The 57,387-nt window shown below is 54.7% G+C and carries 52 protein-coding genes, 1 tRNA gene and 1 pseudogene (1 of these 54 only partly in view); 31 read left to right on the plus strand and 23 right to left on the minus strand.

Annotated features, from left to right (window positions below; genetic code table 11):
- Positions 1–188: 188 nt before the first annotated feature.
- A pseudogene (locus AC2FI8_RS18275) lies at positions 189–404 on the plus strand (amidohydrolase family protein); the annotation flags it as partial.
- Between the two features lie 811 nt (positions 405–1,215).
- Here the strand turns inward: AC2FI8_RS18275 and AC2FI8_RS18280 are convergent.
- Positions 1,216–2,022 carry a hypothetical protein gene (locus AC2FI8_RS18280; protein ID WP_496780495.1) on the minus strand — a complete coding sequence of 269 codons (807 nt, stop codon included), beginning with the start codon at positions 2,020–2,022 and terminating at the stop codon, positions 1,216–1,218.
- 265 nt (positions 2,023–2,287) lie between these two features.
- Positions 2,288–3,487, minus strand: coding sequence for an ROK family transcriptional regulator (locus AC2FI8_RS18285; protein ID WP_496780537.1), 1,200 nt, complete (start codon positions 3,485–3,487; stop codon positions 2,288–2,290).
- A 186-nt stretch (positions 3,488–3,673) separates the two neighbouring features.
- Between AC2FI8_RS18285 and AC2FI8_RS18290 the strand changes: the two genes are divergently transcribed.
- The 5 genes from AC2FI8_RS18290 (at position 3,674) to AC2FI8_RS18310 (ending at position 7,987) form a co-directional block, all read left to right on the plus strand.
- Positions 3,674–4,693 carry a sugar ABC transporter substrate-binding protein gene (locus tag AC2FI8_RS18290; protein ID WP_496768945.1) on the plus strand — a complete coding sequence of 340 codons (1,020 nt, stop codon included), beginning with the start codon at positions 3,674–3,676 and terminating at the stop codon, positions 4,691–4,693.
- A gap of 115 nt (positions 4,694–4,808) precedes the next feature.
- Complete coding sequence (locus tag AC2FI8_RS18295; RefSeq protein ID WP_496725339.1) at positions 4,809–5,879, plus strand: ABC transporter permease; 1,071 nt, start codon at positions 4,809–4,811, stop codon at positions 5,877–5,879.
- Positions 5,879–6,661, plus strand: a complete 783-nt coding sequence (locus AC2FI8_RS18300) for an ATP-binding cassette domain-containing protein (protein ID WP_496780496.1) — start codon at positions 5,879–5,881, stop codon at positions 6,659–6,661. Before AC2FI8_RS18295 ends, AC2FI8_RS18300 begins: the two co-directional genes overlap by 1 nt.
- Before the next feature lie 122 nt (positions 6,662–6,783).
- A complete protein-coding gene (locus tag AC2FI8_RS18305) occupies positions 6,784–7,293 on the plus strand; it encodes a nucleoside/nucleotide kinase family protein (protein WP_496725335.1) in 510 nt (169 codons plus the stop codon).
- Positions 7,294–7,426: 133 nt separating this feature from the next.
- On the plus strand, positions 7,427–7,987 hold the full coding sequence (locus AC2FI8_RS18310; protein WP_496780497.1) for a transaldolase family protein: 561 nt from the start codon (positions 7,427–7,429) through the stop codon (positions 7,985–7,987).
- Between the two features lie 838 nt (positions 7,988–8,825).
- Here the strand turns inward: AC2FI8_RS18310 and AC2FI8_RS18315 are convergent.
- Together AC2FI8_RS18315 and AC2FI8_RS18320 are read right to left on the minus strand one after the other, a co-directional pair.
- Entirely contained in the window at positions 8,826–10,700 is a 1,875-nt protein-coding gene (locus tag AC2FI8_RS18315) for a DUF3604 domain-containing protein (RefSeq protein ID WP_496780498.1), read from the minus strand.
- Positions 10,701–10,927: 227 nt separating this feature from the next.
- Positions 10,928–12,193, minus strand: coding sequence for a TAXI family TRAP transporter solute-binding subunit (locus AC2FI8_RS18320; protein ID WP_496780499.1), 1,266 nt, complete (start codon positions 12,191–12,193; stop codon positions 10,928–10,930).
- A 503-nt stretch (positions 12,194–12,696) separates the two neighbouring features.
- On the opposite strand from AC2FI8_RS18320, the gene AC2FI8_RS18325 reads away from it, so the two are divergent.
- From AC2FI8_RS18325 to AC2FI8_RS18335, 3 genes are all read left to right on the plus strand, one after another.
- A complete protein-coding gene (locus AC2FI8_RS18325; protein WP_496780500.1) occupies positions 12,697–13,998 on the plus strand; it encodes a DUF3300 domain-containing protein in 1,302 nt (433 codons plus the stop codon).
- 1 nt (position 13,999) lies between these two features.
- Positions 14,000–14,890, plus strand: a complete 891-nt coding sequence (locus tag AC2FI8_RS18330) for a DUF2950 family protein (RefSeq protein WP_299665347.1) — start codon at positions 14,000–14,002, stop codon at positions 14,888–14,890.
- A 543-nt stretch (positions 14,891–15,433) separates the two neighbouring features.
- Positions 15,434–15,691: a hypothetical protein gene (locus AC2FI8_RS18335; protein WP_496770925.1), complete on the plus strand. Its 258-nt coding sequence runs from the start codon at positions 15,434–15,436 to the stop codon at positions 15,689–15,691.
- 100 nt (positions 15,692–15,791) lie between these two features.
- Here the strand turns inward: AC2FI8_RS18335 and AC2FI8_RS18340 are convergent, their stop codons facing one another.
- The 6 genes from AC2FI8_RS18340 to AC2FI8_RS18365 form a co-directional block, all read right to left on the minus strand.
- Complete coding sequence (locus AC2FI8_RS18340) at positions 15,792–16,610, minus strand: nucleotidyltransferase domain-containing protein (RefSeq protein WP_496780501.1); 819 nt, start codon at positions 16,608–16,610, stop codon at positions 15,792–15,794.
- Between the two features lie 111 nt (positions 16,611–16,721).
- The gene (locus AC2FI8_RS18345) at positions 16,722–18,539 is read right to left on the minus strand and encodes a TniQ family protein (RefSeq protein ID WP_496780502.1); all 1,818 of its coding nucleotides are present in this window, start codon (positions 18,537–18,539) and stop codon (positions 16,722–16,724) included.
- Positions 18,536–19,582, minus strand: a complete 1,047-nt coding sequence (locus tag AC2FI8_RS18350) for a TniB family NTP-binding protein (protein WP_496780503.1) — start codon at positions 19,580–19,582, stop codon at positions 18,536–18,538. Before AC2FI8_RS18350 ends, AC2FI8_RS18345 begins: the two co-directional genes overlap by 4 nt.
- Positions 19,583–19,670: 88 nt before the next feature.
- Positions 19,671–21,734, minus strand: a complete 2,064-nt coding sequence (locus tag AC2FI8_RS18355; RefSeq protein ID WP_496780504.1) for a TnsB C-terminal domain-containing protein — start codon at positions 21,732–21,734, stop codon at positions 19,671–19,673.
- Complete coding sequence (locus AC2FI8_RS18360) at positions 21,731–22,426, minus strand: hypothetical protein (protein ID WP_496780505.1); 696 nt, start codon at positions 22,424–22,426, stop codon at positions 21,731–21,733. The genes AC2FI8_RS18355 and AC2FI8_RS18360 overlap by 4 nt, the downstream gene beginning before the upstream one ends.
- 548 nt (positions 22,427–22,974) lie before the next feature.
- Complete coding sequence (locus AC2FI8_RS18365; RefSeq protein WP_496780506.1) at positions 22,975–23,199, minus strand: helix-turn-helix domain-containing protein; 225 nt, start codon at positions 23,197–23,199, stop codon at positions 22,975–22,977.
- A gap of 137 nt (positions 23,200–23,336) precedes the next feature.
- Between AC2FI8_RS18365 and AC2FI8_RS18370 the strand changes: the two genes are divergently transcribed.
- Both AC2FI8_RS18370 and AC2FI8_RS18375 read left to right on the plus strand, forming a co-directional pair.
- Positions 23,337–23,945: a hypothetical protein gene (locus tag AC2FI8_RS18370; protein ID WP_496780507.1), complete on the plus strand. Its 609-nt coding sequence runs from the start codon at positions 23,337–23,339 to the stop codon at positions 23,943–23,945.
- A gap of 357 nt (positions 23,946–24,302) precedes the next feature.
- Positions 24,303–25,094 (plus strand): inositol monophosphatase family protein, encoded by a 792-nt coding sequence (locus AC2FI8_RS18375; protein WP_377189705.1) that lies wholly within the window; start codon positions 24,303–24,305, stop codon positions 25,092–25,094.
- Positions 25,095–25,097: 3 nt separating this feature from the next.
- Here the strand turns inward: AC2FI8_RS18375 and AC2FI8_RS18380 are convergent, their stop codons facing one another.
- From AC2FI8_RS18380 to AC2FI8_RS18395, 4 genes are read right to left on the minus strand one after another with little or no spacing between them, the layout of a single operon-like run.
- The gene (locus AC2FI8_RS18380) at positions 25,098–25,664 is read right to left on the minus strand and encodes a histidine phosphatase family protein (protein WP_377189702.1); all 567 of its coding nucleotides are present in this window, start codon (positions 25,662–25,664) and stop codon (positions 25,098–25,100) included.
- Positions 25,665–26,735 (minus strand): ABC transporter ATP-binding protein, encoded by a 1,071-nt coding sequence (locus AC2FI8_RS18385; protein WP_377189699.1) that lies wholly within the window; start codon positions 26,733–26,735, stop codon positions 25,665–25,667. It lies immediately after the preceding gene.
- Positions 26,732–28,948, minus strand: a complete 2,217-nt coding sequence (locus tag AC2FI8_RS18390) for an ABC transporter permease (RefSeq protein WP_496770612.1) — start codon at positions 28,946–28,948, stop codon at positions 26,732–26,734. Before AC2FI8_RS18390 ends, AC2FI8_RS18385 begins: the two co-directional genes overlap by 4 nt.
- Entirely contained in the window at positions 28,949–29,974 is a 1,026-nt protein-coding gene (locus AC2FI8_RS18395) for an ABC transporter substrate-binding protein (protein WP_496780508.1), read from the minus strand.
- A 351-nt stretch (positions 29,975–30,325) separates the two neighbouring features.
- On the opposite strand from AC2FI8_RS18395, the gene AC2FI8_RS18400 reads away from it, so the two are divergent.
- From AC2FI8_RS18400 to AC2FI8_RS18425, 6 genes are read left to right on the plus strand one after another with little or no spacing between them, the layout of a single operon-like run.
- Positions 30,326–31,135, plus strand: coding sequence for a DeoR/GlpR family DNA-binding transcription regulator (locus AC2FI8_RS18400; protein ID WP_496770607.1), 810 nt, complete (start codon positions 30,326–30,328; stop codon positions 31,133–31,135).
- A gap of 59 nt (positions 31,136–31,194) precedes the next feature.
- The gene (gene phnD, locus AC2FI8_RS18405) at positions 31,195–32,169 is read left to right on the plus strand and encodes a phosphate/phosphite/phosphonate ABC transporter substrate-binding protein (protein ID WP_299987282.1); all 975 of its coding nucleotides are present in this window, start codon (positions 31,195–31,197) and stop codon (positions 32,167–32,169) included.
- Between the two features lie 60 nt (positions 32,170–32,229).
- A complete protein-coding gene (gene phnC / locus AC2FI8_RS18410; RefSeq protein ID WP_496770605.1) occupies positions 32,230–33,030 on the plus strand; it encodes a phosphonate ABC transporter ATP-binding protein in 801 nt (266 codons plus the stop codon).
- The gene (gene phnE / locus AC2FI8_RS18415; protein WP_299987288.1) at positions 33,027–33,842 is read left to right on the plus strand and encodes a phosphonate ABC transporter, permease protein PhnE; all 816 of its coding nucleotides are present in this window, start codon (positions 33,027–33,029) and stop codon (positions 33,840–33,842) included. Before phnC ends, phnE (AC2FI8_RS18415) begins: the two co-directional genes overlap by 4 nt.
- Positions 33,842–34,657 carry a phosphonate ABC transporter, permease protein PhnE gene (gene phnE / locus AC2FI8_RS18420; protein WP_377189683.1) on the plus strand — a complete coding sequence of 272 codons (816 nt, stop codon included), beginning with the start codon at positions 33,842–33,844 and terminating at the stop codon, positions 34,655–34,657. Before phnE (AC2FI8_RS18415) ends, phnE (AC2FI8_RS18420) begins: the two co-directional genes overlap by 1 nt.
- Positions 34,654–35,559 (plus strand): HAD-IIA family hydrolase, encoded by a 906-nt coding sequence (locus AC2FI8_RS18425; RefSeq protein ID WP_496770602.1) that lies wholly within the window; start codon positions 34,654–34,656, stop codon positions 35,557–35,559. Before phnE (AC2FI8_RS18420) ends, AC2FI8_RS18425 begins: the two co-directional genes overlap by 4 nt.
- Before the next feature lie 126 nt (positions 35,560–35,685).
- On the opposite strand, the gene AC2FI8_RS18430 is transcribed toward AC2FI8_RS18425, so the two are convergent.
- The 8 genes from AC2FI8_RS18430 to AC2FI8_RS18465 all read right to left on the minus strand — a co-directional run bounded on the left by AC2FI8_RS18430 (position 35,686) and on the right by AC2FI8_RS18465 (position 44,337).
- Positions 35,686–36,276 (minus strand): transposase, encoded by a 591-nt coding sequence (locus AC2FI8_RS18430; RefSeq protein WP_496780509.1) that lies wholly within the window; start codon positions 36,274–36,276, stop codon positions 35,686–35,688.
- A gap of 59 nt (positions 36,277–36,335) precedes the next feature.
- Positions 36,336–37,232, minus strand: a complete 897-nt coding sequence (locus AC2FI8_RS18435) for a helix-turn-helix domain-containing protein (protein ID WP_496780510.1) — start codon at positions 37,230–37,232, stop codon at positions 36,336–36,338.
- 541 nt (positions 37,233–37,773) lie between these two features.
- Positions 37,774–38,301, minus strand: a complete 528-nt coding sequence (locus tag AC2FI8_RS18440) for a GNAT family N-acetyltransferase (RefSeq protein ID WP_496737850.1) — start codon at positions 38,299–38,301, stop codon at positions 37,774–37,776.
- A 300-nt stretch (positions 38,302–38,601) separates the two neighbouring features.
- Positions 38,602–39,939: a metal-dependent hydrolase family protein gene (locus AC2FI8_RS18445; RefSeq protein ID WP_496780511.1), complete on the minus strand. Its 1,338-nt coding sequence runs from the start codon at positions 39,937–39,939 to the stop codon at positions 38,602–38,604.
- 701 nt (positions 39,940–40,640) lie between these two features.
- Positions 40,641–40,717, minus strand: a tRNA-Arg gene (locus tag AC2FI8_RS18450).
- A 64-nt stretch (positions 40,718–40,781) separates the two neighbouring features.
- On the minus strand, positions 40,782–42,164 hold the full coding sequence (locus AC2FI8_RS18455; protein WP_496780512.1) for an ATP-binding protein: 1,383 nt from the start codon (positions 42,162–42,164) through the stop codon (positions 40,782–40,784).
- An 18-nt stretch (positions 42,165–42,182) separates the two neighbouring features.
- Complete coding sequence (locus AC2FI8_RS18460) at positions 42,183–43,601, minus strand: dihydrolipoyl dehydrogenase family protein (RefSeq protein ID WP_496780513.1); 1,419 nt, start codon at positions 43,599–43,601, stop codon at positions 42,183–42,185.
- 4 nt (positions 43,602–43,605) lie between these two features.
- The gene (locus AC2FI8_RS18465; protein ID WP_496770124.1) at positions 43,606–44,337 is read right to left on the minus strand and encodes a TVP38/TMEM64 family protein; all 732 of its coding nucleotides are present in this window, start codon (positions 44,335–44,337) and stop codon (positions 43,606–43,608) included.
- A gap of 296 nt (positions 44,338–44,633) precedes the next feature.
- Between AC2FI8_RS18465 and rpmH the strand changes: the two genes are divergently transcribed.
- The 14 genes from rpmH (at position 44,634) to AC2FI8_RS18535 (ending at position 57,031) form a co-directional block, all read left to right on the plus strand.
- Complete coding sequence (gene rpmH, locus AC2FI8_RS18470; protein WP_005632162.1) at positions 44,634–44,768, plus strand: 50S ribosomal protein L34; 135 nt, start codon at positions 44,634–44,636, stop codon at positions 44,766–44,768.
- Between the two features lie 25 nt (positions 44,769–44,793).
- A complete protein-coding gene (gene rnpA / locus AC2FI8_RS18475; protein ID WP_496770126.1) occupies positions 44,794–45,219 on the plus strand; it encodes a ribonuclease P protein component in 426 nt (141 codons plus the stop codon).
- Complete coding sequence (gene yidD / locus AC2FI8_RS18480) at positions 45,216–45,455, plus strand: membrane protein insertion efficiency factor YidD (RefSeq protein WP_496780514.1); 240 nt, start codon at positions 45,216–45,218, stop codon at positions 45,453–45,455. The genes rnpA and yidD overlap by 4 nt, the downstream gene beginning before the upstream one ends.
- Positions 45,456–45,531: 76 nt before the next feature.
- The gene (locus AC2FI8_RS18485; protein WP_496780515.1) at positions 45,532–47,148 is read left to right on the plus strand and encodes an acyl-CoA dehydrogenase family protein; all 1,617 of its coding nucleotides are present in this window, start codon (positions 45,532–45,534) and stop codon (positions 47,146–47,148) included.
- A gap of 44 nt (positions 47,149–47,192) precedes the next feature.
- Positions 47,193–48,086: a tRNA 2-thiocytidine(32) synthetase TtcA gene (ttcA, locus tag AC2FI8_RS18490; RefSeq protein ID WP_496780516.1), complete on the plus strand. Its 894-nt coding sequence runs from the start codon at positions 47,193–47,195 to the stop codon at positions 48,084–48,086.
- A 71-nt stretch (positions 48,087–48,157) separates the two neighbouring features.
- A complete protein-coding gene (locus AC2FI8_RS18495; protein ID WP_496780517.1) occupies positions 48,158–49,690 on the plus strand; it encodes a putative bifunctional diguanylate cyclase/phosphodiesterase in 1,533 nt (510 codons plus the stop codon).
- Between the two features lie 123 nt (positions 49,691–49,813).
- The gene (gene yidC, locus AC2FI8_RS18500; RefSeq protein WP_496780518.1) at positions 49,814–51,643 is read left to right on the plus strand and encodes a membrane protein insertase YidC; all 1,830 of its coding nucleotides are present in this window, start codon (positions 49,814–49,816) and stop codon (positions 51,641–51,643) included.
- Positions 51,640–52,377, plus strand: coding sequence for an MOSC domain-containing protein (locus AC2FI8_RS18505; protein ID WP_496780519.1), 738 nt, complete (start codon positions 51,640–51,642; stop codon positions 52,375–52,377). Before yidC ends, AC2FI8_RS18505 begins: the two co-directional genes overlap by 4 nt.
- Positions 52,374–53,027, plus strand: a complete 654-nt coding sequence (gene yihA, locus AC2FI8_RS18510; RefSeq protein ID WP_496780520.1) for a ribosome biogenesis GTP-binding protein YihA/YsxC — start codon at positions 52,374–52,376, stop codon at positions 53,025–53,027. Before AC2FI8_RS18505 ends, yihA begins: the two co-directional genes overlap by 4 nt.
- Entirely contained in the window at positions 53,024–53,392 is a 369-nt protein-coding gene (locus tag AC2FI8_RS18515) for a DUF2946 domain-containing protein (protein WP_496780521.1), read from the plus strand. The genes yihA and AC2FI8_RS18515 overlap by 4 nt, the downstream gene beginning before the upstream one ends.
- Before the next feature lie 67 nt (positions 53,393–53,459).
- Entirely contained in the window at positions 53,460–54,863 is a 1,404-nt protein-coding gene (locus AC2FI8_RS18520; protein ID WP_496780522.1) for a PepSY-associated TM helix domain-containing protein, read from the plus strand.
- A 105-nt stretch (positions 54,864–54,968) separates the two neighbouring features.
- The gene (argB, locus tag AC2FI8_RS18525; RefSeq protein ID WP_496770148.1) at positions 54,969–55,832 is read left to right on the plus strand and encodes an acetylglutamate kinase; all 864 of its coding nucleotides are present in this window, start codon (positions 54,969–54,971) and stop codon (positions 55,830–55,832) included.
- Between the two features lie 18 nt (positions 55,833–55,850).
- Positions 55,851–56,534, plus strand: coding sequence for a ferredoxin (locus tag AC2FI8_RS18530; protein WP_496770151.1), 684 nt, complete (start codon positions 55,851–55,853; stop codon positions 56,532–56,534).
- On the plus strand, positions 56,534–57,031 hold the full coding sequence (locus AC2FI8_RS18535; RefSeq protein WP_496725278.1) for a SixA phosphatase family protein: 498 nt from the start codon (positions 56,534–56,536) through the stop codon (positions 57,029–57,031). Before AC2FI8_RS18530 ends, AC2FI8_RS18535 begins: the two co-directional genes overlap by 1 nt.
- 48 nt (positions 57,032–57,079) lie before the next feature.
- Here the strand turns inward: AC2FI8_RS18535 and AC2FI8_RS18540 are convergent, their stop codons facing one another.
- Positions 57,080–57,387 carry the 3' end of an amino acid ABC transporter ATP-binding protein gene (locus tag AC2FI8_RS18540; RefSeq protein ID WP_058272392.1) on the minus strand. Its footprint extends 484 nt past the window's final position, so the window shows 308 of its 792 coding nt (coding positions 485–792); the start codon falls outside the window, past its right edge; its stop codon occupies positions 57,080–57,082.

The following is a 57,387-nucleotide window of genomic DNA, read 5'->3' on the forward strand; positions in this document are numbered from 1 at the left end:
CGAAACCATCATCCCGATGGATCACAGACCGATCATGCACTAACAATCAACTTGGACCAGTCAGATGAGGCTGCTCATTGGGTGATAACCATGCACTGCAAGTATGGATGGAAGGTATCAACGCGCTAGCCGCGCTTCCGAACACGTTCATGAAGATTTCGGGTTGATCGCGAGCAGACCCACATTGGAGCGTTGATACTATCAGGCCTTTGGTTGAGCACGTGCTACATGTGTTTGGCTCGAAACGGTGCATGCTAGGCAGTAATTTTCCGGTCGAGGAGCTTACATCGTCCTATGAAAGGGTTTGGACCGCATTTAACGAATTGTTTGCCGAGTTGACCCAGGAAGAGCAAAAAAGCCTGTACTACGCGGCAGCACAGACCGCATATCGGTTTTCAGCGTAATCGCTTTTGGGTCGTTTTAGTGGCGTGTCCAAATGGAAGGCCTTTGAGTCACAAAATGACAAGATTGGTGCGTCGGAGAAAATTCAACCTGTTTAAAATCAATAAATTAACCAGGAAGAAATGAAAAAACTATGTGCCACCCGACATAAATGCTGAAAGTCACACGAGACCGACCCAACCGTCATAGTTGGACCAGAAAAGCAGTGAACATTCGACATCAGAAGGCGCCCCTAACGTTGGGCATCAGGTGAATTTGACCTTTGTGCCATAGACTAACCCGCTCCCCATTTCATACTCACGCAAACAGATTCGCTTGATCTGACTTCCCTTTCGGAAAATCAGGGCTGATTTGTAGGCCAGACAGCGAAGCTGCCTGTGCCGGCTAATCTGCCACGTGGCGAACGCTGGACGGGGTGAGGCATTGCTATTCGACAGGGGTGGTGCGGTCCGCAGGCGCAGCCAAGGACACGGCCCTGTCGAATAGGGTTCCCTGAGGGGGAGGGCAGCGTCCTCACGCTGACGGCCAAGGGCGTTTTGCTTGTCCAAATCCCGTTGGCCCACGAAAGGAATGTAGTGGGAACGACGGCTTGCCGCTTTTTGCGATTATACCATTCTGTCAAACAGCAAAAAGTAACAGTCGACCATAAACAGCAGACCTTAGCTGCGGTCGCAATGTCAGGCTCGACTAAGTGCGGCTTTGCGCAGATATGCACGGTGCGGCATCGGTCATTCTGGGCTCAGGGCAGACAATCAAAAGTCAACAAAAAGGAGTGCCAAATGTCCGCTCTGCGGACAAAGCCGACTTTGCCTTTTACCCGGCTCGGAGTTTAGTTGCCACAAACTTTAGGACTTCGGCACCCTCTGCAATAAGTTTGTTTTCGCAGACAGCCTCGTGAGCATTTGTGCAGATGAAAGACCAAACGGCATAAATCCCATCTGCTATCAAAATGGCTGCGTAGCATTTATTTTGACCGTCAGCGCAAGCCACATTTGCCTTGTTTTGAATGGGGTACATCTCATCAATTAGAGCCGCCACCTCTGCATTCGGCAGCCCTGCAAAATGATGGTGTTCAAATACTTTCAGACCCAATTCGGTGGACAAATACAAATCAGCAGGGAGGTTCTTCAGCTCCATTCGAAGCTGATTGTTGCATGCCTTCCGGCTCCACTCCGACGACAACTTTGGGCAAATTTCTTGTGATATGCCGTACTCGCCGTAGGTTCCGTAGACACCAAAATTTAGTCTAATATTAGATACTTCCGCGGGCTGTGTTGGCTCAGCTGCAAATTCGCGCATCGCAGTTTTATAGTTTTGGGTCGCAAACCACCGAGACTCACCGAATGGCCCGCTATTTCTAAACTTCGGAAGAGGATCAGTGTTGTTTGGCGGCTCGGTAAGTCTTTGCACCGATACCACTGGCACAGAAATCACGAAATCGCCCAATCGAAAATACGCGTCGGTCGCCAAGAACTCTGGGTCTGGTCGGTTCAAGTCGTTTTCGCGTGGGTAAAATGCCCAAATTAGGACAGCAAAAAAAGAGCGGTGGCAAGAAGTGTAAGTCTCTGCAAAATAGGTTGTCCAATCGACCGTGAATGCGAGTTGGTTAATAAACATCATCACTATCAGACTGCTCACACACTACCATTGCCAAAACGCAAAATAACAGACGCGAACACTATGGGCTCATTACGGACCTCGGTGCCTTTTCAGCGCAGGCTCCTGCCCCGCCGCCAGCTGATCACGCAGACGGCCCAATCCGGTCCTCCGCTGCTTTTTCTATACTGCGCTGCAACCGCGCCAAAGCGGCCCTTCAAAGGCCGCCTCCTTGAGCAGGATCCGCGATTCTTTCTTGATCAGGAAGTTTGACGACGACGAGCTTCCTCTACATCCCAGAAAGCCCAGCATTGGTATTCAATAGAAATTGGCGGAAAATTGGGCTGCTAGCCGCCCCAATGCCGCGAGCGTTTTCCCCAACCGCAGCGGCCTCAACGACCGGAGGAATCAAGCCGCGTTTGTCTTGATTGACTAAGTAACGGCGAACCCTAGACACCAGTTCTTCCCGAACCTCAGGCGGGAACGCGCCATCGATGAAAATGGCCTCAAAGTCGATGACAGCACAGATTGAAAGAGCGGCCTTAGCTAATTCTTGCGCCGTGTTGCCAATCCACGGCTCGACATAGCGAGAAATGCTGCTCCAGTCCTGCGGCTTCTCCCATAGAATCCCCGGGTCGACACCCGCTTCGATCAATCGGTCCTCGAGCAAAAACAGCGACGCCGTGTCGATCAGTTGTTGGCTTTCACCCAAAGGACCGGTCGTGCGCATGGCGCCCAATGCACCGGCATTGCCTTGGTTGCCTTCGAACACGGTGCCGTTCAATGCAACACCGCCGCCGATCATTGAGCCAATAAAAAAGTAGAAGTAGTCACGGTATTCTGCCCCACGTCCATAGAGATGCTCTGCGTGACAGGCGGCTGTCGCGTCGTTGACCACAAAAACCGGCAAATCGCTGAACTTGGCGACCTCGGAAAAAAAATTCACGTTTCTCCAAGACCTAAATTTTTTTGCAGCAAGCCCAGACAGATCGTGCCATTTCCAAAGTTCAAATGGAGTCCCGATCCCGATCCCACAAACACGATCACGAAGCCTCTGAGGCTCGTGGGACAGAAGCGTTTCCAAACCAGACTCCAAAAAACCGAAAATGACCTCTGGTAGCGGATAGTCATAAGTCGTGGAAAGTTGGCGACGCGGCGTACCTGTAAAGTCGATCAAGAGCAGATCGGCGCTACGCCGCCCGATCTTCATCCCAACCGACAAGATGCCTTCCGGGTTTAATTCCATAGGGATCGAGGGCTTTCCAACCTTCCCGCGCAGTGGAGTACCACGCTTGAGAATCGCGTCCTTTTCTAGCTTGCGCAGAATGATTGATACAGTCTGAGGAGACAGGCCCGTTAATCGCGCGACGTCGGCGCCTGCGGCGGGCCCATGCCGTTGTAAAACTGTCAAAATCAGACGCTCGTTGTGATCGCGAACCCCGCTTTGACTTACCCCACCGGTCAGTGTGTTGAGCGCTTCTCTCTCCATAAGCCTGAACATAAACACCTTGTTTTCTTATGAAAAGGTACTCCGGTAAATTAATAAATAAACTTTATTTATTTATTGACAGAAAGACTAGAATCACAGTTTCTTGAAATAGACCTTCATTGGAGGATGAGGGCGAGTCTCGTTGGCCTGCCATGCGGGGCATCAACAATTTTCTGGGAGGACTACATGAAAAATCTATTCAAGATTGCCGCATCTGCTACCGCGCTTACGGTGGCTGCTGCATCTGCTCACGCAGCCGGAGAAACCGTTTGTCTGATCACGAAGACAGATACCAATCCATTCTTTGTAAAGATGAAGGAAGGCGCAACGGCCAAGGCCGAAGAGCTTGGCATGACCTTGAAGGCCTTTGCCGGTAAAATCGACGGCGACCATGAAACTCAAGTTCAGGCCATTGAAACTTGTATTCTCGACGGCGCAAAGGGAATTCTCCTGACGGCCTCGGACACAAGCTCGATTGTCCCCGCTGTTCAGCAGGCGCGTGACGCTGGCCTGTTGGTTATCGCTCTGGACACGCCGCTAAGCCCGATTGATTCCGCTGACGCAACCTTTGCGACAGACAACTACAAAGCTGGCCTGTTGATCGGACAATGGGCGAAGGCAAAGATGGGCGACGCAGTGGCTGACGCCAAAATTGCGACGCTTGATCTGAACGTCAGTCAGCCAACCGTGGACGTTCTTCGCAATCAGGGCTTCCTCGACGGCTTCGGTGTGGACCTGGCAGACCCCAATGTCATCGGCGATGAATCTGATGCTCGTTTGGTCGGCAGTGACGTGACCGACGGCAACGAAGAAGGTGGGCGCCGTGCCATGGAAAACCTTCTGGCCAAGGACTCGACGATCAACGTGGTTCACACGATCAACGAGCCGGCGGCGGCAGGTGCCTATGAGGCATTGAAATCTATTGGACGTGAAAACGATGTGCTGATCGTTTCGGTCGACGGTGGCTGCCCCGGTGTACAAAATGTGCAGGCCGGAGTTATTGGTGCCACAAGCCAGCAGTATCCGCTTTTGATGGCTTCGCTTGGCGTCGAGGCTATCAAAAAGTGGGCTGAAGAAGGCGTAAAGCCTGAAAACACGCCCGGAAAAGACTTCTACGATACCGGAGTCGCGCTCATCACGGACCAACCTGTTGATGGCGTGGATTCGATCTCGGTCGCCGAAGGCTTAGAACTCTGCTGGGGCTAAAAAGACCTAATGAATGAGGCGCATGAGAGCGCCTCATCACTCCTTTCACCAGCAAACCGAAACTTCCTGTACACTGATCTCGTGGGCGTTACGCCGCCCGCGAAAAGGGGGAGATATGTCCGAAGCAAACCAAAGCGCCCAGGAATTTGAATCCGCTGCTAGCAGAACAGAAACTGTTGCGGCTTTTGAGGACCATCGGCGTGGCGTTCTGGGGAAGTTGCAGCATCTTCTTCACGTCAATCCATCCTTTGTGCCTCTTATTGTCTTAGTCAGTGCAATGTTGATTTTTGGCCTGCTTCTGGGCTCAAAGTTCTTCTCTCCGTTCGCAATGACTTTGATCCTTCAACAGGTCCAGATTGTGGGCATCGTGGCTGCCGCGCAAAGCCTTGTTATTCTGACGGCCGGAATTGATCTGAGCGTCGGTGCGATCATGGTTTTTTCTTCCGTCATCATGGGGCAGTTTACGTTTCGGTACGGTATTCCAGTGCCAATTGCCGTTATGTGCGGGCTTGCAGTCGGAACTTTGATCGGAGCCCTTAACGGGTGGCTTGTCAGCCGAGTTAAGCTCCCGCCATTTATCGTCACGCTTGGAATGTGGCAAATCGTTCTGGCTACAAACTTCCTGTATTCTGCGAACGAAACCATTCGCAGTCAGGATATTGAGGCAAACGCGCCGTTCCTTCAGTTTTTTGGAACCAAGTTCAGCATTGGTGGAGCGACCTTTACAGTTGGCGTCGTTTTCATGCTCGTCCTGATTTTTGTGTTGGCATATGCACTCAAACACACGGCCTGGGGGCGGCATGTCTATGCGGTCGGAGACGATCCAGAGGCTGCCGAGCTCTCCGGTGTCAACGTCCACAGAACTCTGATGTCCGTCTACATGCTGTCCGGATTGATCTGCGCCTTTGCGGGCTGGGCTTTGATTGGGCGCATCGGGTCGGTCTCGCCGACCTCCGGCCAATTGGCCAACATTGAAAGTATCACCGCGGTTGTGATCGGGGGCATCTCATTGTTCGGCGGGCGAGGATCCATTCTGGGATCGTTGTTCGGAGCTCTGATCGTTGGCGTGTTTACTCTGGGGCTGAGGCTTCTGGGCGCAGATGCACAGTGGACCTTCCTGTTGATCGGTCTTCTCATCATCGCAGCGGTCGCAGTCGACCAGTGGATCAGAAAGGTATCGGGCTAATGTCAGACACAACTCCAGTCGTCCAAGGGCGCGGGATCGTGAAGCGTTATGGCCACGTCACCGCCATCGACCATTCCGACTTTGAACTGCGACAAGGAGAAATCCTTGCAGTTATCGGGGACAACGGTGCGGGTAAATCTTCCATCGTCAAGGCGATTTGCGGGGCCACCATCCCGGATGAGGGCGAGATTCTGATCGAAGGAAAGAAGGTAAACTTTAGCTCTCCAATCGACGCCCGCAATATGGGTATCGAAATCGTCTATCAGCAGCTTGCCATGTCTCCTGCCCTTTCAATTGCGGACAACATGTTCATGGGGCGCGAGATCCGCAAAAAGGGTTTCATGGGCAAATACATGCGTCAGCTCGACCGGCCAGCTATGGAGAAGTTCGCCCGCGAAAAATTAACCGAGCTTGGCCTGATGACCGTGCAGTCGATCAACCAGGCGATAGAGACGTTGTCCGGCGGCCAGCGCCAAGGCGTTGCCGTTGCGCGCGCAGCCGCCTTTGCGACCAAGTTTATCATCATGGACGAGCCCACAGCAGCTTTGGGCGTGAAAGAGAGCCGCAAGGTGCTTGAACTCATCCAAGACGTACGCGCACGTGGCATTCCAATCATCCTGATCAGTCACAACATGCCACATGTCTTCGAAGTCGCGGATCGCATCCATGTGCATCGGCTGGGCAAAAGGCTCTGCACCATTGATCCCAAGGATTACACGATGTCCGACGCCGTGGCCTTTATGACCGGCGCCAAAGAACCACCAAAAGAAGACGCCGCGTGATCGAGCAGGACGCAAAGCGCGTGTGCGACCTGATCTCCTCCCGGAGGCAGGTTGGGGTTCGGACGATTGTCGCAATCGCCGGCCCCCCTGCATCCGGAAAGTCGAATCTGGCAGAAACCGTTGTGCAAACGCTGAACGCACAACAATGTTCTGCGGTTCCGTTAGCCTCGCTGGTACCCATGGACGGCTATCATCTGGACAATCGCGTACTTGAGTCGCGTGGTCTGCTAGCGAGAAAAGGCGCGCCAGAAACCTTCGACGGATTTGGGTTTTGCAATGCAATCAGAGGACTGCAGTCTACACAACAAGAGTCCTTTCACCCCAAATTCGACCGCCAAATGGATCTGGCCATTGCCAACGCGATTGCTGTTCACCCAGAAACTCCGACTATCGTCGTTGAGGGAAACTACCTTCTGATGAAAAGCGACCCGTGGAGAAAATTGTCGGATGTCTATGCCGCAACGGTTTTTATCAGTCCGACTTTGGAGGAGATTGAAAGGAGGCTGCAAAACCGCTGGATCAAGCATGGGTTTGACCCAAAAGCCGCCCTGCAACGCGCGACAAATATCGATCTGCCGAATGCTGAACTTGTCTTCAGAGAAAGCAAAAAAGCTGACCTGACATTGAACTAGAATTACACCGAATTCGGTATGCGTTACGCGTTTTGATCAGACACAACCGACGCAAAAGCGATCTGCTGGTACTAACGGTTACCGACGTTTTCCAGTGCAATTAACGTCGTCCTATACACGATGAGGGAAGCTTATGAAGTGCTTTGTGGACACCGCAGAAGTAAACGAAATTATAGACCTGATAGACTTCGGATTATTGGATGGAGTTATCACCAATCCAAGTCTAATCGCAAAGTCCGGCCGCGATTTCAAAGAAGTCATTGCGGAAATTTGCACTCTTACGGATACGCCTGTGTCGGCAGAAGTTACAGCTTTAGATGCCGCAGGAATGGTTGCGGAAGGAGAGCAACTCGCGTCCCTCGCAGACAACGTCGTTGTCAAACTGCCGCTGACCTTGGAGGGCCTCAGAGCCTGTGCTCATTTCAAAATGGAAGGTATCAGCACAAACCTCACGCTCTGTTTCTCACCCAATCAAGCACTCTTAGCTGCGAAAGCCGGCGCGACCTATGTGTCGCCTTTCATTGGCAGATTGGACGACATCAGTTTGGACGGGATCGATCTCATCCGCGATATCCGAAGCATATTCGACAATTATTGCCTTGAAACCGAAATCATTGCAGCATCCATCAGAAGCCCCAATCATATTACACAGGCGGCCCAAACCGGACATTCAATCCAAGACTTTGCAGATTGAGTGACACGCAAAGAACTGACCGCACATCGGCCAAAGCCGCGTGTCAGATTGCCAGCAGTTGCGTGCTTCATGTCAACAACCCAAGTGTCAGAGAAAGAACTCTGCCCGTTCTACTACCCAAACCATTGCGACCAGACTTGCGCAAGCGGCAACACTCGCAGCGAAGGTCTGCTTGGTGGCCTCCTATTGCTTTTTGCAGTTTGACAGAATGGTACAATCGCAAATGGCGGCGGGCGCTCTTTCCCCTTACTTTCCCTTCGTGGGCCAGGGTGAGGGCGCGGCCCTCCCCCTCGGGCAACGCTATTAGACAGGACCGTGTCCTCGGCTATGCCTGCGGGCCGCACCACCGCTATCGAATAGCATTGCTTCGCCCCCTCCCGCGTCCGCCACGTGGCAGATCGGCAGAAACAGGCAGCTTCGCTGTCTGATCTGCAAATCAGCCCAGATTTTCCAAAAGGGAAGCCAGATCAAACGAAACCCTCTGCGGGAGAATTAAAATGGGAATTTTGGATCAGTTTAAGACGCAGAGGCCAAAATCAATTGATGTCCAACATCGGGGGTGCCTTCCGATGTCGAACGTTCACCCCGTTTCTGGTCCAACTGTGACGGTTGGGTCAGGTTCGTGTGACGTTCAATAGTAAATGTGGAACGTCACTGATATTTGACTCAATCGACGGCCAAAACCTCATTAAATCGGTCAATCACGTCATTCATTTCTGACCCAAACGTCAAGCATTTGTGACCCAATAAGGATAGGGGCCATTAATTAACGCTGCAGCTAAGGTCAACGGAGAGCCCAGAGCAGACTAAGAGATATTCAGTCTTAACCTAATATCACTCATCCCTGAGGAGTGTACCAAATTGGTGATGTGTAAGCCCGCTCCTGTATCGAGCGCGGTGCTTCGTCTGGGGTCTCCGTTCCGAACACCTTTGCATCGTATGTCGTCCAACGCGGCGTTGGTATTGCCAGCACTCTGACATAGTAAAACGCGCTTTGCGTCGGGTCGAAGTTCGGGTCTTCCCAATATCCGGCGAGAATTGCCTGGCCGATGTCATTTGTCCAAGACGCGTTTTCTACATCCACCGTATTGCCAACCGGGCCGTCACACGCCGCGTTTAGAAGTTCACGCCCGCCACAGGCAACATCATAAACACGTTCCGACGTTGTGCCGTCACTGTTCAGCCAGCCTTTGACAATCTGAATGCGGTCGAGGTTGGCCCCATCAGGGTCACGGAGCGCACGGATGAGAAATCGCGGAGACCGACCGTCACTGTCCGCTTGCAAATCCGCCCCCATCGGGACGCCATTTTCATATCCATACGCGGCAAAATCCGCACGTGGCAGGTCGGTTTCGTCGAATTCATATCCGGCAAAAACGCGAACACGCATGCGCGGCCCCGTGGTCGCAAAGACCTCTTTCCGAGCAAAAGCATCCCAAATGGCCTCGCGGGTGTTTTCCCTTGCCCAAACGGCCGCCAAACCCGACGCCGAAGTCTGCCATGCATATTGGGCAACACTCTCGTCACCACCAATACCGCCGACGACCTCTTCAAATCGGATCGGGTCAGCAGTAGGTTCAACAGCCGCGACTTTCCCGAAGAAATTGTCCTCGCCAACCGTGGACAGCGATGTATGAGCGTCAGTTGAGCCGATCACGCCAAACTTGAACGGGTTTGTCCCAGTTTCCGCCTCGTATCCTAGTCCACGACGCAATGCCGCGCGTGCGTATTCGCGCGGAAGCATTTCAGGTGTCTTCGGTTCTGGTCCGAGTTGTCCTTTGTCCCACGTTTCGAAGTCAGCAAATTCATCGTCTGGTGACAGCATGGGATGTGCTTCGCCGTCACCTTTCATTTGCGTGATTTCGTAGATCGGTTCCCACTTGGCACGCTGTTTGAAATACTCAACATTGAACGGTTCGCCCGACAAGCGCACTTCGTCAAACATCAACCCGTTGGACAAATTGCCATTGTGCGGGATCGCAAGCAGCTTTTGGCCTGTTGTTTTTTCGGCTTGCTCCATCCATGCCCAAAGGTCTTCGGGGTCGAAGCTATCAAAGTTCGAGAACGGGATAATCTTGTCGGCGCCCTCTTTGCCACCGTTGAATATGACATTCCTGTGCAGGTTGTTCCGCTGTGGGTTTGAGGTCCACTCGAACCCGATAAGCGCAGTAAACAAACCCGGTTGATTGTGTGCTTCCGCGGCAGAGGTAATGTCGCTCCACGCTGTCTGGTAGATCTCCTGATAATCCGCCAATGGGTCTGTGCCAGTGGACTTGGCTTGGCTCCAAATCGACCATGCGCCAACGGGATCACCGGCCTCGACAGCCGCGTTCAGTTGCTGGCCAAACTCCGTGGAGAGCAGCGTGGCATCCTTGGCTGAGAGCAGCGGCGCAAGACCAAGGTTTTCGGCGTGATCGGCAATAACCAGAAAATCCAATGGTCGGCGCAACCTCGCTTCGACACCGGTGCTGGATTTAACGACTTCGCCTTTGGCAAACCTGTACGCTTCATTAGGGCCAAGTACATTCCCGATCATACCGGCATCGGCAGAGTATGATGTATGCAAATGGGTATCGCCGAAAAAGACCTGATTAGGGAAGTTTTGTTGTGGGTAGGGGGAATACTCTCTGTCGCCAGGTTGAGTGCTTGGGACGTCCTCGGCGTGCGCACCAGCCGCAAGCGCGATAGTCAGAATAGATGCTAAACGGATCATTTCCTAACCTCATATTTTGTTCAAACCTAACAACGCTCAATACAAGTAACTATGACGCATAATCTGAACTCTATTCGTTCAGCACAGCCGCCGCTAAATAAATCTCTGCGAACGATGGCTGCGACCCCAAAGCGGCGTACACGCAATAACTAAAGCACACACCTGTATCGAAGTCTCAAATTAAAAAGGTATTTTAGCGTGGTTTGCTTGCGAACGTTGAGGTTTCATCAACTTTTTGCAGTTTGACGACGCGCAATCTCCTGTCGAACTAGGTCTATGTGCAAACGTGCATCATATGCTCCCTGGCGGTATGCGAGCGGCAGATTCAGATTTGCAAGGGCGGTGTCCACGTTTTCGATATTTTTGGCGACTTCTTCAACCTCAGTTGAGGTCTGTGCCTTGCTGAGTTCCTCCTCAAGCGCCATGATACGCTGATAAAAACGCCAGACCCGGCGCTTTTGAAACCACACGTAACTGGACGGGACTATCCGCAAAAACGGTACTAAGAACAACAAAGGCAACAGCAATAACAGTACGCTGCCAAACTGCGCTGCGATCCAATATGGCAAGACGCCATGCAAAAAGTTTGGCCCAGAGTTTATGAGTTCTGTGGCAATTTTGTTCAGTGGTACAGGCGGTGAAGCCGTGTTCGGGTACTCGCGCGCACTTTGCAAAATATTAGGTTCGCTATGAATGTTCTTTGCTGCATTCACTAACCTATCGGTTACTGCAGGGTGCAGATCGGATGCGGCGATAAGTGAAGCTCGCAATGCTAAGATCTTGACGTCCTCTGGTGGTCTCGGAGGGTCAAGTGTGATTGATCCTGCCGGTACAGTTACCGAATTCGCTCCGGAAAGTTTCAATGCAAGGGCATCGACCAAAGCCATAGGGACGAAAATGATTTCTGGATCAAAGATCGCATCCATAAGGTAAGGTGCATCGAGTGGAGCGACAAACAACGCTGCATCCGCTTCGTTGGCATACAACGCCTCTATCGCGTCATTGCCCCCGAAATCGACGAGGTCTATGTCGACATTTTGCAACCCAGCGGCCTCAATTAGCGCTAAAGCGGCGGCGCGAGTACCGGACGCCTTGGTTCCTGCAGCTAAGCGAATGTCTCCCCATTCTCCTGCATTGGCCCCGACTGGACTCGACTTTCCGCGGAACACCACCATAGGTTCAAGAAAAATGGCGCCCAAAGACTGTAAGTTTTCGTCCTGAGGTATTTCCAGACCACCCTGAACAAATGCGGCATCCACTTCGCCAGAAACAAGTTTCTGAATGTTCTCAACGGACCCCTCGGTTTCAACTAAAACTACCTGAATGTCGTCACGTGCAAGTTCTGCTTTGTAGAGCTGTCCAACTTGCCAATATCCGCCGCCGCTAATGCCAGCAGCCAGCTTAATACTGTTGGGCGGTTTCAAGCCAAAGATCAGAAAAACAAGCAACCCGATAAACATAATCGGAAAGAGAATGAAAAGAGCTAAGCGCATTTATTCTCACATTCAGATGATCGGAACCGATAATTCGTTCTCATTTGATAGCAGTCTTTTTGCCAACGAGAAACCGATCACAGTGGGTAGCACTCGAAAGTTCGAGTTCCTCGGTTCAAGTATCCCTGAAGATTAAGTTGGTCGCGCAAAAAACCAAGAGCGCTTGAACAAGGTTGAGCTCAAAAACTGGCCGTCTAGGCAACGGTTTATCCTATCGCAAACCAGAGTTTTAGTTTTGTCTTTTTTGTCGGCAATGTCCGCAGAGCAGACGTTGAGGTGAATTCAAACAACGACTGCTTCGAGCCCAAACTTGCGTTCAATTGCTGTTTTGTCCGCACAGCAGGCATTCATAAAATTTTACCGAATGGCGGCTTCGAGCCCAAAGCGAACGCTCGCTCAAACTTGGTTTGGGGGACATTATTATCCCAAAACCGTCTATTTGACTGACCGGTTGCCAGAATCGCAGTCTTAGGTGATCCTTCAAGAAATCGAAGGATCGCAATATGTTTAGGTTTCTATTAATTGCATTCGGTATTTGCGTATCTACTTTCGCGTTAGCGCAAGAGTCGTCCGAAGATGTGGCGGGAAAAGATGATACCTCGGCAACCTCGTCCAGCCTGCTAACTGATGCTGAGTTGCAGACATTGGTCGCCCCGGTTGCTCTTTATCCCGACACGTTACTCATACAGATATTTGTCGCGGCCACCCAGCCATTGGAAATTGTTAAGGCTGAGCGGTATTTGCTGGATAACGCCGACCGCGACCCCGTTGAACTTGAGCCGGAAATCGAAGCAATGGGATGGGATCCTTCTGTCAGCGTATTGGCGACGGCGTTTCCCGAAGTTGTTGGTCAGATGGCCACCCATATCGACTGGACCGAGACAGTCGGCACAGCCATGTTGGCCCAGTCCGATGATGTGATGGATGCGGTGCAGGTCATGCGGGATCAGGCAATTGACAGCGGCGCTCTTGTTTCAGGTCCCGAGCAAACTGTCGAAGTGTCTGACGACGACACAGTAGTAATTACACCGACAGAACCCGAAACGGTATACGTCCCACAATACAATCCCGAGACGGTTTATACTGGCCCGTCAACCGGGGATGTTGTGGGCGCAGCACTACTAACGTTTGGCGCCGTTGCCCTGATCGACGAAATTTTTGACGACGACGATGATTGGTATGACTATTGGGGGTGCCGAAATTGCGGTGGCTGGGGCGGTGGTCCGATTTACAGAAATCCAAACATCGACATAGACGTCGATGGCAACGTCAATATCGGCAATGATATAGATTTAGGTGACCGAACGGATATCGGATGGAACCCCGATCCTGACCGGCAACAGGAGGCCCGGAACAAAATAGCGGACCATAAAAGACCTGAAGGTAGCCGCGGCGACTTGCCGGTTAGCCGTCCTGACGGTCGCACGGATGAGCTGCGTGCAAAGTTGAGCCGAGAATCTGGTGCTGCAGATATTAGCCGGGACCGCGGGGCGGCAGCAGCTGCGGTCGGTGCCGGTGCGGGGGCTGTAGCAGGCGGGGCATTAGCGAACCGGAGCAACGCAAATCGGGATAAGGCCGCTGCAAAGCAACAGGCCATTGATCGTACCAAACGTCCAGATGCGGCGAAAAAGCCAGTCGCACAAAGACCGCAGACCGCCAAAAAGCCGCAGGCGAAGAAAGCCGCATCGACGCAGCGCAAGCCCGCGGCATCCAAAGGGCAAGCGATGAAGAAAAAGGCGTCCGGCAGCAGAACTCAAAGCGCGTCCAATCGTGGACACGCCGCTAAAGGCAAGCGGAGACGGTAAGATGCGTAGATCAGTATTTTCAATTTTGTTGCTTGCCGCGACCACAAGCCCGGCTCTCTCTGAAGGAGCCAGATTTGATACGCCGCAAACCGCACTGGATGCTTTTGTTGATGCCTTGAAGGCTAATGATCAGAGCAAGCTGATCGAAATTTTCGGGCCTGAAGCCGAGGATCTGGTTGGAACGGGTGATCCGGCGGAAGATCAAGAAAGAAGGCAGGAAATGCTTGGCATGTATGCCGAGGGGTATCGTTTCCGGCCTGAGGACGATGGCGTTGTACTTCTTCTGGGTGAAGACGGTTGGCCTTTTCCTATCCCAATTTTGCGAAAAGATGATGGTTGGCGCTTTGACCTGGAAGCTGGGATCGAGGAACTTTCAGCTCGTGAAATAGGCTTGAATGAGTTGGAAGTGATCGAATTGCTTGAGGCCTATGTTGATCTGCAGGCAGCTTTCCGGCTTGTGGACCATAATGGGAATGGCGTTATGGAATTCGCTCAGACGATCATTTCTGATCCCGAAGAGCAAAACGGTCTCTTCTGGCCTGGAAAAGACAGCTTTGTCGGTGCGGCGCTTGCCCGCGCCGCAGCTTCGGGGTGGAGTGACGGTCAGGCTGACTATGAAGCCGAGCCGTTTCTTGGCTATTATTACACAATCCTGCAAGAGCAGGGCCCTAACGCTCCCGGGGGTGCCTACCCTTATTTCGCCGGGGATCACTTCGTTGCAGGACATGCCTTGCTGGCAATACCGGCAGACTACGGAGAAACTGGTGTCCATTCCTTTCTGGTTGGCGAAAACGGCATAGTCTACGAGGCAGATTTTGGCCCGGAAACACTCAGTATTGCTGCTGAAATTACTGCCTATGATCCAGACACTAATTGGTCACCGGTCGAGTAATGTTTGGATTGACAGTGGCGATTAAGCTCTGATGCTTTGCTGAGGCCACTATTTGCGGATCGTGTAACAAGCTTCAGTTCGATGGTTACGTGTACCCGAACAGGTTCAGCCTGGATCGCTCTTGCAACACACATTGTAACGGCCAGCAAATTGCCCATCTTACGGTTTGATCCATTCTTCTGCCTTAACACGTTTCGAGTCAATGACTGAAAAGTCCGCAGAGCGGTCTTCTTCGATCGGATATCGAATGGCAGGTTTCGCGACCACCGCATGAATTGCAGCGACGTAACAATCCACGAACGTCGCAGTACGGGTGTTATGTGAAGCGATCTCTGGTTGAGTGGTCCGTCCGTCCACAGCCTACCGGCCCAATCACCTAACACCACATTGAGCGGCTTTTTTCCGCCCCATTGATCTTGTTCGCCCAGTCCGATATTCAGACCGGCTGCGTTTTCGGCCGTCTATCCGAGCCCAGCCCAAAACCAACGAGCCAACCGATGGAGGGTGCCATGTAGTTCAGAAACTGCATGAAAGGCCAATGACATGGCCCATTACAAACGCAAACGTCCCCGTACCGTGCTTGGGAACGGGTACTCACGCCTAGGTCTGAGCCGTCGTCTCGGAAAAGACCTTGATGATGTCCGGTGGCTTGGCAATTGGCCACGCTATCACGACATCACCTGTCACACGCGTCCAACGAGACGCAAAACCAAGGCTCTTGCGTTCGGCATCCTGAAAGGCGCTGATCCTGACGACCTAGTCTGGCCCGATGGGCGCAAGCCCCACCACTATTATTGGTGAGTATGTGCGGCGGAAGCATTCCATAACTCCGCCGCGCACTTTGGCTCAGGTGGCCGTTGAGACGACCGAAGCAGTTTGGCCCGTTGCGGCCATCGTTAGATCACGAACCGATTCCCGCGTCTTTTCTCACTATGTGCCGCAGCAAGTCATTGCCCTCGGCCCTAAGGTCGAGGCGATCTTCGTTCTTTTTCATCACAGTTGCCCACGCTATTTGATCGTGTATGAATTCATCAATGACCGCTATGCGCTGTCCACGACCCATTTCCTTGGTTTTGCTTTTTAAAGTCAAAAGCCTGTCAATGTGCCCTACTAGGTTGGGAGACAGGTCCTGATATTTCATGAGATCATGCAGGTTCATGGGCGGTGGCGTGTCGGGTATCTGCCGGATCCACGAGATCGCCAAAGCGGGTCGCAGTATGTAGAAATACGTTTTGAAGCTCACCTCCCGGCTCTCACCAACATGCTTGTCCCACTGTTTCTGTGCCAAGTTGCGATAGTGGTGCAGACAGGATTCTCCAAAAGTCGTCTTGGCTGCGAAGGCAATCAGCCTTTCACATGCCGCGTCACTCCATCTGTACCTAATAGGGCTGGACAACCATTCCAACATCACGGGATTAGGTTTGATCAACAAACCAAGTGCTTTACGAATATCCCACCCGTTTATGTCCCAATCGCCCTCAAGGGGCAGTTCGATGACATCGCGACCGGGCTCAATACTCAGATACCAGTCTGGCCGATGTACATAGATGAAGCGTACATCGTAGTCGCTATCGGGAGACGGGAAACCCCATGCACGGCTGCCGCTTTCAATGGCGAACAGCACTCGGACATCATGATCCGCTTCTAAAGCGGTAAGCTTAGATTGGATGACCTGCTCGATCTCAGGCGAAACGCTGGGCGCGAAAGTTAGACGGTTCATTGGGTTTCTCGCAGTATCAAGACGGCCATCTGGAAAGGTACATCATGGTTTTGTTAACAAGACCTGGGGGAGCAACCACGGCGCTGTGGCTACTGAAACCGTCGGATCAGATTAACTCGTAACTCTGTTCGCCAGTTCACGAACTATTCCCTGTGTCTCTTTCGGATAAGCGCGAACAAACCCGGCGTCACAGGGGATCGTCTCGATTTCTCTTCGGTCCAACGCCCGAGCCAAATGGATCGCTGCGAGCTCAATGTGCTCTGCCATTTGGCCAAGCGTCACATACACCTCTGCAAACGCCTGAATGCTCTCTTCAGTGATGTAACACCGGTAGTGCTGCGTGTCCGGGTTTCGTGCTTTTATCTGCTTCAGATATCCACCATCCCTTAACCGTCGGATAGAACCGACGCTAATCCTCAGGCGTGCCGCCGCATCCTTAAGCGACAGATCGCCGGAAAACACGCGCTCCGATTTTTCCAAGGTCTCAGTGTAGTCGATCAGAATTCCTGCCAATCCGTCAACGTCCGGGTCTCTCGATACACCGGTCAGTCGGCCTGCTGCCCAATCAGCAACAACGCGAGCCAGGGGCAACCAGCTCTGTTGGCAGTATTCTGCGAGGGGCAGCCTATGACGCGTCGGTGATGCAACGCGCAGGCCTTCAAGCTGAGTCAGCAAGGTCTGCACAGAGGAGGATGTCACATAGCGCAGAGACGTTCCAAAACGATGGGCTTCCAGAACATTCTGCCGGATCAGCGACTTCACCTGAACCGGATGGATATTGAGCTGCGTCGCGATGGATTTGATATTCTGCAACCCAGACCAGAAATCGAGCACGGCAGCCAGATCCTCATGGCTGACATCCTTCATGTTTAGCAGGTCGCTCGCGTTTTGACCGCGAAGATGGGCGAGAATGCCTCGCACCCGAACCTCGCCGACTCCATATAGCTCCCGTACACGTTCAAGCGTGATGAGTTTGGGTGCTGAGATTTCCGTACCCAGGACTTTCGCGCCGGTCTGCAGCGGATAGTTCTCCCGTACGAAATCCTGCACGCAAGCCCTGAGCTCCGCTGTTGCCGGGTCCTCTTCAGTGTCTTTCAGCCAAGTATAGAATTCGCCCATATCTGTTGTGAAATAAGACCGCTTGGAGGAAGGTCGGCGCCTGGCACGCGCCAGCTCAGAATTCAGGGTGTCCGGTCCATTCTTCAAAACCTCGAAACCAGCCGACATGGCGGTACGCTCCTGGTCGAAGTTCAAATCCGAACGACTAACGCCTCGACCCATGGCAAGTGTCATGCCTAATGTAAGAGCGGCTTGATGAAGATGTGTCAGGTCCAAAGAGTCTAACCAGTCACCACAAACTCCATTCTTGATACGGCGGCTCAGGTAAGTTTCAAACGAGGATCGCCCATGTGTTTTCGCGACCTGAGCGGCCTCCAAGATCAGATCCCTATGACGCTCCACTTGTTCAATCACGTCATAGGTGAGATGTGCATGCGGTGCATTGGGAAGCTGGAGTAACGGAACGCCGTGTTTGGCACAGGTCCCGATCGGCAGCACCAACCACTCGAGAAGTTGAAACGCGCTCCCGGGACCAGAAGCCTCCATAGCCTCCACAATACATCTCGGACAAATGCGGATGGTTGCACGCCGTGGCGTACCATTGGTGGCTGATGACAGCCCGACGAGATACCGGCAGGGACCAATCAACCTGGCCGCTCCTTGATCCAGTGTGTTAAGCGGCACACTGGTTAGCAGTGACAACGTCTCCAACTGGTCCAAATGCGCCGAGCAGATATGGGGCCATCGCATTCCAAGATCCGAGCAGAAATCACGGGGCGTGCTCGTGAACAGTCGGGCCAACCGAGCAACGTAACTTGACGGGGTCTCCCCTTCTGTGAAGGGGAGAATTGGGTTCAGCAGGGGCCTCATGCATCTTCTCCATCTTCAGGCCTGTCTCCGTCGTCCAGAAGCTTTCTTGGATTGATGCGCCCGTAGTCCTCGGCGATGAAGACGTTCATCCAGGCCTCTGCTCCATTCCTTTCGCTGTAGACCTCAGCAAAGTGCCGAATGCTCAGTTTTGCTTCGAACCCTTCTGTAAACAGCGCATGTGAAACCGCGAGGACAACAATCTCGGCCAAGAGTCCAAACTGATAGTCCGCCGCATGAATCAACCGCATGGCAAATGCTTCGTTCCTAACCGAAGCATCTACATTGATCTGCTCCCGATCAGCGTATCTTTGAACGATCTTGATGACATGATCGACATCGCGCACCGCGTGCAATCGTTTGAATTCGATTGGATCAACCCGCCGAGCGAGCTGTGCATCCTGATTTACGATTTTCTTGAGATCCGGCATCCCGGACAGCAGCAGTCCTACCGGCCAGACGGAGTTCTCCATCAGGGACTTCAGGGTGTTGACCACTGACTGGCGCTCTTTTTCGGTTTGGTAACGGGCCAAATCTTGCGCCTCGTCGAAACCAAGAAAGAGCGTCCGCCGCAATTTGAGTTGCACTTTGACCTGATCCCAGATCGCCGGACCTTGCTTGTTGCCAGCGTAGGGGTATCCCAGCGCCCGTAGCGTAGCCGCACCAACGAACTTCATAGTTGCCGGGCTTGGCACCTGAAGGTCAACAAACTCGCAGAATTCCTTCTCCGGGTCCGTCGCCAGCGCGTGCCTGTATTTATGCTTGAGATACCGCACGGCAGTAGTTTTTCCGCTCCCGGATGGCCCCACCAGCATGATACTTCGAGCTTGGAATGCGACACCATCGGCCTCATCAGCGCGTCGCTGTTCAAGAATGCTGCCAAAACGCGCATCTAGCTTGTCGTATTCTGATAGCGGGATGTAGAGCTGCCTCAAGCCTTGCACGGTTTTGCGAATGATCTTGTCAAACTGAAACTTTTTGCTGTGCTTATTCATCGCCCTTCTCCTCGGTTTCCTGGGAATCGTCTGATCCGCTCCGATCTCCATCGTCGTCCTCGAGTTCATCACTGAAGAGCCATTCCCTCTCGTTCTCCTCTGTCAGTATTGGCTCCTCCTCGGGCAGCGGGCCGGGAAGTTAGGGAATTTCATCTGATAGGAAACCAACGTCCGGATCAGGTATTGCCGCCTTTTTGTCAGAGGCAATGTCCGGATCAGAACCTAAAGACAGACCCCAAAACGTCTCTTTCTGCGCACGTCTGATCTGATCGCTGGTGAGCTTGATCGGGCCAAGCTGCCGCACTGCGCATTGCTCAGCGTCGATCTCCTTGATCCTGCGAATGGCACGGTCCACCACACTCTGAGTCAAACTGGCGGCCGCGCGATTGTTCTGACGCAATTCAAAGACTGACCGCTCCCAGGAGGCGAACGATACCCCTTCGAGCCCTTCGATTCTTGCGCCCAGCGTAGACCACCCACTGTATTTTCCGCGCTCTAACCAGACAGAAATGTGCCCCATATTTTCGGGATCGATACTGACTTCGACACTCTGCTGACCGTATTTTTGGAAATGTTCTGCCAGACGTTTGGAATGATAGTTCACGCCGTTCATCAGGACACCGTGCCGGCCAGTCTCACGATTGAATTTCAGCCCCAGGATATGACGGAGCTTGTGCTTGCTCATCGGGGGAGACCAGCCGAACTGGCTGACCAGCTTGTCCCACATGTTGTTTGGTGTTGCGTACTCCAATCCCCGGTGATTGCGATTGTGGTAGACATCGACGGTGAACCGCACCAGCAACTCCAGGATACTCTCGGCGGTATGCACCGCGTATTTTTCCGATGGATAATCCCCCCTTTGCTGCGGCTTGGAAAAAGTGCGCCCCGTCAAATATGGCATCAACAAAGTCGCCATCGAGCGGAACAAACGCTCGATAACCCCTCTCAATTTGGGAACCCCAGCAGGTAGGACAGAATAGTCGATCGCCAAGTCCGAAAGCGCTGCCTTGAAATCTGCGTTTACAAAAGCCGGACCGTTGTCGACAACAACATGACAGACATGTCCATGCTGCGACCAGGATGTTTCACACCCCAACTGGGACGCGAGCATGGTCTTGTCTCGCATGGCCATCCAGACAACTGCTTTCGCATCTTCGGCACTTGGCTTGGTCGAAAGTTTGAGACCGAGTATCGAGCGGCTAGCGACATCAATGGCGGCGCATACCCAGTAGCGGCCAAGCTCAAGATCACGCAGGCTCGGATGGGTGATATTGGCCCCTGCACCTTGCAAGATCGACATGAGATCAATTTCCCACTCATCCATTTCGACACGAAGCAATGGTGCATGAAGCTTGATGCCCCCCTCATGGGCTCCCAGCTTGTTCTTGGCATACGCGACTCCCTTGCGCGCGGCCTCGACTTCAAACCGATCCAACTCATTGATGCGCCGTTCAATCGTGCTCTGGGAGGCTTCCAGAAGAAGGTCTTCGCCAGCGAGGCCAAGAGCGGTGTTCTTTCGCCGCACTTCAGCATTTACAGCTTCCAATACCTGCGAAGTGTAGATCTCGTTAGGATGAAGGTAGTTCGCGAGCTCAATCTGAATGATCGCTTCAACCTGGGGGTGGACGCGCTTCCCGTTTTGACCATTAAAGATCGACTTTTTGACAAAGATCATCGGATCTCTGGTCTTTTCCCACTCACGGTATTTTTTCATGATGCTGCTGCGACCGGGCACATAGGAGAGCAATGCGGGATCAACGCCCTCGCCATTCATGCTTTTAAGCAGCCCATCGTGGAGCTTCTGCTGTACGCGTTCCTGCAGTTTCGGCAGAAATTCAGACCACCGCTTTGATGATCTATTGAACCACTTTTTGTCTTCACCGTCACTCATCGATTCACACCAGGCTTCGCCAAGAAACGCATTAAACTGAGTTTTGAGAGACAACCGCGAGAGCAGCGCACGCCCAGCCCGCGCACGGCGGGCGGCCTGTCGATCAGAGAAGTAGCCATATTCGATTGAGAAATGCCCATCTTCGAGCAAACTCGCGAGCTCCGAATGGGTAAACGTGAGAGGCACAGCACCCGCTTGCTTTGCCAGCAGAGTCACCGTGCCATCCGTGACCTTTTGAACAAAGTGAAGCTCACCTTTTCCGAGCACCGCATCTTCATGGCTGATGTTGAGCTGAAACTGGATATCTTTCATGGCCTGTCCTTTCGGGGGGCAACGATTGTGTTGATGGAGATGAGTTCACGCGTATTGGCCTTCAGAAGCCCCGCGTAGATGGCTCGGAAAGCCGCGCGGAACCCGCGCGTGCCAAGGCCCAGAGGTTTTATGAGACCACTGATCGAGAGTTCGTCTGTGAGACCCGAAACAAGCTCAGCAACTAGAAGATCGGCCTCTTCGTCTGGGCAGCGCCGAAAGAAGTTCAAAAGCTCTGCGTTTTGCACTTCTTTTGGGTGGTGGTTGTGCTCAGTGATGAGGCAGACTTTGTCAGCAAATCCCTTCGGCAGATCGCGGCGGATTGCAGCGAGCGTGCTTCTGAAGTTCAGCCTTTCAACCCGTTCAGCGGGTTTGACGGCCATCGCAACCTTGGATCCGTCCCGGTACTCCGCCAGATAATCAAAGCGATGCGTGCGCTGACGCCCTGAGGCATCAATATAGCTGACGGGACGCGGCTGATCATGCAGGTTCCAAAGGTTTGGATCCGCGAGTGCGAGTAGGCAGGTTACCCGTTCATGTTGACTCGCTGAAATAAACTGCCGCCAGTACATTTCGGCAGGTGTCATAGCCAAGGTAAAACCGCGTGCAGTGAACTGTGAGCGCGCAGGAAACATCAGCCCGGCCGTGGTTGGTTCAGGGGGACGATAGAAATCGTCGTCGTCATCTTTAGACATATCTCTTGCCGTGGCTGCGGACCTTATCCGCGCCATTCGGCCCCTCTTCATTTGTGGAGACAAAAGGCGACCCGCGCGCTAAAGCGATCAGCGCGGTTGACGGGTCACAAATTTTGGGTCATGAATGAGGTGCAAAGAGTTCCTATTCATTTGCACCAAGCCCCTTGAGAGCTGCAACTCTCGGGGGCTTTGCTTTTTCTAGGGGCTCATTTGTTATTCTCCTCTATTTGGAGTGCTTTAAGAAGCTTTGAGATGCGCACGCCGACGCATCCGCCGACGCCTGTTCAATCCGCGCATTCTGCAAACTGCGCAAACTGGCAAGAACGATTGTAGTTCTGAAGGCAGCGAGCTTACGAGTCAGGACTGCTAGTCTGGCGCCGCTCACCCGCCTGATAGAAGGAAAGTGGTCTAACATTTTTCATTGTGATGGACACAATCCAAAGAGTCTTGACCAACGAATTTTCGAGCTGGCCTTGGATTGCCGCTCAGATGGTTTCTATCTTCTCTGCTCCGTTCCCTTTTTGACTTTGATGTCATATGCATAGCATTCACGCTTTCTTTGAAGGATACCGCTCAGGGTACAGAACTTCGACCGGCACTCCGAGCTTACCGGCAATGGCAGCTTCAATGCGCGCCGAACGTCGATAGCCCTGTGAAACAACAGTCACAGATGAATGGCTGACCCCAACTTCTCGCGCGACGTCGGACATTGAAGACTGCGCTATCTTCAGCCTTGCTTTCGTTAATTCGTGCCGAGTCAGGTCAATCGTCATGGTTAGTCCAACTTTGTTACCTGAAAAAAGACCCTAAGACACTGATCGGTCAACATAGGTTCGGATTTAGTAGATTGAAAACAAGATATAAATATGGCACATGTCTAAAATATTGAGATGCCAATTAGTGAGATATCATGTCATATTTTTGTGAACACGTACTAGAAAGGCATCTCGAAGAATATCGGGCGGCTTCGATAACGGAGGAGGCAGCCAAACCGCCTTCCATAGGGAAGATCAACCATTGCGGGTGCCCCGACCTTTTTCCAGAACACATGCCTAGCCAGGCTTCACGACGATCCAGCCAAAGAAACGAAATCCACGCAAAACTGAAGAAGTGGGTCCGCTCGGGACGTGTCGTCTCCCATGCTGACGTCTATCGCGCGTGGAAGGCGCACAATACCTTGCGAGAGTTTGCAAAGCACTTTTCCATACGAACCCCGTTCGCTGCCCGCGTCCTTGATACGTATGGTATTTGCTTTAGCGAGTCACTTGCTCAACGGTTTCGTTTGGGCGAGCTGTTGCCGGACTTAGCCAATGAACAAGGAATATCGCAAAAACTCCTCGTCAAAATAATTCAGGTGACCGGAACAACAGTATCCAAGGGACGCCGCCGCCCCATGTACGACGAAGCAAAGGTTGCACTTCGATACGCCGAAGTAAATTCCGTTCGCAGAATTCAGATCGAATTTGGAATGTCGTGGGCGACCGCGGATAAAGTCGTAAGAGAATTTGGCCTCAAATAGACGGATACAACTTCATAGGTGCTCGCGCGATTTCGTGCAGTTAGGAGAGGGCGGGAAGCTGACATTCGCGGTGAATGCGAACCAATGAGGGCGCTGGCAAGAAAGCCGACATTCAGATGGTGAATAATTCGGAATCTACGCTGCACCATCGTAAGTCGGCCCTGAGCCCGAATGCGTGCAAAAATTAGCTAATGATTGACTTGCTGTTTTTTGCGGAGGAGTTCATCAACACTAAAATTTTTAGGTTTGCGGCACCGAAACGGCTCCCGAAAACAATCGAAATGACTCTTTGATTGATAGGCATTCGATTAGCTTGCATTGTTGCATGGCAGCTCTTTATTCGGAAAAGGACCACCCATGTCTCGACTTTCAGAACGCAGAGATTTTGCCATCGAAGTTTGCGAGGAGGCTGGGGTAATTGCCGAAGAGTATTTCGCGGATCGAGGTAATCTTGTCGTTGATCAAAAAGGTGCTCAGGACTGGGTGAGCGAGGCGGACAAGAATGTTGAAACCTTTATTCGTCAGAGGATTGCAAAGGCGTGGCCCAATGATGGAATTCTCGGTGAAGAGCACGGGGCTACTGTTGGTAAGAGCGGTTTTGACTGGGTGATTGACCCAATTGATGGGACAACGAATTTCGTCAACGGCATACCTGCATGGACTATTGTTCTGGCTAGTGTCACGGAAGGACATACTGAGGTCGGTGTGATACGTGATCCAAATGTGGATGAGACCTTTGTAGCGATGCGCGGAGAAGGTGCGACGCTTAACGGATCCCCAATGCGCGTTGCGTCAGGGGTGGCGCTGCGGGACGGAACAGTCGCCGTGGGGTATTCGAACCGGATTAAGACCCGGCATGTTTTACCTATTGTCGAGAACTTAATCGAGCACGGGGCTATGTTTCACAGAAACGCCAGTGGAGCGTTATCATTGGCCTACGTCGCTGCTGGGCGACTCTTGGGATACGTGGAAGAACACATGAATGCCTGGGATTGTCTGGCTGGGCAATTGCTGGTCTCGGAAGCGGGTGGCATTGTTGAGGATCAGAACGCCGATGTGATGATCCGCGAAGGTGGGCGCGTAATCGTGGGTACACCAGATGTGTTCGAGACCTTGGTTGAAATCGCAGAGAACGCTTGGAACGACTAACGTTTATGCCAACGAAACCCAACCTGAATAGGGTTTGAGCGTCAATAGATCTGCCTGCCAGAAATGGCCTTGTGATGGCTGATCGTGCTTGCGGTCTATCGAACAATCCGAGAGTGCGCACCACAGCAATGTGCCGACCGCCCCATGTGTCACGATTGCAATATCTCCGGCGTCGTGCATTTGGATAATCTCGGTGATTGTCCGATGAATGCGTTTCTGCGCCTCGACAGCTGTTTCCCAACCGCTATAGCTAACTTCCGGCTGGGCAAAGAAGGCATCAGCCGCTGCCTCGAAATCGTCTCGAGGCAAATAGCCGGTTGCGCTGCGGTCGTTTTCACCGAGACCCAAGTGACAATTCACGGGCAGCGTTTGTGGTGCAGCAAGAATCTCACCCGTTTCGCGGGCCTTTCGCTCGTTACTGGTCCAAATCTGCGTGACATTCGACAACGCCTCGCAGGAAGCAAATTCAGTCGCGCGTTTACGGCCCGTCACACTCAGGCCCCAATCTGTTATCTGGATGGCCGGATCGATAGAGACTTCGGGGTGTGTGATGATCGTGAGATTCGGCATTTAGTCAGGCAAAAGCACGGGCCCTTTGTCAGCAAAACCCATCATGATTTCAGTGCCGGGTTCTAGCGGTGCGTCGACATCATCTTGAACGGCAAAAACCTGACCGAATGCACCTTTCAATGTATATTCCATCCGAACGCCAACATAGGTCGCCTTGGCCACTGTGGCTGGAATACCTTGATCTGAACCGATCACCAAACGTGAGGGTCGCACGGCGATGGTTGCCGGTCCTTCGGACAGACCGCGACGTGGCAGCGTGTGGCGATAGCCTTCGACTTCGATGGTTGCCATGCCGCCATCAATATCTACGATTTGGCAGCTCAGTAGGTTTGCCTCACCGATGAAATCGGCAACAAACCGGTCATTTGGGGCATCGTAAAGCTGGCGCGGTGTACCCATCTGAGCGATCGCTGCATTGCGCATAACAACAATCTCATCCGAGACCGCCAGTGCCTCTTCCTGATCGTGTGTGACGTAAACAACTGTCAAGCCAAGGTCTTGCTGTATCGCCCGAATATCCTCACGCACCTGACGGCGAAGCTTGGCGTCGAGGTTGGACAGCGGCTCGTCGAACAGCAGAACTTGCGGCTCAAGCACCAGTGCGCGTGCGACGGCAACACGTTGTTGCTGGCCGCCGGATAGCTCTGAGGGAAGGCGGTTGTCAAACCCCTGTAGGCCAACCAACTCCAAGCCATACAAGGCACGACTGCGCGCTTCATCCTTCGCAAAGCCCGAGAATGTGAGGCCATACTTCACGTTCTCTAACACGCTCATATGAGGGAACAGCGCGTAAGACTGAAACACCATAGATACATCGCGGTCGGTGGCTGGGAGTTTGGTCACGTCCCGATCACCGATCAAGACCTTGCCCGAACTTGCCATCTCCAACCCTGCAATCATGCGCAGTGTCGTTGTTTTTCCGCAGCCTGACGGACCAAGCAGCGTAACGAGCTTTCCTGCGTCTACGTGGAGGTTGATGTTATCGACGGCGACCACATCCTTGCCGAACACTTTCGACACGTTCTCAAACCGTACCGGGGCGGCCTTGGAACCGATTTTGGTGTCGGTCATGGCGATGTCTCCGTTCCGTGCTGCGTGCGTCGACCAATCTGGACCCGGCCAACGAGAAGTTGCAATAAGCCGACCGCCGCGAGCATCACGAAGATCAGCGTCGTCGAATAGGCGATAGCAAGGCCATAGTCGTTATTCTCGACCCGACCGATAATATAGCTGGTTGCCATGTCATACTCCGCGCTGACCAGAAAGATGACGGCCGAGATTGCAGTCATGGCACGTACAAAGCTGTAGACAAGCGCAGCAAGTATCGCAGGGCGCAACAGCGGGAGGATGACACTGCGGAACGTCTGCCATGAGTTTGCGCCAAGGGTCAGCGAGGATTCATCAAGGCTGCGGTCCAGCTGCGACATGCTCGCGATGCCGGCGCGAACGCCAACCGGCATATTGCGGAAGATGAAGCTGACAACGAGGATGACACCTGTGCCAGTGATTTCGATTGGCGGAACGTTGAAGGCAAGGATGTAGCTAACGCCGATGACCGTGCCGGGGATGGCGAAGGACAACATTGTTCCGAATTCGAAAGCGTTCTTGCCTGCAAAGCTTTGCCTGGTCAGCAGATAGGCCGTTACCAGCCCAACGGCGGCAGTCAATGGTGCAGCAATGGCCGCGATCGTGATGGTCGTCCAGAAACTGTCCCAGGCGGCTCCGGTCCAGCGAATTTCCTCTTCTTCAAAGCGGACTGAGAATGCAGTGATGTAGTGCTTGATCGTCAGCGAATTATCGACCCCCCACAGCTCAACTACACTGCCGTAGATGATCATCGCATAGACAATAATTGTGAATAATGCCCAGCCAAAGGCGATGAGCAGTACAGGCACCGAAAGGCCGGTTGGCATCAGCGGATGCACGCCCGCATCGCCTTTGCCGGTGACTGTTGTGTAGCTCTTCTTTCCCAACCAGACGCGCTGCGCGTAAAAGGCGGAAAGGGTAAAGAACAGCAGCACCATTGCCAGAACCGCAGCGCGCCCTTGATCGTATTGAGCGCCGACGATGGCAAAGAATATCTCGGTCGACAGCACGTCGAAATTCCCACCCAAAACAAGCGGGTTGCCGAAGTCGGCCATGCTTTCGATGAAGCCCAGAAGAAAGGCATTGGCAAGACCGGGCCGCATCAGGGGCAAGGAAACCGTCTTGAACGTCTGCCATCTGCTGGCCCGCAGGGTCTGGGCCGCTTCCTCCATCGAGGGAGAGACGCCTTCAACCACGCCAATCAGCACGAGAAACGCAATCGGCGTGAACGCGAGTGTCTGCGCGATCAGGATGCCTGGCATTCCGTAAAGCCACCGCGTCGGCTGTGTGCCGAGTAATTCGGCAAAGAACCGGGTGACAGAGCCGGACAGTCCAAAAAGAAGGATGAGCGCGAGGCCGATCACGAACGGTGGAGTGATTATCGGGAGAACGGTCAAAGCCCGTAACGCGCGTTTGTAGCGGAAACCCGAGCGCGTCACGACCAACGCGAAGCATAGGCCGAGGATCGTTGTGATGAAGCCAACGAGGATGGCCAGGAAAAGTGAGTTCCAGGCCGCACCGCATCGGGCACCTTGAAAACACCCCAGTCCCCACAACCGGTCGTCGAAGAACTTCGAGAAGAAAACCGCAATGGAATAAGCGCCGTCTTCGGTGATGAAAGCAGCGAAAAGCATCTTGGCGATGGGGAAAAAGACAAAAGCGGTGACGATGGTAATCACACCGCCAATAGCGCTTACGACGAAGACATCACCATTAATGGCACCCCTCGCCGCGATACCTTGAGTGAGCAGGAACAGAAAGCTCGAGGCGCAGATCATTGCGCCGTAGCCCATGCCGAACTGACGGTCGCCAAAGTCGCCAATCATCGTTTCCAACCAGTCGAAGTTGAATCCTCTGATGCCAATGCTGAAACCCTGAACGATCAACCAGCCGAAGCCGAGCGCTCCGGAGAGTACCAGAATGCGGGCATAAATCGGGTCAGATTTGGCGCGTTTCAACACCAAAAGCGGTAGGGCGAGAGCGATCAGGAGTGGAGCGAGCCATAGTTTCTCACCTTGTCCAATCAGAAAAGCTGCAGGGGCATAATCCTCATCGAATGGGTAGCCGTCCAAGAGCCATTCGAACGACCACAGGCCGCCGTCGACCATGTACCAGGGCAGCAGGCAGAATCCGACCCACCCGGCGATGATCCAGAAGATCAGGACCGGATGGGTCGTTTTTGATGTAGTGTCAGTCATTTACTGCGGCAGAACCGAAACCTCTTCGTCCCATTTCTGCAGCAAACGCTTCCGTTCGTCTGATGAACCATATTTTTTGAAGTCATAGTCAATCAGCTTGATCTGATTCATATCAGGTGCGCTTTCTGAGGTCTCCGAACCCTTGTTCGATGGCACCTGAAACGCATTGACCTGAAGGGCAAGATTCTGAGCTTCAGGCGACAGGGCCCAGTCAAAGAACTTCTTCGCCTCTTCTTCGTTGCGGGCGCCGTCGATGATCGACATTGAGCCAATTTCGTACCCCGTGCCCTCGCATGGTGCGACGACCTTGATCGGGAACCCCGACACGGCCTGCTTTACGGCGTCATGCATGAAGACGATACCAATCGTGTTCTCGCCACGACCGGCGGCCTTGATCGGCGCAGAGCCGGACTTGGTATACTGGTTGATGTTCGAATGCAGGCCTTTCATGAACTCAAAGCCTTCATCCTCACCAAAGATCTGCACCATTGAGGCCAGCGTTGTATAGGCCGTCCCTGAAGAGTTCGGGTTCGCCATCTGAACGTGTCCCTTGTATTCGGGCTTCAAAAGATCCTTCCAACAGGCAGGTTCGGGCAAGTTGTTTGCAGCGACAAGGTCGGCATTGTAGCCATACCCAAGCGCGCCTGAGTAAATGCCGATCGTCTTGTTGCCCGCGCTTTCAGCCTGGGATATCGCCCAATCGTGAAGCTGGTCGCGCATCGGCGATACGTATTCCATCGTCAGGCCTTCTTCGGCGGCCTGCAGATGCGGGTCGCCCGTACCACCCCACCAAACGTCACCTTTCGGGTTCGAGCTTTCGGCACGGATTTGTGCAAATGTCTCGCCCGAGGACTTTCGGGTCATGTTCACGTCGATGCCAGTTGCATCTTCGAAGCTACGTGCCATCAGCTGACACCAATCCTCTTGAGCTGAGCAATAGAAAGTCAGCTTTTCAGCATGCGCCGCGGACAAAGACGCGGCCAAGGCAATCAGAGATCCGACGGCAGTGGATGTTAGTTTCTTCATTATTTTTCCTCCCTTAGGGTTTAATTCGCCCGGGTTTCCCGGTTCTTTTTTGCCCTTCCTCATGCAGCCTTACGAATTTTCTTTTAGATAGTTGGGGCTTCCTGATTATCTGTCAAAACCTTTGGAAAATGCGTCAGGATTTTTTTGCAACCACCAACTTCACCAAGAGAAAACCAACGATGCGCCCGGTCTTTCATTTTGAAATTGATCAGCCTGCGTATATTGCCCTGTCCCGTGAAATCTTTGATGTCATGTGAATTTTCACTACGAAATGAGGATTATGCAACAAAAATTATTGCAAAATGCCCGAAACCCCACAAAATTGAGTTCTGAAAATATTCGAGTCGTTGAATGTCCAAAACCAAAACGCGCGGTAAGAAATCTGAAAAAAGTCCTGGTCGGGTAAAAAAGTCCGACAGACGCCAGCAAATCCTGCTGGAATTGAAACTACGCCCTCACGTTCGCATCAACGAGTTGGCACAGCGTTTCAACGTTTCGAATGAGACCGTTCGCCGGGATTTTGAAGCCCTGTCCAATGAAGGCCTGATCGCGCGTGCGCACGGTGGGGCATCAGCCCCAGTGCAAGGGCATTATCCAAGTCTGGAAGAACGGACCGGCGCACAGATCGAAGAGCGCGAACGGATAGGAATCAGCGCGGCCGAGCTTGTTCAGGACGGTGAAACGGTCATGGTCGATTCCGGCTCGACGACTGTCGAGATGGCACGCGCGCTGGCATTTCTCGATATCCATTGTACGGTGATCACGAATTCAATCCCCGTGGCGATGACCCTTGGCCATGGTGCTGCCCAGGTCTTATTGTGCCCCGGAGAATACCTGGCAACTGAATCTGCAACGATCGGAACCGAGACACTGGAATTCCTGTCTCGTTTCAACGTTGACAGGTGCATGATCGGTTCCTCGGGTTTCTCAGTAGAAGGCCCGTCAGAGACGGTAAGGGGCTTTGCGGCGATCAAGAGGATGATGCTGGCGCGTGCTGCGAAACGCCATCTTCTTATCGATTCCGGGAAATTTGAGCGCAAGGGTCTGTCTCAAGTAGGCGATCTTGCCGAATTGGATTCCATAGTCACCGACACAAAACCAACCGGGGAACTGCTCGATGCAATAGGTGGTGCCGAGGTCGATATTCTCGTTGCCGGTTGAGAACGAAAAGGAATGACTAACTGCGGCTGATTAAGGCCGCACATAACTGGGAGGAAAACATGAAGATCAACATCAAACTATTGGTTGGGGCATCTGCAATTGCGCTACTGTCGCTTTCGGGGACAGCCTCGGCGCAGGATTGTCCGCGCGGTGACTTGGACGAGCGTTTTTGTGACTCCGACGGAGATTTGATCGCGGATATCCCAACAGATCCCTCCGAGCAAATAGACCCTGACACCTTGATTTTTGCATATACACCAGTCGAAGACCCCGCCGTTTACAAAACCGCATGGTCAGACTTTCTTGAGCATTTGAAGGCGGAAACCGGCAAGGACGTCGTCTTTTTCCCGGTTCAGAACAACGCAGCTCAGATCGAAGCGATGCGTTCGGGGCGTCTGCATATTGCGGGCTTCAACACTGGTTCCAACCCTTTGGCTGTAAACTGCGCCGGGTTCCGGCCGTTCACGATCATGGCCTCGAAAGACGGTAATTTTGGCTATGAGATGGAAATCATTACCTTTCCTGGTTCGGGAATCGAAAAGGTTGAGGACATCAAAGGCAAGCAACTGGCCTTTACCTCCCCCACATCCAACTCAGGTTTCAAAGCGCCATCAGCAATTTTGAAGAGCGACTTTGATTTGCTGCCGGAGCGTGATTTCGAACCTGTCTACTCGGGTAAACACGACAACTCGATCTTGGGCGTGGCCAACAAGGATTACTTGGCGGCTTCGATTGCCAACTCGGTAAAGTCGCGGATGATTTTGCGCGACGTGATCAACGAAGATGATGTTGTTACGATCTATAAATCGCAGACTTTCCCGACCACTGGGTTTGGCACCGTTTACAACCTGACGCCCGAGCTGCAGGAGACAATCCGCAATGCCTTCTTCAGCTTCGACTGGGAGGGCACGACACTTGAAGCTGAGTTTTCGAAATCGAACGAAGGCCAGTTCCTTGAGATGACCTATCAGGAATTCTGGGATGTCATTCGTAAAATTGACGCAGCAAATGGCGTCTCCTACGCCTGCCAGTGACCTTTGGCCAATACTGCGGGCCCGAAAGGGCCCGTTATTCAACCTAATCTGGGGCATTTTATGCTGCGTCTTCAAAAGCTGACGAAAACATACAAGACCGGAGATCAGGCGCTGAAGGCCATCGATCTTGAGGTGCCCAAAGGACAGGTGCTTGCATTGATTGGGCCCTCGGGTGCGGGCAAATCGACCATGATCCGGTGCATTAACCGGTTGGTTGAACCCACAAGCGGTGGTGTCCTTTTGGATGATGTGGACCTGACCAAACTCGGATCGGGCGCTTTACGTAAAGCGCGCCGTGAAATGGGCATGATCTTTCAGGAATATGCCTTGGTCGAACGTCTCACGGTGATGGAAAACGTATTGTCGGGACGGCTGGGATATGTGGGATTCTGGCGCAGTTTCCTGCGGCGATATCCGCAGTCGGACGTCGACGAGGCTTTCCGCCTGCTTGATCGGGTGGGGTTGTTGCACATGGCTGACAAACGAGCGGATGAACTGTCGGGTGGTCAACGCCAAAGGGTCGGCATTTGCCGCGCATTGATTCAAAACCCGAAACTGCTGCTGGTCGATGAGCCAACTGCCTCGCTGGACCCCAAAACCAGCCGTCAAATCATGCGCCTCATAACAGAATTATGTCAGGAGCGAGGGTTGGCGGCCATTATCAACATCCATGATGTGGCTCTCGCCCAAATGTTTGTTCCGCGAGTCGTCGGCCTTCGCTTTGGTGAGATTGTGTATGACGGCCTTCCAACAGGTCTTACCCCAGAAAAGCTGACCGAGATCTACGGCGAGGAAGATTGGGAAGCGAGCATCGAAAAAGTGGACGAAGATGAAGATGAAGATGTCGAGGCCGCAGAATGAGCCATCGAGAACTGGACGACATGCTCGGAAAAGGCTGGCGTAAACCTGCCTTTGTCAAAAACCCTTTGCTCCGCTGGGCATTGTTCCTTGGGTTTTTTGCCTACCTGATCGCCGCCTATATGACCATCGAAGTTGATTGGGGTCGTGTCTATGAAGGACTGGATCGGGGGTGGGCATTTGTACTTGCGTTTACCAGCCCGGACTTCGTTTCGCGGTGGTCAGACATTTGGAGCGGTCTGCTGGAGAGTATCATTATGACCGTGGCTGCGTCGGTCGTGGGCATCCTGATTTCGATCCCGATAGGGTTGGGCGCGGCACGCAACATCGCCCCTTTGCCAATCTACATGATTTGCCGGGGCATTGTTGCCATCAGTCGAGCCTTGCAAGAAATCATCGTGGCCATTTTGCTGGTGGCTATCTTCGGTTTTGGTCCGCTGGCCGGATTTCTGACCCTTTCCTTCGCCACCATTGGATTTCTCTCAAAACTTTTGGCCGAAGACATCGAAGCGATGGACAAGGTTCAGGCCGAGGCAATCAAGGCCTCTGGCGCGCGTTGGCCGCAATGGATCAACTATGGCGTTCAGCCACAGGTTATGCCGCGACTTGTGGGCCTTTCCATGTACAGGATCGACATCAATTTCCGAGAAAGCGCAATTCTTGGCCTGGTGGGCGCCGGCGGAATTGGTGCGACGTTGAACACTGCGTTCGATCGATATGAGTACGACACAGCAGCAGCCATTCTCATCCTGATCATCGGGATCGTCATGGCACTTGAATACCTTTCGGGAATTATCCGCGCGAGGGTTCAATAATGCCGGTTCTTAAACAAAACGATACTCAGATCTGGCGCCGACGGACGACGGGTCAAAGTCTTGTTCGCTGGTTTGGCTGGCTTTTGGGTGTGGCTGTCTTTGTTTATTGCTGGCAATTCATCTCGGAATCGACGACCTGGTTTTTCGTCTGGGATGCACCCCGCATTGCCAACGATATCTGGACCCGCGCAACGCCTCCCAAATGGGACTACATCACACAGCTGGGCCGCCCGATTTGGGACACACTGAACATCGCCACCCTGGGTACAATCATCGCCTTGTGCATGGCAGTGCCGGTTGCCTTCTTGGCCGCGCGCAATACCACGCCGTCGACATTGTTCATCCGCCCTGTTGCTTTGTTGGTCATTGTCTCGACTCGCTCTATCAACTCGCTGATCTGGGCCCTTCTATTGATCGCAATTATTGGCCCAGGCGTCTTTGCGGGTGTTATTGCAATTGCAATCCGTTCTATTGGTTTCTGCGCAAAGCTTCTGTACGAGGCCATAGAGGAAATTGATCACGCTCAGGTCGAAGCGATCACGGCGACTGGTGCGTCGCGCTGGCAAATCATGGCTTACGGGATCGTTCCGCAGATATTGCCTGCATTTGCCGGCATTGCCGTTTTTCGTTGGGACATCAATATTCGCGAGTCAACGGTTCTGGGCCTAGTTGGTGCCGGAGGCATAGGGTTACAGCTGTCAGCTTCGCTCAACGTGCTGGCCTGGCCGCAAGTCAGCCTCATCCTGATTATAATTCTCGTTGCGGTTTTGATTAGCGAATGGGTCTCGGCAAAGGTTCGAGGGGCGATCATTTGACCGGGTTCTCTGCGCAGGACGCTTTCGATGCCTATGAGGCTGTACGCCACCGACTTCCCGAAGCTAGACCTACTGAAGTGAAGTATCGTCAGGTTGAAACGCTTGATGACATAGCTCATGAGTTCGACGTGTTCCTCCTCGACGCATTCGGGGTTCTCAATATAGGTGATACGGCAATCCCGGATACACCGGATCGGGTCAGGTCACTGAAAGCCGCCGGCAAACATGTTTTGGTCGTTTCAAATGCTGCTGGGTTTCCTCACACAACTCTGTTGGAAAAATATTCCAGGCTTGGTTATGACTTTGCGCCCCGAGACGTGATCACCAGCCGGGCGACGTTGCTATCAGAAGTAAACGGTCAAAGTGGGTTGCATTGGGGCTTGATGGCGACCCCCAGCGCCGGTCTTCGCGATTTGGAGGGGTTGAAACTATCCTATCTGGAGGATGACCCAGAACCCTACGGAACTGTCGACGGATTCCTGATGATCGGGTCAGCGGTTTGGACTGAAACGCGTCAAGCCATGTTGGAGACCGCCTTGCTAGAGCGTCCCCGCCCGGTAATGGTCGGAAACCCAGATATTGTTGCTCCTCGCGAGTACGGATTTTCCAAAGAGCCCGGTCTTTTTGCGCACCGGCTGGCAGACCGAACGGGTGTCGCCCCTCAGTTCTTTGGAAAGCCTTTCGGCAACATCTATGATCTCGCTTTCCAACGCCTCGGGCACATCGACAAGTCCCGAATTCTGATGGTTGGCGACAGCCTGCACACTGACGTTCTGGGCGCATCCAGCGCAGGCATAGATTCGGCACTCATCTCAGGATATGGATTCTTCGCAGGGCATGATGTTGAAGCAGCGATCAAGAAGGCGGGGATAGTACCAAACTTTATAGTAGGCCGGCCTTGAGTTTAGAGCATTCATTTTCGATAGATTTTCCGTTCAACTCGAATGTCCTGTAAGCCCGCATAGTGTTGAATAAGTCGACCTTGGAGCTGCCGATGGGCGAAGCCCAAAGCAGCTGGTCCGTTCCTCTCAGCCTGTTGGTTCTGGTTGCGGAACCAGTTTTGCGAGTTTCCGAAGGTTTTGGGCCGTGGCTGCGAGTTGGAACTGTTCATATGCGCCCTTGGGTCCTCTCAGCCGCATCATCGACACGCCTATGTATCGCTTTAGATGTGCAAACAGCATCTCGACTTTCCGCCTCTGAATGAACGACGTCATGTAGGCGTCGGTTTTTCGGATATCGCGGGCAACGTCGCGAGCCGCTTCGTGGACGGATCGCATCACGCGTCGCCCCGGATCACCTGGGCAGCATTGCGGTTTGAGCGGGCATACATCGCAGTCGTGTTTTGAGGCGCGGTATCGGATGAAACCATCTTTGCCGCCGTTGGGCTTTCGTGGTTTTGAGAAGTTCCGGCGATATGTCCGCAGTTCCTTGTTACCGGGACATGTGTAGCTGTCAGTTGCTGGATCGTAGACGAAGTCTTCACGAGAGAACGTGCCGTTCGTTCGTTTCGATTTATCCCAAACCGGGATGTGTGGGGCGACGCCACGTTCCTCCACCAGCCAGCCCAGCATCTCAGCTGAACCGTAGCCGGTATCGCCGGCGAGCTTTTCCGGGGTCATGTCAACCACCGAGGCAGCGTTGCCATGTTTGACGATATATTTGAGGCCCTGACCCGCAATTAAATTAGAAAAGCTTGGGTGTAGGCTTGGCGCAGCATTGGACTGCGCCGACCGAAAAGCGAAGCGGACACCGCCGAGCCAGGCAATTCCCATACTCCATATTCCGGCCCAAGCCGGTAGTCGCCAAGACGGGTCATTCCCAGGTCCTGACACACCTGAGCCCCACCTGGCGAACAGCTAATAGAGCCGAGTCCATGCAGAACAATATCGCGACGAGCCAATTGTTCTAGGTAGGTTACAAAGGACGACAACAACAAAGGCGCAGCACTTTCGTGACCACGGCTAACAATTAAGGCAGGGCAATAGCCGAAGTATGTGCCCGGCAGGATAGGCTGTCGTACTCGCTCGACGGATAGATTTGATTCACGCAGTCTACACGCACGAAATTCGGCTTCATCTTCAGGGAATAGCAATAGCAGAGCCCATTTTGCGACCATCCGACCATCCCTGATAACCATTTGCCAATGATCGTCGTAGGTTTGATAGATCGGCAGGAAAACTCTCTCATCGGCGGCCAGCTCCTCGGGTAATCGACCCAATTCCGTGTCCGCGGTTGAGATCATGTGGCAGATCGCCTCCCGGTATGACCCGTTAAAATGCCTGTCCACCAGCGCATCGTCCAGCAATTGGTACTTTGTATCGACAAAATTACCCTGTCGTGCCTCCCAATCCAGCCGACAAGCTAGTATCTCGTCAATGCTCCACCCCAACCTTTCCGACAATCTGCTCTCCAGGTCGCCTCGAATGAACGACAGCGAGCGTTCATATTTGCCGATTGCATCTACACTTACATCTAACAACGCTGCCAATACCTCTTGTGTGATGCGACCGTGGGTGCCGTTGTCGGAACGCCAGCGGCGTAGCTTTTCAGCAAACAGAGAAGGTTGAACTGGCATACAGACCCACAAACGTTGGAGGACTTCGTGATTTAACATGCCTGTTGAGGTCTATTGTGCCAAGAGACTTACGGATGACTTACGGGTAATCCGGATCATGTCAGTGGTTGGTTAGAGATGAGGTGAGCAGGGTCGATCCATATCAATTACAAATGGAACCCTACCAATGTCTCGACGTATCTCCTCGCTTCCAGGGGCAACAGAACTTCTGTTTCCCTGGTTCTGGCCAAGAAAAGACAATCATAAACCCGAACCGCATTTCGACGATGGCCAACACAATCGTTAAGGCTATGAACCTGGCCCTGCAGCCAGGCCCCGCCGATGGTTTTCATTCGACCGTTCAAATTGGCTCTGAACCAGTAGCGAACTCAAATTTAATTGCGCAATCTATGAGTTCGACGAGTCGTTGGCTTTGCGCCTGCGGCGAATGTCTGGAATGACGGGCCGCAACGCGGCATCGCGATAAAGGAACCAAGGTCCGGTAAGGGCCGCGAGCGCCTGTTACCTATGCCAGCCAAATTTGACTGCGGCTGCATTTGTCTCAAATATCTTTGGCGAAATAGTGCAGATGTGGGCGTAACGTGGGTTGATCCTTGTACGTTGTCGTTTCTATCGGACCGTCCAACTCTACAAATCCTAGCTTGGGATACAAGTTTCTCATTTCTATATTGGGTGTGAGCGTGTCCGCAATCAGCCTTTTGAGACCCATATTGCGCGCAGCATTCTCACGCGCCTCAATCAATGCACGGCCAGTGCCCATTCCTCTGGCTTGTTCGGTAACAAAAACTCTTTTGAGCTCGCCGGTATCTGGCCCGAGACACTTCATCATTCCGCAGCCGACAATCTCACCGGCTTCAGACCGTGCAACAACCAGACATCCCTTCGGAGGCAGATAGTCATCCGAGTTTTCCCAGAATTCAGCGAGCGCACTTTGGGGTGCCGCAGGATCAATATCGAAGCCTATGGCCCGCATCCTTTGGACGATGAGTTCATAATACTGCGATAGGATCTTATTGAGCTCGCCCTTAGCTGGCAGCTCCTCACAGTTCTCAATTCTTACATCTTGCATGGGTCATCCACCTGTCCCGAAAGAACTCAATGCAAATAGGATAGGCCGGAAAAGAGGCGACGTCATCTTCGTCCGCAGTGCGGCTTTCTTTCCAGATCAGTTTCTGCATTCGGTAGCCGATGTCCGCTTCGGGGAAGCTGCATCGCGGCGTCCAGCGGATCGGCCGATGTCTCCTACGGGCCGCAAGCTCCACAGGATTTGTGAGGCTACCTCGGTAGTGCTGCATCGCATCCGGCGACTGCACTGAGCCCAAAGCAGTTGTTACAAAATTGGCTTTGAGCAAAGGACTTCATCTGGAACTTAGTCCAGCGTGTTCTTGTAGACTTTGCCGTCTTTCATGATCAGATCGATATTTTCATGCGGGTCTGCGATCAGGTCGATATCTTGCAGCGGATTGCCGTCCACCAGGATCAAATCTGCATAAGCGCCCTTTGCGATCACACCCAAGTCACCTTGTTGATAAGGGTGGCGCGGGCCGGAGAGTTTGAGCAGTTCAGCATTGGTTGAAGTCGCCATTTTCAGCACCTCGTATGGCGTGTACCAGCGCTGCAATTTGGCAAGGAACGCGCCTTGACGTTCGGCCAGTTTGGGATCGAACAGGATGTCGGTGCCGAAAGCGACTTTCACGCCAACTTCTTTCGCCGTTTTGTAGGTGAAATCTGTACCGTTGGTGACGTCGATCCATTTCTGCTGGCTAACAGGGTCGTCGAAAGAAAAGCCATCCTCGTCATCCAGCAGGGGCTGCACTGACAACCAAACTTCATTGTCGCGCATCAGTTCCATCGTTTCGCGGCTCATCAAAAAGCCATGCTCGATGGACTTAACGCCAGCGGCAACGGCAATTTCCACGGCCTCGTCCGTGAAGACATGAGATGCAACATAGGTGTTGTAGGTGTCGGCCACCTCTACGAAAGCCTCGATTTCGGCCTTGGTGTATTGGCGTACATCCAGAGGGTCATAAGTGGATGACACCCCGCCACCGGTGGAAATCTTAAGCTGGCTTGCGCCCATGCGCATGATTTCACGCGCGCGTTTGACCACTTCCGGAACACCATCAGCCTGCGCCATCAAACCAACGCTGTACCAGTACCATTGCGAATCCGCGCCGTTCGTCGGAACCGCTTGGTAGGGGCGATAGTCAAAGTGGCCGCCGGTTTGTGTCACGGGTGGGCCGGACGGCAGGATACGGGGGCCTTCGATCTCGCCTGCGTCAATCATCCGTTTTATGGCAAATGAATTGCCGCCAACGTCGCGCACCGTTGTAAAGCCGCGCATTAACGTGCCTTCGGACCCGATGGCACCACGCACCGCGACCTCAAGAATATCGCCGGTCACAACCACACTCTGCGGATTGCAACAGTAAAGCGTGTGCCAGTGTACGTCGATCAGGCCCGGCATCAACGTGCGCCCGCCGCCATCGATGACGATACCATTGGCGACGGCGAGGGGTTCTGAGGACACATCTGTGATCAGATTGTCGGTTACAACGACATTGGCATTTTCAATCATTTCCTCATTCACACCATCAAACACGTTGACGTTTGTGAACAGTATCGGGCCCCCATCCTGGGCGAGCGCTTGCGAACTGGTTATTGCAAGAACAATCGACGAAACCGCCGCAAGTTTGGGGAAATGCATTTTCAATTCCTCAGAAAATTCTGTCGGAGACACCATCCCAGCGGAAGCAAGCTTTTTCAAGGATTCCGTCACTTTTCCGCAAGGTCGGCTTTGTCCGCAATCTGTGAATTCGTCCAACCACAGATTTTGCGGGCGCGGCGAATGACCGGAATGCGGGCTGCAAATGCAGAATATCGGTACCGTGTCGAGTGACCGGTATGGGCCGCTGTCACTTTTGCGGTTTGACAGAATTTAACAATCGCCAATTGTGGCGGGTCATCCTCCCCGCCGCTTTCCTTTCCTAGGTCAGCGGGATTTGGACAAGCCAAACGCCTCTGGCCGTCAGGGTGAGAGCGCTGCCCTCCCCCTCGGGCAACCCTTTTAGACAGGGTTGTGTCCTCGGCTGTGCCTGCGGGCCGCACCACCCCTGTCGAATAGCGTTGCCTCGCCCCCTCCCGCGTTCGCCACGTGGCAGATTAGCAGGAACAGGCAGCTTCGCTGTCTGACCTACAAATCAGCTCTGATTTCCCAAGAGGGGGTCAGATCAGACCAAATTGTCTGCGGGAGTATGAAATGGGGGCGGCGTGTTAGTTGATGACGCAAAGGTCAAATTCAAGTGATGTCCAAGGTTGGGGTCGTCTTCTGATGTCGAACGTTCACTGCTTTTCTGGTCCAACTATGACGGTTGGGTCAGGTTCGTGTGACGTTCAACAGTAAACCAGTGGCGGACCGAGGAGGATTCGAACCCCCGACCCCTTGATTCGTAGTCAAGTACTCTATCCAGCTGAGCTATCGGTCCGCGTTGGTGAGGCGGTATTTAGACCCGGTGTTCGGGACACGCAAGTCGATTCTTCAAAAAGTTTTCAAAAAGTCCCATCGCCCCGCGGAAGCCTGATTTCAAAGGTCGTCCCCTCGGGCCCGCTATGGGCCAATATCAGGTCCCCGCCGTGCCCACGCACCAGTTCCTGCGAGATGGCAAGCCCCAGCCCAGAGCCTCCCTTACGCACCCCGCCCTGAAATGGCGTAAACAGGTTCTCGCGTGCTTTGGGCGGCAATCCAGGTCCGTTATCCCTGATCTCAACACACCAATCGTCTTTATACTCGCAGCCGGCGATCGTGATGTTTCCCGGCGTCCCGGATGCCACCAGGGCCTGCCGCGCATTGCGCACAAGGTTCATCATGACACGGAATATCTGCTCAGGGTCTGCCCGGGCCACAAGGTCTTTGGGCACATCGTTCACGATCTCGACGCAGGCATCCGCAACAGCCAGCTGTTCGCTGGCCACGACGTCGGCCGCGATATCGTGCAAGGGTACCATTGTCAGGGTTGGCGCGGGCTCTTCCGCGCGCCCGAAGGCCAGCGTGCTTTCGCACAGTGACACCGCCCGCGTGATCGAATTCACCAGCTTGGGCGCCATACGCCTTACCAGAGGATCATCGCTGGTTTCGATCCGGTCGGTAAACAGTTGTGCCGAAGTCAGTATGTTCCGAAGATCGTGGCTCACCTTGGCCACCGCGCCGCCCAGTTGCGCCAGGCGTTCACGTTGCTTCAGGGCCTGAGTCAGTTCGGTCTGCAGCTGCTGCAACGCTTCTTCAGCCTCGCGCAGTTCTGTCACTTTGGAGTTGGGAGAGATGATTCCCCTCGCGTCTTCGGGTGCCCCTGCATAGCGCTGCATATAACCAACAACACTCTTGATCGGTTTCACCAGAACAACGCGCACGGCCAAGAACAAAAAGAACGCGGTGATAATGGAAATTACGAAAGACAGCCCCAGAATGCGCAGGCCATAATCGGTCATCGCCATTCGCAGTGGCATGCTGTCTATGGTGACTTCAATCAGCAGACCTGCCCCTTTGACCGGCTCGCCAATAACGCGGATGACTTCGTTCTCTGTGGTGAACAGTCGCGCCAGCGCGTCGCGGATCAACACCCAAGGCCCTGCGTCGCGCAGATCGTAGGTCTTGGTGATCTGTTCCGGGATTGGCGAAGACAGCATAAGCTGGCGCACCTCATCGCGACGCAACACGACGTTATAGACACCGGCGTTGGCCAGCAGTTCGGCCTCAAGGTCTTCGGCCAGCATATCGTCAGCCAGCAGCGCCAAGGACGCGATCTGCGCGCGCTCAAGTCGGTTCAGCAGAAAGTCTTCGCGAAAGCGCGCGATTGAAGGAACAAAGATCAAAATCTCGGCCAACATCACGAAGACCGTCGTCAGGATCAGAAATCGGCCCGACAGCGAATTCAATCTGCTCTCCCTTCTTGGCTAGGGCATCCAGCGTTGGACGAACCTGACCACTTGTTTAACCATCTGATTCTCAAACAGCCTTGGCGAGAAATAGGCACCCGCCACCCGTTTGTTAAGCTCTCCAATCGTCGGATAGGGCGAAACCATCGCAGCGATCTGCCCCATCTTCAGGTTATTGGCCAACGCAAGCGACCACAAGTTGATCAGCTCTCCGGCCTGATGCCCTACGATTGTGGCCCCCACAGGCCGACCCTTTACGACCATGACCTTAATGAACCCCTTGGTTTTCCGCTCAGAAATTGCGCGGTCGTTATGGTGATAGTCAAAGCGCGCGATTTCGATCTTGTCGCCATGGTGTTCGCGGGCCTGAGCCTCGGTCAGGCCCACCTGCGCCAATTCCGGGTCGGTGTACGTCGCCCAAGGGATATGTGCGGTTTTTGCCTTCGAGGGCAGGCCAAACAACGCAGAACGGATGATGATCCCTGCGTGATATCCAGCGACATGAGTGAATTGCAGACCACCAGCGACGTCGCCAATGGCGTAAACTCTGCGATTCGTCGTGCGCAGCGCGTCATCGACTTTGATCCCGTTGCGGGTTGGTTCAATCCCGGCAGCCTTTAGGTTCAAACGGTCTGTGTTGGCCTTACGCCCAACCGCCAGCAACAGATGAGACCCCGAATAGATCTCACCCGTCTCGGTCACAATTTCTATGGCCCCTTTGTTGTCGCGAATCTGGGCGACCATGGCCTCTTCATGGACAACCACCCCTTCGGCGCGCAAGCTGTCCAAAACGACCGCGGCGGCCTCGGGGTCATCCTTGCCTAGCGCCTTCAGGCCTTCGACAATCGTGACCTTACAGCCCAGCCGGACATGCGCTTGCGCCATCTCCATCCCGATCGGTCCGCCACCAATAATCAAAAGATGTTCGGGCCTGTCGCGCAGGTCAAAGATCGTCTCATTGGTATAGAATGGCACCTGATCCAATCCCGGAATCGGCGGTACCAACGGTGACGAGCCCGTCGCGATCACCACGCGCCGTGCGGTGATCAGATTGTCGCCCGCCTGCACTTGTGTCGGAGACACGAAGCTGCCGAATTCCCGGATCACATTCACGCCAAAACCTTCAAACCGTTCCTGGCTGTCCATCGGCTCGATCTGAGCGATCACATCGTGAACGTGGTCCTTGGCGGCGGCGTAGTCGACCTGCGGTACCACGTCAGCCACGCCCAGCGCGGCAGAATGTGCCTGGCCGTAAGCTGCCTTGCCGCTGGCAATCAGAGCCTTGGAAGGGACACAGCCGAAGTTGAGGCAATCTCCACCCATCTTGTGACCTTCCAGCAAGATCACATCGGCCCCCATCTGGCTGGCGCCCGCAGCGACTGACAGCCCCCCAGACCCGGCGCCAATCACCAGGATATCGGTTTTCAATTCTTGCATGATTTCAGCCGCCCTTTCGGCCACGCAGGGATTTGATGACAATTGGCAGCGTGGCCAGCACACACAAGCCGATGATCGGGCCAATCACAAATGGTTCCCATAACAGCGATACATCAGGTGTTTCGCCCCGATCGAACACACCACCCAGCCCGACGCCGATCCATGTGTAGACGATTCCGCCCGGGATAATGCCCAGCGCGGTGGTGATCAGGAAGTTGCGGAACCTCACGCCAACCAGCGCAGGCACCAGGTTGGCCACAAAAAACGGCACAACGGGAACAAGACGCAATAGAAACAGCACCGAGATCTCATTCTCCCGCAGCCCGTCTTTCAGTTTCTTGATCGTCCCTTCCGAGGATTCAAGCCGTTTGGTCAAGGATTCGCCCAACCCCCAGCGCGCCGCCAGAAAGATTGCAGAGGCTCCGATGGTTGCCGCAAACACGTTGAATACGGTTCCGGCGAACAAGCCAAAAAGAAACCCGCCGGTCATTGACGCCACTGCGGCACCTGGCAGCGAAAACGCGACGATGACAATGTAAATGCCAACGAAAGCTGCCGCCATCGCCCAGTAGTTGGCGTCGCGCCAGGCCAATAGCGCCTCACGATTGTCGCGCAGGGTCTCAAAAGTCAGGTAGTCGCCCAGTGTGAAGAATCCCACCGCAGCGACGGCGAGAATCACCAGCAATGGAATATGCCGCGCCAACCCGTTGCGCGGTGCCTGAGTCGTTTCGCTCATAAGGCTGTCCGGTTTGTTACGTTTCATTCTGACCCCAACATGCGCTGCTTGCGCCCTACGCAACAGGGGGCTCACGCTGCCTTGATGTTTTTGGTAGGGAATGTGAGGGTTTGGGGCGATAATCCCGCTGTTTTGAAACCTTTTGCCCGACCCGATTACAGAATTGTTGCAAAAGCCGCGAAAACCCCCACCTAAGGGTTTGACTTACCACCCACTACCCAGTAGAGGACGGGCTTCGAACACCACGGGCAGGCGAATCCGCGCTGCACCCGACCGCATAGATTGGAGACGGAGCGATGAAACGCACCTATCAGCCTTCGAACCTGGTTCGCAAACGCCGCCACGGTTTCCGCGCGCGCATGGCCACTAAGGCCGGCCGCAAAATCCTGAACTCGCGCCGCGCACGCGGTCGCAAGTCGCTGAGCGCGTAGACCGCTCACCGATCAGGTTTTGAACATGACGCCGCCGGAGGCCCTCGTGGATGGTAAGAACCAGCCCGGGGAAACGCCCCCGGCGGCGTCCGTTTGCGCGCCTGAATCTTTGACCGTTCTCAGGAAACGATCTGATTTCCTTAAGGCAGCGCGTGCCCGCAGGCAGGGCACATCCTCGATGATGGTGCAGGCTCGCAAACGTACCCCAGATGAAGCAGCAGGAATTCGGGTTGGCTTTACCTGTTCCAAAAAGGTTGGCAATGCCGTAGCACGCAACCGCGCCAAACGCAGGTTGCGCGAGGCCGCCCGGGCTGTTCTGCCCGTCAATGGCAATGACGGGTGGGATTACGTCCTGATTGGTCGGGCCGAAACCACAGCCGCGCGACCCTATGAGGCACTTCTGGACGATCTGCGCTATGCGCTTCGCAAAGTGCACAACTCGCGGAAATGACTCTCTTCTCTCATATCCTGGCTATGCCCGTCAGGGCCTATCGGCTTGTATTCAGCCCTTGGGTTGGCTTCAATTGCCGATACCAGCCCACCTGCTCGGCCTATGCGCTGGAAGCACTGGAAAAGCATGGGGCCATCAAGGGAAGCTGGCTGGCGGCACGGCGGATTGGCCGATGCCATCCCTGGGGCGGTGATGGGTATGACCCCGTACCCAACCACAAGAAAGACGACAGCTGATCTTTATGACCCTCCGTCAGCCTTGACCCATTCGGACATGCGCTGAACACTTGAACCCGTACTGCCCGAGGTTCAGATGACATCCGACGCCCGCCATTCCCTGCCGACACATGACGTATTGAATCAGCCGCCTGTGCGCGGGGATTCTAACCTCTGGTCTTCAGATCCCGTCCTGCGAAACGCCGTGCATTTCACGGGCGGTCGCGAAGCGCCTCTGGCGGCATATGGGGATACCTTGGGTCGGGTGAAAACCCGTGAGCTGGGGCGTGAGGCCAATCGGCACCTCCCCGAACTTCGATTGTTCGATCAGGGCGGTAGGCGCCTGGACGAGGTACGATTTCATCCCGCCTATCATGATATGATGCAGATCAGCCAATCTGCCGGCTATGCCGCCTTGGCCTGGGACGGTCAGTCGGGCGGCCACACGACCCACGCCGCGATGATGTATCTGGCCAGCCAGGTCGAGCCCGGCCATTGCTGCCCTTTGACCATGACCTACGCGGCCATCCCGGCGCTTGCCGCAAATGAACAGATCGCCTCCGTGTGGCGACCCAAGCTCATGGCGCGCAGCTATGATCCGGCGACGAAACCGATCGAACAAAAGGCCAGCGCCACATTGGGCATGGCAATGACCGAAAAACAGGGCGGTTCGGACGTGCGCGCCAATACCACCATCGCTACTCGAGACGGCGAGCACTGGCGTCTGCGCGGGCACAAGTGGTTCTGCTCGGCCCCCATGTCGGACGGATTTCTGACCCTTGCGCAAGCGCCGGGCGGGCTGACCTGTTTTCTCGTCCCACGCTGGCTGGACGGTGAACGCAACGCCATTCACCTGATGCGGCTCAAGGACAAGCTGGGCAACAGATCCAATGCCTCGTCCGAGATCGAATATCACGATGCACTGGCTTACCAATTAGGCGACGAAGGCGCGGGTGTTCGGACAATTATCGAGATGGTCCATCACACCCGGCTGGATACGGCCGTGGCCCCGGCAGGCCTGATGCGCGCAGCACTCATCGAGGCGCATGATTGGGTCACCCATCGCAGCGCCTTTCAGCGCCGGTTGATTGATCAGCCCTTGATGCGCGCTGTGCTGGCTGATCTCGTGTTGGATTGGGAAGGTGCCCTGACTTTGGGGATGCACGTCGCGCAAGCGTTCGACAGCCAATCCCCCGAGGATAGGGCTTTTGCCCGCATCAGTGTCGCCTTGGCCAAGTTCCTGAACAACAAGCGGTGCCCTGTCGTTGTGGTCGAGGCGATGGAGGTGTTGGGCGGCATGGGCTATGTCGAAGACACGCCCATGCCCATGCTTTATCGCGAAGCCCCTCTGAACGGCATTTGGGAGGGGTCGGGAAACGTGATCTGCCTCGATATTTTGCGAACGTTGTCCCGCGACCCGCTAGCCGCTGAGGTTCTGCAGGCTGAACTGGATTCAGCCGCGGGCAGCGACCGAGGTTACGACGTCGCTCTCAAGGCACATCGCGACCGGTGGCCCGGAATTCCCCCGGAAGGCGAGGCCCGTTGGTTTGCTGAGAACACAGCACAATTGCTAACGGCCTCTCAACTGCTGCGCCACGCGCCCCCGGCAGTTGCGGACGGCTTCATTGCAACGCGCCTGTCAGGCCACAGCGGCCGCATCCCCGGATCCGTGTCCAGGCTGGATACGGACGCCTTGCTGGCACGCCTGGGCTGACCCGGCCACTTGCCCGGTTGCCTCAACTGCTGTAGGGGCTGCGCATGTTTGACGAAGCTGACGATATCCACCCGCTCTTTGCCGGCGCGCCCTCGACCACCGAGTTCAAAAAGCTGCGCAAACGCATCGTGCGCCAGACCCGTGAGGCCATTGAGCAGTACGGGATGGTGGACGCTGCAGCGCATAACAAGGACGGAAAACCACCCCGCTGGCTGGTCTGCCTTTCGGGAGGCAAGGACAGCTATACCCTGCTGGCGATTCTGTACGAACTGAAATGGCGTGGTCTGCTGCCCGTTGATTTGCTGGCTTGCAATCTGGATCAGGGTCAACCCGGATTTCCGGCTACCGTTCTGCCCGAGTTTTTGGAACGCATGGGTGTTACGCATCGCATCGAATATCAGGACACCTATTCCATCGTCATGGACAAGGTTCCGCAGGGCCGCACCTTTTGCGCCCTGTGTTCGCGCCTGCGCCGAGGCAACCTGTACCGCATTGCGCGGGAAGAGGGATGTTCGGCCGTCGTACTGGGCCATCACCGCGACGATATCCTCGAGACTTTCTTCATGAACCTGTTCCACGGCGGGCGCTTGGCCACCATGCCGCCCAAGCTGGTGAACGAAGAAGGCGATTTGTTCGTCTTCCGCCCCCTCGCCCATGTGGCTGAGGCCGATTGCGAGAAATTCGCGACCTCGATGAACTATCCGATTATCCCCTGCGACCTCTGCGGCAGTCAGGATGGGTTGCAACGTCAGCAGGTCAAACAGATTTTGGATCAGTGGGAAAAGAACAGCCCCGGACGCCGTCAAGTGATGTTCCGGGCCCTGACAAATGCGCGTCCGTCGCATCTTTTGGACCCAAAAATGTTTGATTTTCAAAATCTTGCACTCAGACCGAATGAAAATGACGAAAATTCGGACGAAATTCCTCAGCTCCGTTAACGAGTGACTCAGATTGGTTTCCTAGGGTCGACCTGAGCGTTTCAAACGCAAGGTAGAGGCCCGAAGATCCGATGTGGAAACATATCTCAGTCTGCAGAATTTTTGACTCTCTTGCCATGGTGCTAAGCGGCCCGCCCGCCTTAGCCTTCGCGCCTGCGATCAGTCTGGCCGCGTATTGGATTGGTGGAGAGCAGGCATTGGTTGTCGTGGCACTTGCCCTGCCGCTTGTGTTTGCCGCGGTTTCAACCGCGCACAAGGCCAGCAACCGGGAAAAAGACGATAACGGTCTCATGTCTCTCGACAGGTTTGCCGCCGAGATGGAATTGCTGTTCGCGGAAAACCAACGCACTGGTCACGAAGCTGCCTGCATGGTTGTCGAATTGGACGGCTTTTCTGAGTGTCTTGATCTGCACGGCAATGCGGCAGGAAACCTGATGGCGGAGCAGTTCCGCGACCGCGTTCTCTCTGTCATCCGCTCACATGACATTGCCGCAGGTCTGGACCAGGGCAAGATTGCAATCGGCCTGCGCGCCGCACAGAATTTGGATCTGGAGGCTTGCATTCAGATGTCCGGGCGCATTCAGGCCGCCGTTGATGAGCCGATCATGCTGAATGGGACCAGCGTTTACATGTCATGCTCTATCGGGTTTTGCCTGCAATCCACGGTGCCCGAAATCACCTTTGCCGAGTGGATCGATGCCGCCAACGCGGCCTTGGCCGAAGCGCAAAGAAACGGTCCTGCAACCATCCGCGCCTTTTCATCTGAAACGCAGCGGCGGGCACGCGTGCGTGCCAACCTGCGCAACGAGTTTATTGCGGCCTTGGATAGTGGTGAAATCCGCCCATGGTTTCAGCCGCAGATTTCCACCGACACCGGCCACGTTACCGGGTTCGAGGCGCTTGCCCGTTGGGAACACCCACAGAAAGGCGTGCTGGGACCGCCGGTTTTCCTGCCTTTTGCAGAACAAGCCGATCTGATGGAACGCTTGGGTCAGGTGATGCGCCATCACGCTTTCGCCGCCATGCGCCAGTGGAACCTTGCCGGTGTCGTCGTGCCCCGGATTGGCGTGAATTTCTCATCAGAAGAGCTGCGCGATCCGGCGTTGATCGACCGTCTGAAATGGGAGCTGGATCAAAATGACTTGACGCCCGACAGATTGACCGTCGAGATTCTTGAAACAGTGTTTTCCAGGCGGCCCGATGACGTTATCACCCGCAACGTAATAAGCATGTCCAAGCTCGGCTGCTGCATTGACCTCGATGATTTCGGCACCGGCCACGCCTCCATAGCGTCGATCAAGCGCTTTGACGTCTCACGCATTAAAATCGATCGGTCCTTCGTGGCAAAGGCGGATCGGGACGCAAGCCAGCAGCAGTTGGTCAGCGCGATTTTGACCATGGCGGAGCGACTGAATGTCGAAACCCTGGCCGAGGGGGTCGAAACACAAGGCGAGCATGCCTTGATGGCGCAACTGGGCTGCGACCACGTGCAGGGGTTTGGAATTGGCAAGCCCATGCCCTTTGAAAAGACGTTGGACTGGATGGCCGCACATCAAAACAAACTCAACGGAATGCCAAAAATCGGGCGTCAGGCACGTCCTTAGGCGCGAATTAACGCCACAGAACCCCAATCGGTGATGGATTACAGGGCGATTCCGCTTGACCTTTGGGCCCGCACTCTGTTGAACCCAGCGGGTGTCTTTCACTGCTTAAGGTGGCTGTCCCCGATGGACGATCAGAACAAGAACCTCATCCTCGCAACCGCGCTCAGCTTTCTCGTGATCCTGGTTTGGTTCGTGCTGTTTCCACCGCCCGAGCCGACGACCGCACCGGAATCTGCCGAGATCAGCGCAACTGATGGTACAGACGTTCAGACCCCAAGCGCTGCTGGCACCAACACAGTTGGTGAGGCAACCGCAGACGCCACCGAGATTGAGCCCGATGCCCAAGCACCTCGGGTCGAGATTGAAACACCGCGCCTGAAAGGCAGCCTGTCCCTGTCCGGCGGTCGTATCGATGAGCTGTTCCTGAAAGATTACAAAGTTTCGATCGAAGAAGGCGCACCCATTGTTGAGCTGCTGTCGCCCGTTGGTTCGGAATCGGCTTACTATGCCTTGTACGGATGGGCACCGGGCGCAGGCGTTGCCGGTGCTGATGTCCCCGGCCCTAATACGCTGTGGACCGTCGAAGACGGCGAAACCCTGGGGGTCGATACTCCGGTCACTCTGAAATGGGACAACGGCAAGGGCTTGACCTTCCGTCGCAACATTGCAGTGGACCAGGACTATATGTTCACCGTCACCCAGTCGGTTGAAAACAACACCCAGGCCGAGGTCGGCATGGCCCCATACGGCATCCTGGCCCGTCACGGCATGGGCGAAGACGGCGACCTGCCCGATCTGAAGAACTTCTTCATCCTGCATGAAGGCGTTATGGTCATGGCTGACGGCGTTCTGGACGAGATCGACTATGGCGATGTGCGCGACTTTGACATTGACCCGAATGAACGTGCGCAGGCCGAAGTTTTCCAGATCAAGGAAGGCGGCTGGGTCGGCTTTACCGATCACTATTGGATGACCACTCTGATCCCTGCAGAGGGATCTGCTTTCAAGGCTGCAGCAAAATACGACGCGCGCCGCAAGATCTATCAGACCGAAACGGTTCTGCCGACGCTGACTGTTGCGCCCGGAGCAACTGAAGAAGTCACTACCCAACTGTTCGCTGGTGCCAAAGAATGGGAAACCATCCGCGAGTATCAGGCTGACGGTGTACAGAAGTTCGTCGACAGCATCGACTGGGGTTGGTTCTATTTCCTGACAAAACCGATCTTCTGGCTTCTGCACAACATCAACGCCCTGATCGGCAACATGGGTTGGTCGATCATTGGCCTGACGCTGATCATCAAGGCGATCCTGTTCCCGCTGGCGTACAAATCCTATGTCTCGATGGCGAAGATGAAAGAGCTTCAGCCGCAAATGGAGGCCATGAAAGAAGCCGCAGGCGACGATCGCCAAAAGATGCAGCAGGGCATGATGGAGTTATACAAGAAGGAAAAGGTAAACCCCGCCGCGGGCTGTTTGCCGATCCTGATGCAGATCCCGATCTTCTTCTCGCTGTATAAGGTGATCTTCGTTACTATCGAACTGCGTCAGGCCCCCTGGTTTGGCCCGTTCCAGGACCTCAGCGCACCTGATCCGACTTCGATTATGAACCTGTTTGGTTTGCTGCCCTTTGCCGGCCCGCAACCAGATACCTTCATGGCACTGATCTTCATCGGTATCCTGCCTTTGCTGTTAGGGATCTCGATGTGGTTGCAGCAAAAGCTGAACCCGGCACCAACTGACCCGACTCAGGCGATGATCTTTGCCTGGATGCCCTGGGTGTTCATGTTCATGTTGGGCAGCTTTGCAAGCGGGCTGGTCGTTTACTGGATCGCGAACAACACGATCACGTTCACGCAGCAATACCTGATCATGCGCAGTCAGGGTTATAAGCCTGACGTGTTCGGCAACATCAAATCCGGCTTCAAGCGGACGCCCAAAACGGACGACAAATGAATGCTGAGGTAACCCATATCTGGCGGCATCCGATCAAAAGTCATGGTCGCGAAGCCCTCCAGACCGTTTCAATGACCCCCGGGCAGACCATGCCCGGGGATCGCGTTTGGGCGGTCGCGCATGAGGCGTCGAAGGCGGATGGTTCTCAATGGGTGCCTTGCGCCAATTTCAGTCGCGGGGCGAAAGCACCGCAACTGATGGCTATCTCGGCCCGGCTGAACGGCGACACGATAACTCTGACACATCCGGATCGTCCGGATCTGACCTTTGATCCGGACCGGGAACAGCAGGTCTTTTTGGACTGGGTCCGGCCGTTGATGCCTGGGGATCGGGCGGCGTCAGCCCGGATCATCCGAGTGCCGGGTCGCGGCATGACTGATAGCGATTACCCTTCGATCAGTCTGTGCAACATGGCATCGCACCGCGCCGTCGGGCAAAAGCTTGGCAGCGATTTGTCGATCCAGCGCTGGCGTGGCAACATCTGGTTCGATGGCCTGCCCCTGTGGGAAGAATTCGACTGGCTGGGTCGCGAGGTACAGATTGGTGAGGCCGTGTTCCAAATAAAGGAACGCATCCGCCGCTGTTTGGCGACAACGGCAAATCCCGAAACCGGCGTGCGCGATGCGGATACGCTGGGCACATTGAAAAGCTGGGGCCATCAGGATTTCGGCGTTTATGCCGAGGTTGTCCGAGGCGGCGCAATTTCAGTTGGCGATAAGGTTCATCCGTTATGAGCACCCTACCCTTCCCACTGGTCGAAGACCCGGACAAGTTCGCGCTGGAACGTGGTCGAAAATTGTTCGCGGGACAATCCGAGTTTGTCAAAGGCGTGGTCGCCATGAACGGCCTGCCTGCACCGGACCGGCTTGAGGTCTGCTTTGCCGGACGTTCAAACGTAGGAAAGTCCAGCCTGATCAATGCGCTGACCGGCACCAAGAGTCTGGCACGCGCGTCCAACACTCCGGGCCGCACGCAAGAGATCAACTTTTTCACCCAAGGACCCGAGCTCTATCTGGTTGACCTGCCCGGATACGGCTACGCCAACGCCCCGGTGAAGGTCGTTGAAAAATGGCAGCGGCTGTTGAAACAGTATCTAAGCGGCCGCCAGACTCTGCGCCGGGCCTTTGTCCTGATTGACTCGCGCCATGGGGTGAAGGCGGTCGACGCCGAAATCATGAAGCTGCTGGATTCCAGCGCTGTTACTTTTCAATGCGTGATGACCAAGGCGGACAAGGTTAAGGCCAATGACCGGCAGAAGGTATTGGATCAGGTACGCGGCGCATTGTCCAAGCACCCGGCGGCATATCCGGAAATCGTGCTGACGTCGTCCGAAAAGGGTGACGGTATTCCAACCCTTCGTTCGATCATCGCACATCTGGAATGATCCGGATCGGCCGCATTTTCCCAATCCTTACGTTGCTGGTAGTTGTGCTGACCGGCATGATCCCGCAGGGCTGGATGCCCGCAATGGGCAGTGATGGGAAAGTCCTGCTGGTGATCTGCACCGGTGAAGGAACGGTCGAACAATGGGTTGACCTGAACCCCGGCGATCCTGTGCACGACGACACGGATTCACGCGCAATGTGCCCGTTCGCAGGTCTGACGGCGGATACACACCTGCCGTCAGTCGGCGAGATCGTCCCTTTTGCGGCGAAAATCCAGCCACGCTGGATCCATCGTGATTTCACCCATCGCAGTGCCGGGTTCTACGCCCGCTATGATGCGCGGGGGCCACCCTTCTTTTCCTGATTCACCTCAACACTTTTTAACCCGTGCGCGCGCTGCGCGGGGCAGTAATCGAATCCGGAGAACAAAAATGGCACTGGACAGCCAAAACCTGGGGGACACCCCGGCGCAGAACACTGCTGCGCAAAAATTCTATTTCGCCGCCTGGCGGTGGCACTTTTATGCCGGGATCTTCGTCATCCCGTTCCTGATCGTTCTGGCAGTAACCGGACTAATGATGATGTTCATCACCCAGTTCGACGGTCGCGACGGCGAAAAAATCGCTGTGGACGTCCACGGGCAAGCGCTACCGGCCTCACAACAGGCCCTTATCGCGCTTGATGAGGTGCCCGGCACGGTCGTCGAATGGATCGGCCCAAAAGCCGATAATTTGGCCACTGTGTTTCGCATCAAAACCGACGAGGATCAGCGTCTTGTCGCCGTCGATCCTTATGCCGGAGAGGTTCTGCAGGTCTGGGATCGCCGCGCCGGATGGTATGATCTGGCCGACAACATTCACTCGACCCTTCTGATTGGCACGACCAGAGACCGCATTATTGAAATCGCAGCGGGGCTGAGCCTGCTTTTGGTCTTTACCGGCCTTTACATGAGGTGGCCGCGTGGAAACACCTTATCTGCCTTTGCCCCCAATCTGCGCGCACGCGGCCGCGCGTTGTGGCGGTCGCTGCACGCTGTGATTGGGTTCTGGATGTCCGGGCTGTTGGTGATCTTCCTGATCTCGGGCCTCTCCTGGGCGGGCGTCTGGGGCGGCATGATCGTCCAACCCTGGAGCAGCTTTCCGGCCGAGAAATGGGATAATGTCCCCCTGTCCGATGACATCCACGCCAGCATGAACCACGGCCACCAGAATGACGTCCCATGGGCGTTGGAACAAACGCCCATGCCCGCCTCTGGGTCCGAGGCCAGGACCGGCGGCGTCCCACAAGGCACACAGGTCGGTATCGACGCGCTTGTGGCCCTTGGCACCGCTTTGGACATGACCGGACGCTTTCGTGTGGCCTATCCAGGCGGCGAGGATGGTGTCTGGACCCTGAACCGCGACAGCATGAGCAGCGACTCGGCCGATCCGGTGAACGACCGCACTGTCCACGTGGATCAATTTACCGGCAAGATTCTGGCGGATGTCCGGTATGAGGATTACTCGTTGATGGGAAAATCCATGGCTATTGGGATCCCGTTTCACATGGGTCTGATGGGCATGTGGAACTTTGTCCTGAACCTGGTGTTCTGCCTGTCGGTCATCTTTGTCTGCGTCTCAGGCGTTGTAATGTGGATAAAACGCCGGCCTCAGCGGGCCGGGCGTCTGGCTGCACCGCCAATGCCTGCAGAGCTGCCATTGTGGAAAGGGGCCATCCTGATCGGCTTGTTCACCGCGATGGCCTTCCCTCTAGTGGGCCTGACCTTGCTGACCGTACTGGCCGTCGATTTGCTGCTGATCAGCAACATCCCGGCGATGAAACGCGCGATAAGCTGACACACAGACAGCCGCATCCGGGCAACCGGCGCGGCCCTATGCGCGATCCGGTCTTGGCAGAACTGCGCAAAGGCCCTAACACGGGTTCCCAGAGGGACTGCAGCCATGAAGACAAGAGACATGAACCGGGACTGGATCGCCACCGCCGCAACGCTGAACAGCGCACTGCCATACCTGCAACGCTACGACGGCGCTATTGTCGTCATTAAACTTGGCGGCCACGCCATGGGCAGTGACGAAGCCATGGAAAGCTTCGCACGCGATGTCGTCCTGATGCGTCAGGTCGGGGTGAACCCGGTTGTCGTGCACGGCGGCGGTCCAATGATCAACGCGATGCTGGATAAGCTGGATATCCAGTCCGATTTCGTGAACGGCAAGCGTGTCACCGACAAAGCAACCGTTGAAGTGGTTGAGATGGTGCTGTCCGGCCTCGTGAACAAGCGCATCGTGCAGGCGATCAATGGCCAGGGCGGCTCGGCCGTGGGCCTGTCGGGCAAGGATGCGCAGTTGATGACTTGTGATCAGACTGATGAATCCCTGGGTTTTGTCGGAAGCCCGGCAGAGATGAACCCGAAAATCCTGCATGACCTGTTTGCCCATGATGTAATTCCTGTCATCGCCCCGCTGGGTGCGGGCCGGAACGGGGAAACCTTCAACGTCAATGGGGATACTGCCGCTGGTGCTATTGCATCCGCGCTAAAGGCCGATCGACTGCTACTGTTGACCGATGTCTCGGGTGTTAAGAATGCCGCCGGGGACGTCGTGACCGAACTGAAGGCGGGTCAAATCCGAGAGATGACGCTGGACGGCACCATTGCGGGCGGCATGATACCCAAGACCGAGACGGCTCTGGACGCGCTGCACAGCGGGGTCCGTGCCGTAGTTATCCTTGACGGACGCGCGCCGAATGCCGTCTTGCTTGAACTTTATACGGAACACGGCGCCGGGTCGCTGATCCGACCGGATTGAGCCTTTGGCGGAGGAGACATGACCGAACGCCATCCCCCCTCCTCTGACCCGGCAGCGCTTAGCTATGCTGATATCGAAAAGGCTGCACAGGACGTTGGCCTGATCATCATGGGCGCGCTGCACCCTCGCGTTGCAGACGCCAAGCAGTTGGAAGGCGGCACGCTGATCCTGTTGGGTGCAGGGGGGGCTTTCTGGCCCGCCCTGAAGTCCTCGCCTGAATGGCAAGGTAATGACCCGGTTGACCGCTGGTCGCTGCGTGTGGTGGGGCAGATGGCACAGGACTTGTCCGCCACAGCCCATTTTCCGTTTGGCGGCCCGCCCTACACGCCCTTTATCGACTGGGCATTGAAATCGGGACGCACGTTCAGCAGCCCGGTGGGCGCTTTGGTGCACGATGAGGTCGGCATGATGATCTCATTCCGGGGCGCGCTGCATTTCACCAACGAATTTCCCATACCCGCACCACCTGACGCGTCCCCCTGCACCACCTGCGCCGCCCCCTGCGCCCAGACATGTCCCGTGGGCGCTTTGAACAGTCGGGACTTTTATGATGTGTCGACCTGCCATGGACACCTGTCCACTCCTGAAGGGCAAACCTGCATGACCGGCGGTTGTCTTGTGCGGCTATCCTGTCCTCTCAGCTCGGGTGCCGCGCGTGATCCCGAACAATCCGCGCATCACATGAGTGCCTTTCACCCATAATGACACGCACACTGATCCTGACACGCCACGCGAAATCCAGTTGGGACAGCCCGGCCCTTGAAGATCATGATCGCCCGCTGAACAAGCGCGGGCGCAGGTCGGCCCCGGCGATTGCGACGTGGCTGCGTGAAAACGACTGGTTGCCGGATGAAGTTCTCAGCTCAAGCTCGGCCAGAACCCGCGAGACGTGGGAAAGGATGGGCCTGAAGGCAGATAGCGTTTGCTTTCACCGAACGCTTTACCATGCGGACCCCGCAGATATGCTGCTTGAATTATCGGACGCGACGAAACAGACCGTTTTGATGCTGGGCCACAATCCCGGCATTGCCGGTTTTGCAAACCAAATCGTTAAGCACCCGCCGGATCACGCCCGGTTCTACGACTACCCGACCTGTGCAACGACTGTGATCCGCTTTGACATCGGGGATTGGTCCGACGTCCGGTGGCACAGCGGCGATGTGCAGGGGTTTGTTATTCCACGCGAGTTGCTGGAATAGAAAAAGGCGAGGCCAAAGCCCCGCCTTTTCCTGAATTGGTAACCGGGTTCAGTGACCCAGAATCTGGCTGAGGAACAGCTTGGTCCGCTCGCTCTGCGGGTTGTTGAAGAACTCTTCCGGTTCGTTCTGCTCCACGATCTGACCGGCATCCATAAAGATCACTCGGTTGGCAACCTGACGGGCAAAGCCCATCTCGTGCGTGACGCACAGCATGGTCATGCCTTCCTCGGCCAGCTCGATCATGGTGTCGAGCACCTCTTTGATCATCTCGGGGTCCAGCGCCGATGTCGGTTCATCGAACAACATGATCCGCGGCATCATGCAGAGCGAGCGGGCAATCGCCACACGTTGCTGCT

It is taken from the genome of Ruegeria sp. CDSB029, from assembly GCF_059611125.1.

What these genes read in the sequence shown, in the direction of transcription:
- AC2FI8_RS18280 (WP_496780495.1), bottom strand. Translation starts at nt 2,022, where the DNA reads ATGATGTTTATTAACCAACTCGCATTCACGGTCGATTGGACAACCTAT.
- AC2FI8_RS18285 (WP_496780537.1), bottom strand. Translation starts at nt 3,487, where the DNA reads ATGGAGAGAGAAGCGCTCAACACACTGACCGGTGGGGTAAGTCAAAGC.
- AC2FI8_RS18290 (WP_496768945.1), top strand. Translation starts at nt 3,674, where the DNA reads ATGAAAAATCTATTCAAGATTGCCGCATCTGCTACCGCGCTTACGGTG.
- AC2FI8_RS18295 (WP_496725339.1), top strand. Translation starts at nt 4,809, where the DNA reads ATGTCCGAAGCAAACCAAAGCGCCCAGGAATTTGAATCCGCTGCTAGC.
- AC2FI8_RS18300 (WP_496780496.1), top strand. Translation starts at nt 5,879, where the DNA reads ATGTCAGACACAACTCCAGTCGTCCAAGGGCGCGGGATCGTGAAGCGT.
- AC2FI8_RS18310 (WP_496780497.1), top strand. Translation starts at nt 7,427, where the DNA reads ATGAAGTGCTTTGTGGACACCGCAGAAGTAAACGAAATTATAGACCTG.
- AC2FI8_RS18315 (WP_496780498.1), bottom strand. Translation starts at nt 10,700, where the DNA reads ATGATCCGTTTAGCATCTATTCTGACTATCGCGCTTGCGGCTGGTGCG.
- AC2FI8_RS18320 (WP_496780499.1), bottom strand. Translation starts at nt 12,193, where the DNA reads ATGCGCTTAGCTCTTTTCATTCTCTTTCCGATTATGTTTATCGGGTTG.
- AC2FI8_RS18325 (WP_496780500.1), top strand. Translation starts at nt 12,697, where the DNA reads ATGTTTAGGTTTCTATTAATTGCATTCGGTATTTGCGTATCTACTTTC.
- AC2FI8_RS18330 (WP_299665347.1), top strand. Translation starts at nt 14,000, where the DNA reads ATGCGTAGATCAGTATTTTCAATTTTGTTGCTTGCCGCGACCACAAGC.
- AC2FI8_RS18335 (WP_496770925.1), top strand. Translation starts at nt 15,434, where the DNA reads ATGGCCCATTACAAACGCAAACGTCCCCGTACCGTGCTTGGGAACGGG.
- AC2FI8_RS18340 (WP_496780501.1), bottom strand. Translation starts at nt 16,610, where the DNA reads ATGAACCGTCTAACTTTCGCGCCCAGCGTTTCGCCTGAGATCGAGCAG.
- AC2FI8_RS18345 (WP_496780502.1), bottom strand. Translation starts at nt 18,539, where the DNA reads ATGAGGCCCCTGCTGAACCCAATTCTCCCCTTCACAGAAGGGGAGACC.
- AC2FI8_RS18350 (WP_496780503.1), bottom strand. Translation starts at nt 19,582, where the DNA reads ATGGAGATCGGAGCGGATCAGACGATTCCCAGGAAACCGAGGAGAAGG.
- AC2FI8_RS18355 (WP_496780504.1), bottom strand. Translation starts at nt 21,734, where the DNA reads ATGAAAGATATCCAGTTTCAGCTCAACATCAGCCATGAAGATGCGGTG.
- AC2FI8_RS18360 (WP_496780505.1), bottom strand. Translation starts at nt 22,426, where the DNA reads ATGTCTAAAGATGACGACGACGATTTCTATCGTCCCCCTGAACCAACC.
- AC2FI8_RS18365 (WP_496780506.1), bottom strand. Translation starts at nt 23,199, where the DNA reads ATGACGATTGACCTGACTCGGCACGAATTAACGAAAGCAAGGCTGAAG.
- AC2FI8_RS18370 (WP_496780507.1), top strand. Translation starts at nt 23,337, where the DNA reads ATGTCATATTTTTGTGAACACGTACTAGAAAGGCATCTCGAAGAATAT.
- AC2FI8_RS18375 (WP_377189705.1), top strand. Translation starts at nt 24,303, where the DNA reads ATGTCTCGACTTTCAGAACGCAGAGATTTTGCCATCGAAGTTTGCGAG.
- AC2FI8_RS18380 (WP_377189702.1), bottom strand. Translation starts at nt 25,664, where the DNA reads ATGCCGAATCTCACGATCATCACACACCCCGAAGTCTCTATCGATCCG.
- AC2FI8_RS18385 (WP_377189699.1), bottom strand. Translation starts at nt 26,735, where the DNA reads ATGACCGACACCAAAATCGGTTCCAAGGCCGCCCCGGTACGGTTTGAG.
- AC2FI8_RS18390 (WP_496770612.1), bottom strand. Translation starts at nt 28,948, where the DNA reads ATGACTGACACTACATCAAAAACGACCCATCCGGTCCTGATCTTCTGG.
- AC2FI8_RS18395 (WP_496780508.1), bottom strand. Translation starts at nt 29,974, where the DNA reads ATGAAGAAACTAACATCCACTGCCGTCGGATCTCTGATTGCCTTGGCC.
- AC2FI8_RS18400 (WP_496770607.1), top strand. Translation starts at nt 30,326, where the DNA reads ATGTCCAAAACCAAAACGCGCGGTAAGAAATCTGAAAAAAGTCCTGGT.
- phnD (WP_299987282.1), top strand. Translation starts at nt 31,195, where the DNA reads ATGAAGATCAACATCAAACTATTGGTTGGGGCATCTGCAATTGCGCTA.
- phnC (WP_496770605.1), top strand. Translation starts at nt 32,230, where the DNA reads ATGCTGCGTCTTCAAAAGCTGACGAAAACATACAAGACCGGAGATCAG.
- phnE (WP_299987288.1), top strand. Translation starts at nt 33,027, where the DNA reads ATGAGCCATCGAGAACTGGACGACATGCTCGGAAAAGGCTGGCGTAAA.
- phnE (WP_377189683.1), top strand. Translation starts at nt 33,842, where the DNA reads ATGCCGGTTCTTAAACAAAACGATACTCAGATCTGGCGCCGACGGACG.
- AC2FI8_RS18430 (WP_496780509.1), bottom strand. Translation starts at nt 36,276, where the DNA reads ATGACCCCGGAAAAGCTCGCCGGCGATACCGGCTACGGTTCAGCTGAG.
- AC2FI8_RS18435 (WP_496780510.1), bottom strand. Translation starts at nt 37,232, where the DNA reads ATGCCAGTTCAACCTTCTCTGTTTGCTGAAAAGCTACGCCGCTGGCGT.
- AC2FI8_RS18440 (WP_496737850.1), bottom strand. Translation starts at nt 38,301, where the DNA reads ATGCAAGATGTAAGAATTGAGAACTGTGAGGAGCTGCCAGCTAAGGGC.
- AC2FI8_RS18445 (WP_496780511.1), bottom strand. Translation starts at nt 39,939, where the DNA reads ATGCATTTCCCCAAACTTGCGGCGGTTTCGTCGATTGTTCTTGCAATA.
- AC2FI8_RS18460 (WP_496780513.1), bottom strand. Translation starts at nt 43,601, where the DNA reads ATGCAAGAATTGAAAACCGATATCCTGGTGATTGGCGCCGGGTCTGGG.
- AC2FI8_RS18465 (WP_496770124.1), bottom strand. Translation starts at nt 44,337, where the DNA reads ATGAGCGAAACGACTCAGGCACCGCGCAACGGGTTGGCGCGGCATATT.
- rpmH (WP_005632162.1), top strand. Translation starts at nt 44,634, where the DNA reads ATGAAACGCACCTATCAGCCTTCGAACCTGGTTCGCAAACGCCGCCAC.
- rnpA (WP_496770126.1), top strand. Translation starts at nt 44,794, where the DNA reads ATGACGCCGCCGGAGGCCCTCGTGGATGGTAAGAACCAGCCCGGGGAA.
- yidD (WP_496780514.1), top strand. Translation starts at nt 45,216, where the DNA reads ATGACTCTCTTCTCTCATATCCTGGCTATGCCCGTCAGGGCCTATCGG.
- AC2FI8_RS18485 (WP_496780515.1), top strand. Translation starts at nt 45,532, where the DNA reads ATGACATCCGACGCCCGCCATTCCCTGCCGACACATGACGTATTGAAT.
- ttcA (WP_496780516.1), top strand. Translation starts at nt 47,193, where the DNA reads ATGTTTGACGAAGCTGACGATATCCACCCGCTCTTTGCCGGCGCGCCC.
- AC2FI8_RS18495 (WP_496780517.1), top strand. Translation starts at nt 48,158, where the DNA reads ATGTGGAAACATATCTCAGTCTGCAGAATTTTTGACTCTCTTGCCATG.
- yidC (WP_496780518.1), top strand. Translation starts at nt 49,814, where the DNA reads ATGGACGATCAGAACAAGAACCTCATCCTCGCAACCGCGCTCAGCTTT.
- AC2FI8_RS18505 (WP_496780519.1), top strand. Translation starts at nt 51,640, where the DNA reads ATGAATGCTGAGGTAACCCATATCTGGCGGCATCCGATCAAAAGTCAT.
- yihA (WP_496780520.1), top strand. Translation starts at nt 52,374, where the DNA reads ATGAGCACCCTACCCTTCCCACTGGTCGAAGACCCGGACAAGTTCGCG.
- AC2FI8_RS18515 (WP_496780521.1), top strand. Translation starts at nt 53,024, where the DNA reads ATGATCCGGATCGGCCGCATTTTCCCAATCCTTACGTTGCTGGTAGTT.
- AC2FI8_RS18520 (WP_496780522.1), top strand. Translation starts at nt 53,460, where the DNA reads ATGGCACTGGACAGCCAAAACCTGGGGGACACCCCGGCGCAGAACACT.
- argB (WP_496770148.1), top strand. Translation starts at nt 54,969, where the DNA reads ATGAAGACAAGAGACATGAACCGGGACTGGATCGCCACCGCCGCAACG.
- AC2FI8_RS18530 (WP_496770151.1), top strand. Translation starts at nt 55,851, where the DNA reads ATGACCGAACGCCATCCCCCCTCCTCTGACCCGGCAGCGCTTAGCTAT.
- AC2FI8_RS18535 (WP_496725278.1), top strand. Translation starts at nt 56,534, where the DNA reads ATGACACGCACACTGATCCTGACACGCCACGCGAAATCCAGTTGGGAC.